Here is a 57,671-nt window from a genome sequence, read left to right as displayed (position 1 = left end):
TGACTGAACCGCCGAAAAGCTTTGTGCCGGAAAGGGAGACCCCATTTACGAATAAAGAATTGGAGCGGGTATCTGCTGCTGATGGAAAAACAGTATCGACAGAAAACAAAGAGCTTTTCCCTTATCATCGCTTTGAAGTGACGGTTGATCCATCAATTGATGAGAATGATCTGGCAGAAGCAGTCTGGAAGGGCAGTTCTTTGCCGGGGAGAAAGGTGACGATGTATGCTTGGAATTATCGGACAAACGAATGGCAGCCTGTTGACAGCTTCGTCGCGAAGGATGACAAACCGTTTACGCTGAAAGCATCTGTGATTGCCGCCGATTTTGTACGGGAGTCGAAAATGAATGTGATTGTACAGGATGAAATTCCCCCTGCGAAGGATATGTACACATTTGTCTGGATGTCTGATACACAGTATTACGCCGAAAGCTATCCGCATATTTTTGATAAACAGACCGAATGGATAAAAGATAACCAAAAGCAGCTCAATATCAAATATGTGTTCCACACGGGTGATATTGTAGATGATTCCGCCGATATCAGACAGTGGAAAAACGCTGATCGGTCAATGTCCGTTCTGGATAAGAGCGGAATTCCTTACGGCGTGCTGGCCGGCAACCACGATGTCGGGCATAAGGACGGCTCCTACAGGGCGTTTGGCAAATATTTTGGCAGCGATCGTTTTGATAAAAAATTGCATTATGGCGGTTCCTATAAAAACAACCGCGGACATTATGACCTGATTTCTAGCAACGGCAATGATTATATCATGCTGTACATGGGATGGGGCATTACGGATGAAGACATCGCGTGGATGAATCAGGTGTTGAAGAAACACCCTGACCGGATGGCCATTTTAGCTTTTCATGAGTATTTGCTGGTCAGCGGAAACAGAAGCCCGATCGGAGAGAAAATATTCAAAGAAATCGTAAAGCCGAACCCGAATGTCGTGATGGTATTGAGCGGGCATTATCATAGTGCGATGAGAAAAACAGATGAGCTGGATGATGATGGTGATGGGAAGCCGGATCGTCTTGTGCATCAAATGCTGGCCGATTATCAGGGCGGGCCAGAAGGCGGTCAAGGGTATTTGCGTTTGCTTCAATTTGACCAAGCCAATGACATGGTGCACGTATCGACGTACTCTCCGTATGTAAAGGATAAGAACTACTATGATACGGATACCTATGGCAACAAGGATGAATTTTCCCTTTCGCTTGATTTGAAGCCAAGAATCAAAAAGGTGGAAACCGATTATTTTGAATGTAACGTATATACCAATGAAGAGCTCGGAAAACGGGAGCAAGTGAAGAGCGGGGACACAGCTGAATTCCGCTGGGATCATCTTGAACCGCAGTCTGTTTATTATTGGTACATTATAGTGGAAGACAGTTTTAACGGCAAAACGAAATCACCGATCTGGAAGTTCAAGACGAAAAAAGAGACATATCGTCCGGCACCAGACCAGTTTGATTTTCGCCATGTCTCCAATCCTTAAAAAGGGTTGGAGGCTTTTTTTTTATGAAAGACGATCCATATAGTGGACAAATGTATAACGGTCGCCTCTGTATACAGATTTTGCATGCTCAAAAGCAGTTCCGTTCTGCAGATATGTTGTTCGTTTGATTAATAGGACCGGCGCTCCCTTTTGAATACCAAGAATGTTCGCTTCTTCCGTGGTGGCAGCGCTTGGCTCAAGCTCCTGTTTTGCACGGGAAATCGGTATGCTGTTGTACCTTTCAATATGATCATAGATCGACGACTGAAAATGCGATTCGTTCAATTCACCCGCAAGCTCAAACGGAATATGTGAGGACTCAATCGCCATCGGAATATCATTTGCCAGCCGCACCCGAGTGATTTTATGGATAGAGGAGGGGTGCCCGCAGCCTAATATAGCCGCGAGTTCCTCAGTCGAATCAATAAGCTGATAATCAATGAGCCTGCTGCCCGGTGTCATCCCGCGGCTTTTCATATCCTCGGTAAAGCTTGTCAGCCCTTGAAGTGCTTGTTCCATTTTTGGCTTGCTGACAAAGGTGCCCCGCCCCTTCAGGCGATAGAGCAAGCCTTCATTAACTAAATTAGAAAGCGCCTGGCGAACTGTCATCCGGCTGATCCCGAATTGTTCGGCATATTCGCGCTCAGAAGGAAGAGGCATATCCGGCTGCAGCTCTCCGCTCTTAATTTGGTTTTTTAATTGCTCCATAATCTGGTAATAAATCGGAATAGGCGATTGTTTATTGATATTCATAAGTCAGCATGTTCCTTTCAAGGTCTTAATGACGCGGCTTCACGATCAATCAAAACCGTAACATCGGAATGCAGGTGCAAAGCAGATGCGGGAAAATCTTCGCTTATGTTTCCTTCTAACAGCTTACGAACAGCTTCCGCTTTGCTTTTTCCAGAAATGAGCAGCAGAATACGCTTGCTTGAGAGTATCGTTTGAATTCCCATTGTGAGTGCTTTTTTCGGCACGCTGTCTATGGAAGGAAAATATCTGGCATTCGCCTGGCGGGTTTGCTCATTTAATGTCACAACATGAGTTCGCGACTTGAAAGACGTTCCCGGTTCGTTAAAGCCGATGTGTCCGTTTCGGCCGATGCCGAGAAGCTGAATGTCAGTGCCGCCGAGGGAATCGACTAGCTGTTCATACCGTCTGCATTCGGCCTCCAAATCGTCTGCATTTCCATTCGGAATAAAATGCCGGCTAGGCTTGCTGTCGATATGCTGAAAAAAACGGTCGTTCATATAGAAGTGATAGCTGTTCGGGTCGTCGCTTGAAAGTCTGGCGTACTCATCCAAATTAACTGTAGTGACGTTTTGAAATGAGAGATTCTCAGTTTGGTGCAGGCGGATCAGCTCGCGATACGTGCCTTCCGGTGTGCCGCCTGTCGCTAACCCGAGAACGGCATCAGGTTTTTCCTTGATTGTATCTGCCGTTATTCTGGCTGCTTTTTGGCTTAGCTCTTCATACGTTTGACATTCCATTACTTTCATATCTGGTCAGCCTCCTTGGATATAAATGCAATGTTTCCGCGGCAAATGGTGAGAATCACCTCGCAATCACTGTTGACAATCACCAAATCTGCATCTTTTCCCACAGTTACACTGCCTTTTCGGTCAAAGATGCCCAGCTGTTTGGCCGCGTTTGCAGAAGTTATATTAGCTATATCCGTCCAAGAGCAATTTGTAAACTCACGCATATGCCGTGCGCCTTCGTTCATTTTGAGGATCGAACCGGCAAGGGTTCCGTCTGAAAGAAGAGCTGTTCGTCCTCTTACCGTCACACTTTGGCCGCCGAACTCATAAACGCCGTCTTTCAGGCCTTTTGCCCTCATGGAATCGGTAATTAAAATGAGCTTGCTGCTGCCTTTCGCCAAAAAAGCAAGCTTAGCCGCTAAAGGATGGGAGTGGATGCCATCGGCTATTAGCTCTGTCACAAACCCATCATGGGCCAGCGCCGTTCCGATCACTCCGGGCTCTCGGTGATGAAACGGGCTCATCGCGTTGTACAGATGGGTCATATGGCTCGCCCCTGCTTTTGCGGCATCCGACAGCAATTCGGAATCGGCATCCGTGTGCCCCATGGACGCGATAATCGATTCGTCTTTCAAATGGCGGATCAGTTCAAAATGCTGATCCTCCTCCGGCGCAAGTGTAACAATTTTGATCAGTCCGCCCGCCTCCTGCTGCCACTTTTTGAAAAGCACAACATCCGAAGGCCTAATCCACTCCTTTGGCTGCGCTCCGGCTCTTTTAGGCGAAACAAAGGGGCCCTCTAAATGAATGCCGAGCAGTTCTGCACCTAATAAAGAGGACTCTTCAGCCGCTTTCCACTCTCTTGCGTTCACCAAAGCTTGAGAAATGTTCCCATGCTCTTGGGTAATCGTTGTGGCTAAAAAGCTCGTCGTGCCTTCTTCGGGCAGTTTTGACGACATGATGTCGAGCGTGGAAAAGCTAGCATCCATTGTATCTGCGCCATAGCCGCCGTGGATATGAATGTCAATCATGCCGGGAAGCAAAACAGAATCCGCAGGTGCTTGAATCTCTTTTGAATATGACTCCTTGGGCCGTTCTGTTGAGACTGTGCTGATTTTCCCGTCATTGATTCCGACATAGCCGTTTTTGATTACTTCATTTTCTGTCACGATCGCAATGTCTTTGATAAGAAGACTCTCTGCCATAGATGATCCGCCTTTCTGGAATTTGAATACCTTTATTTTACTCTTTTTCAGACTAGTGATCTAGACCAGCTGAGGTGTTTTCCCCCCTTTTATAAAATCTGTTTTAGGTTCAAGCCCGAAAGTGATAAAATGAAAGTATTGTGAGCAAGCTCGGGGCAGCCCGGAACAGGAGGAACATATCGTGGCAAAGGTTCGCACAAAAGACGTAATGGAACAGTTCAATTTGGAATTAATCAGCGGAGAAGAAGGAATTAACCGCCCGATTACAATGAGTGACCTATCAAGACCAGGCATTGAAATTGCCGGATATTTTACATATTACCCGAGAGAGCGCGTGCAGCTTCTCGGAAAAACAGAGCTTTCTTTCTTTGAACAGCTTCCTGAAGAGGAGAAAAAACAGCGAATGGATTCTCTGTGCACTGATGTAACACCAGCTATTATTCTTTCTAGAGATATGCCCATCCCGCAGGAGCTGATTGACGCCTCCGAGAAAAATGGGGTGCCTGTCCTCAGATCGCCGCTGAAAACGACAAGACTGTCAAGCCGTTTAACCAACTTCCTTGAGAGCAGGCTGGCGCCTACCACAGCAATTCATGGCGTTCTTGTCGATATATATGGTGTCGGCGTGCTGATCACAGGAAAGAGCGGCGTCGGAAAAAGCGAAACAGCGCTGGAGCTTGTGAAAAGAGGGCATCGCCTTGTCGCCGATGATTGCGTTGAAATTCGGCAGGAGGATCAGGATACTCTTGTCGGAAACGCTCCGGAATTAATTGAGCACCTTCTTGAGATCAGGGGCCTTGGCATTATCAATGTGATGACGCTATTTGGCGCTGGCGCGGTCAGAAGCAATAAACGAATCACGATTGTCATGAATCTTGAACTCTGGGAGCAGGGCAAGCAATACGACCGGCTCGGACTTGAGGAAGAGACCATGAAAATCATTGATACAGAAATTACAAAACTGACGATTCCCGTCCGCCCAGGCCGAAATCTTGCAGTCATTATCGAAGTGGCAGCAATGAACTTCAGATTGAAGCGGATGGGGCTGAATGCCGCTGAACAATTTACCAACAAGCTGGCGGACGTCATTGAAGACGGTGAACAAGAAGAATAGGAGTTGGCGTTAAATGAATGAAGCGATAGAACCACTCAATCCGATAGCATTTCAGCTGGGGCCGTTAGCTGTCCATTGGTACGGAATCATTATCGGTCTCGGTGCTTTGCTCGGGCTGTGGATTGCGATGAGGGAAAGTGAAAAACGGGGGCTGCAGAAAGATACGTTTATTGATCTTGTCCTGTTTGCCATTCCGATTGCGATTATTTGCGCGCGAATTTATTACGTTGCCTTTGAATGGGATTATTATGCGGCACATCCGGGAGAAATCATTAAGATTTGGAAGGGCGGCATTGCCATTCATGGCGGATTAATCGGCGCCATTTTAACGGGATATGTGTTTTCGAGAGTGAAAAACCTTTCGTTCTGGAAGCTTGCAGATATTGCCGCGCCCAGCATTTTGCTCGGCCAGGCGATCGGCCGCTGGGGGAACTTCATGAATCAGGAAGCGCACGGCGAGGCTGTCAGCAGAGCCTTTTTAGAAAACCTGCACCTGCCTGAATTTATCATCAATCAAATGTATATCAATGGGCAATATTATCATCCTACTTTTTTATATGAATCACTATGGAGCTTTGTCGGCGTCATTGTTTTACTGCTGCTGCGCAGAGCGAATTTGCGTAGAGGCGAGATGTTCTTGATCTATATCATTTGGTATTCAATCGGAAGATACTTTATTGAAGGAATGCGGACTGACAGCTTAATGCTGACTGATTCACTTCGCATCGCTCAGGTGATTTCAATCGTATTGATTGTTTTGGCTGTGGCAGCCATCATCTTCAGACGCGTCAAGGGATACTCGAAGGAGCGGTACGCGGAGTAGATGTCAACAAAGGGGGATGAGGGATGAAGAAGATCTTTCTGGCCGGTCTTGCAGCAGGTTTTCAAACAACATGGACGCTGGGTAAAGTGATTTTCCCGGTAACGCTATTGGTCACTTTGCTTCAGCATACCCCTGTCATGGATTGGCTTGTACGGCTGATCACACCGGTAATGAGTCTCTTCGGGCTTTCTGGTGAAGCGGCCATTCCGCTTGTACTGGGAAATATGCTGAATCTGTATGCGGGAATTGCCGGGATTTTAACATTGGATTTATCTGTGAAAGAAGTCTTTATTTTAGCTGTTATGCTTTCATTCTGTCATAACTTAATTATCGAATCGACAGTTGCCGCAAAGGTTGGTATCAGAATTGGCGTCATATTGGCGGTGCGCATCGGTTTGGCCGCTGTGTCAGCCATCGTCATCAACCTCATTTGGCATGGCGGACAGGAAACGGCGCAGTACGGTTTTATCGCTGCGAAGAGCGCCGCGCCAGACAGCTGGCTAGGAATGTTGGCAGAAGCATTAACGAAAGCCGGACTTGGTGTTTTGCAGCTGGCGGCAATTGTCATACCGCTGATGATCATCATCCAGTTTTTAAGAGATTTAGGCTGGCTGCATCGGTTCTCCAGGTGGCTGTCTCCGTTTACGCAGCTGCTTGGCATGAATAAAAATACGTCTATGACAATGGTGGCGGGACTGACAATTGGTCTGGCCTACGGAGCGGGTGTCATGATCAAAGCTGTCGAGGATGACGGCGTGAGCAAGCGGGACATGACATTGGCATTTATATTTCTCGTTGCCTGCCACGCGGTCGTGGAAGATACACTTGTCTTTATTCCGCTTGGCATACCGGTCTGGCCGCTTCTTTTGATTCGTGTCACCACAGCAGTTCTGCTGACAATGGCTATTGCGCACACGTGGAAAAAATGGAAACCCTCAGCGGTTGGAAAGGAAGCAATATGAGTGACAAACAAGTAACGACGATTCTGTTTGATTTAGACGGAACGCTTATTAATACGAATGAATTAATTATCGCGTCCTTTTTGCATACACTGGAGCATTATTATCCGAGCAAGTATAAACGAGAAGATGTCCTTGCATTTATCGGGCCGTCTCTTTTTGATACGTTCTCTTCGATGGACCCTGATAAATGTGAGGATATGATCGCTATGTACAGAGCGTACAATCATGACATGCATGATTCACTCGTGACTGAATATGAAACGGTATATGAGACCCTGGATGCATTAAAAAAAGCCGGCTTTACATTAGGAATTGTGACAACAAAATTAAGAGATACTGTCAATATGGGCCTCAAGCTCACGGGAATCGGCGAATTCTTTGAAACAGTTGTCACCCTTGATGATGTGACGAATGCAAAGCCTGATCCCGAGCCTGTGCTGTTAGCGCTGAAACAGTTAGGAAGCAAGTCCGAGGAAGCCATTATGGTCGGAGATAATTACCACGATGTGCTGGCAGGCAAAAACGCCGGTACAAAAACGGCAGGAGTCGCATGGACGATTAAAGGGCCGGAAATGCTGGCGAAGCATGAGCCGGATTTTATGCTTGAGAAAATGAGTGATCTATTACAAATCGTTGGAGTGAAGTAATCTGTGAGAAAAACAGATCGTCATCCGGTCTCGGGGGCCAACTCACTGTGGCATGTCTATCAAACGGTACCTTTTTTAAAGGTCGTCAAAAATTTCATTGTCATTCAAATTGCGAGATATACGCCGTTTATAGGGATGAAAAACTGGCTGTACCGTACATTTCTGCGGATGAAGGTTGGAAAACAGACATCCTTTGCCCTCATGGTGATGCCAGATATCATGTTTCCGGAAAAGATCTTAGTCGGAACAAATACAATCATCGGGTACAATACGACCATTCTGGCCCATGAGTATTTGATTCACGAATACCGGATCGGCACAGTTCTGATCGGAGACGAAGTGATGATTGGTGCCAACACGACCATTCTGCCCGGGGTGAAAATAGGAGATGGCGCAGTTGTGTCCGCCGGAACGCTTGTCCATAAGGATGTGCCTGACGGGGCATTTGTCGGCGGAAATCCGATGAGGATCATCTATACGAAGGAAGAAATGCAAGAAAGATTGAAAAAGTCCGCTGAATAACATCAGCGGACTTTTTTTGTTAAAATTGAGTGTTGTTGTTTTCGTAAATATGCTGAACACCAATCCATTTTTGACCGACATTAGAGTAGCGTGTATTTGTCATTCTGACCGTGCTTGTTTTGCTGTCCGTCCGGAATATCGCTTCCTTCATGTTTGTGATGGTGCACTTATCGATGATCACATCAACGTGGAAGGTTGAACCGCCAAGCTGTCTTATGAACTTTCCGCCATTGTCTGCCGTGAAGTTTTTCACTGTGAATGTACTGGCTTTATTGATTTGGAATATCTTATCTGACGCTTTTTGAGCAGAACCGCCGTCGATCGTCACTTTTCCTTCCTTCTTCACCGTTAACGCATCCTCACCAACATCTTCCCATTTCACATTCTGAATGTTAACGTTTCCATAAGTGTGTACGCCATCAGCGGCAGGGGCGCCAAGCACCACATTTTTCAGGGTTGCACCATCCTCCACACGAAAAACAGGGTCTTGGTTTTCTGACTGGCTTCCGTCGCCTAATTCTTTCCCTGCCACAAACCGCTGTCCTTTCCCGTCATATGTTGTATTTTTTGGTACGATAATTGTTTCGTGCACCACTTTGTCTGCTGCAAAAGCGGTTGATGATTGAAACTGGCTGAACCCCATAACCAAACCGAACATAAATAGGATAGACACGAATTTTTTCAATGATAAATCCTCCCCGGATATCTTTCATTTTTTGCAAGAGAAGCGTCAGCGACTTGCACCGGCTTCTCTCACATAGATCGGGGCAAGGCTGAATCTGCTTTAATCATAAAAACAGACAGCCTGAAAGTAAAGACAATTTTGGATGATAAATGGAAAATGAATCGATCTTACCGATTGAAACAAAAAGCATGAATATTGTCGTATTTGCTCAGGATAGAGCATAGTGCGGCTTTCAGGTGTTTACTTTTGAATAACCACGGCCTGGCTGCCCATTTGTTTCCACGCTTTTTCAAAGCTTGTTCTATCGGTTTTTCTGTTTTTATAGCCATACGGATCATTGAGATACACATATTTATCATCATATCCCGTAACGGCGACGCTGTGTTCGCTGTACGTAATCTCTATCGTTCCGTTTGGCGTTTTCCATGTCTGCATGTTGTCAACTGGCGTAAAGTTGGCTGTCGTAATAACCCAAACTGGATTGCCTTTTTCAAGCTGTTCATAAACAGCAGAAATGCTTTTTCCAGTCAGGTCAAACACTTTGTCTCCTGCATAGGTTTTCGCCAGCTGATAGATCGGTCGATGGTAGACACCGAGACCAGGGCCATTCGCCATATCCCCGACAAATCCGTCATTCGGATCACCCTTTAATCCGCTGCTGTATGTCAAAGGCACTGTGGCAACCTGATTTGCCAGGGTGTTTTTTGTCACGTCGTATCCCGCGTAATTCAGCACCATTGCAAGGCTTGTTACTTCACAGCCGTTATAGAGCCGGGGTGCGTCCATTTGATTATAAAGGATGACATCCAGCGGTTTTGCGCTTCCCTTCAGCTCCTTTTTGCTATTCGCAGCTGAGTCTGTATCGCTATCAGAAACCACTTTTTTAAGGCTGTTCAAAAAAGGAATATCTATATCTTTTGCATCTATTTTAAGTCCGAAAAAAATAACGCCTGAAAGAATCATCAGGACACATAGAGTTCGCAGTGTTTTCATCTTTATCTCCTTGTTCTCTATTTGATTTGTATTATAGCATGCCAAACATAAAGAATTTGAGATATTACGTACCTTTAATACATTATTCATGATTTTTTCATAATGAGGAGAAGGATATTTGAACTAAAAATATCCTTACTGAAGTTAAGCGTTGATTTTCATTCTTTCATCTGCTAACATATTATCATATTAGCGAACTAAAGGATTCGGAATTTTCCTTCATAAGATAACAGCGGAGGTGCTCGGGTTGATGTTTATGTTTGAAAAACCGCACGGCATGAGAGATACACTGCCCGGTTTATACGAAACGAAAAAAAAGGTGAGACGATCGTTAACCGATTTGATTGATAAATGGGGATATCAATTTATGGAAACGCCGACACTGGAGTTTTACGATACCGTTGGCGTCCAGTCAGCAATTGAAGAGCAGCAGCTGTTTAAGCTACTTGATCAGGACGGCAAGACATTGGTGCTTCGCCCGGATATGACGGGGCCGATTGCAAGGGTAGCGGCATCGAAGCTTCTGAAACACGGTCATCCGCTAAGAGTCGGCTATGCGGCAAATGTATTCAGGGCTCAGGAGCGTGAAGGCGGACGTCCGGCTGAGTTCGAGCAGGTCGGAGTGGAGTTAATCGGTGACGGCACGACGAGCGCGGATGCGGAGGTCATTGCTTTAGTCGTCGGGGCATTAAAAAACGCTGGGCTGGCATCCTTTAAAATTGCCATCGGCCATGCCGGCATTGCGGATGCTTTGTTTGTTGAGGTGCTCGGAAACGTTGAACGAGCTGATGTGCTGCGGAGGTTCTTATATGAAAAGAACTACGTCGGCTACAGAGAGCATGTCAAGTCTCTCCCGCTTTCCTCCATTGATAAAAGCAGACTGCTTGAGCTCCTCGAATTGCGGGGCGGCATAGAAGTATGCGGACGTGCCGAGGAAATCGTCGATTCTGCGCAAGGAAAAAGCGTGGTTGATGAGCTGAAGGCGCTGTGGGGCATTCTTGAGGATTACGGATGTACGGAAAATGTCCGCCTGGATCTGAATATGGTCAGCCACATGAGCTATTACACAGGGATTTTATTTGAAGTGTTCGCCGAGAATGTCGGTTTTGTCATTGGAAGCGGCGGCCGTTACAACAAGCTGCTGGGCCATTTTGATTCACCTGCACCGGCAACAGGCTTCGGGCTTCGGATCGACCGGCTGATTGAAGCCCTTCATATGAAAGAAGAACCTTGTGATATAGACGCTGTTATTTTCAGCAAAGAGCAGCGGGCGCAAGCCATCGCTTATGCGAATGAAGAACGCATGAAAGGGAACAAAGTGGTTCTTCAAGATTTATCGGGAATAGAAAATATCGACCAGATGACAAAATCTTTTGTAAACGTCACTTATTTTATCGGTGCCAGAAAGGAAGAGCAAAATGGGTAAGTTACTCACAATGGCGATGCCAAAGGGCCGGATATTTGAAGAAGCGGCAGGGCTGCTGAGGCAGGCAGGCTACAGGCTCCCTGAGGAGTTTGAAGATTCGAGAAAACTGATCATCGATGTGCCGGAGGAAAATCTTCGTTTCATATTAGCGAAGCCGATGGACGTAACTACGTATGTGGAGCATGGCGTGGCAGACGTCGGAATTGCGGGCAAGGATGTCATGCTGGAGGAGGAACGCGACGTGTATGAGGTACTGGATTTAAAAATCAGCAAGTGCCACTTAGCTGTCGCCGGACTTCCGAATACAGACTGGAGCGGAGTAGCGCCAAGAATCGCGACAAAGTATCCGAATGTGGCTTCCAGTTATTTCAGAGAGCAGGGAGAACAAGTCGAGATTATTAAGCTCAACGGTTCAATTGAACTGGCTCCGCTCATTGGGCTTGCAGATCGGATAGTGGACATTGTTTCCACAGGACAGACGCTGAAAGAAAATGGGCTTGTTGAAACGGAGCACATTTGTGACATTACCTCTCGCTTTATTGTCAACCCGGTAAGCTATCGCATGAAAGACGATGTGATTGACGAAATGGCATCCCGCCTATCTCTCGTTGTGGAAGGAGAGACGGCAAAATGAAGATCAAAACCATCAGCGGAGCGGAACGGCTTTCTCTCAAGCGTTCCATCGATGCCGGAACGGAAGAGCAAAGAAAGACGGTCCGGTCCATTATAGAAGATGTTAAAGCAAACGGTGATCAGGCGGTTCGCAGCTACACGGCGAAATTTGACGGCATCGAAATAGACAGTCCGCTGGTCACAAAAGAAGAATTTGAGGAGGCATACACCTCACTGGATTCACGTCTTCTTCAGGTGATTAGGCAGGCAATCGAAAATATTAGGGAATATCACGAAAGACAGCTGCAATCCTCCTGGTTTTATCACAGAAAGGACGGCACAATGCTGGGGCAGAAAGTGACGGCGCTGGATTCCGCCGGTGTATATGTGCCGGGGGGAACGGCCGCATACCCTTCATCTGTTTTGATGAATGTGATTCCGGCGCTCGTAGCGGGCGTTGAAAGAATCGTTCTCGTCACGCCTCCGGAAAAAGACGGTCTGCTGTCTCCTGGAGTTTTGGTTGCTGCAGCCGAGCTGGGCATAAAAGATATTTACAAAATGGGCGGCGCTCAGGCGATTGCGGCGTTAGCATACGGAACAGAAACCATTGAACCGGTGGATAAAATCACGGGTCCGGGCAACATTTATGTCGCGCTTGCCAAACGAGAAGTGTTCGGCGATGTCGATATCGATATGATTGCCGGACCTAGTGAAATCGTCGTGCTGGCTGATGAAACAGCGATTCCGAGCGAAATTGCAGCCGATCTGCTGTCACAGGCGGAACACGATAAGCTCAGCTCATGTGTGTTTGTCACAGATTCCATGGCGCTGGCCGAGGCGGTTTCAGCCGAGGTGAGTAAGCAGCTGAAAACCTTGCCGCGAAGAGAAATAGCGGAAGCTTCAGTGAGAGATTACGGTTGTATATATGTGGCGGAAACAATGGTGGAAGCGATTAATACTGTCAATACACTCGCGCCAGAGCATTTAGAAATCATAACACAGTCTCCGGAAGCTTTGCTTGGCAGTATCAAACATGCGGGTGCAATTTTCTTAGGCAGATACAGCCCTGAGTCTGTCGGTGATTATTTTGCCGGACCGAACCATGTGCTTCCGACAAACGGAACAGCCAGATTTTCAAGTCCATTAAACGTAACTGATTTTCAAAAGAAATCGAGCATTATTTCTTACAGTCAATCAGCCTTTGAAGAACATGCCGAAAGCATCGCGGCTTTTGCCAGACTGGAAGGGTTAGAAGCCCATGCCAGATCAATTGAAGCAAGAGAACGGAGGATTTCTAAATGAGAAAAGCGGAACGCGTCAGGAAAACAAACGAAACAGATATTGAGCTGGCATTTACAATAGACGGCGGGGGACAAGCGGATATCAAAACAGATGTGCCGTTTATGACACATATGTTGGATTTATTCACGAAACACGGCCAATTCGATCTTTCCATTAACGCAAAAGGCGATGTTGATATAGATGATCACCACACGACTGAAGATATCGGCATCTGCTTAGGGCAGGCGCTGCTCGAAGCGTTGGGCGATAAAAAAGGAATCAAACGCTACGGATCGGCGTTTGTGCCGATGGATGAGGCACTTGCTCAAGTTGTGATTGATTTAAGCAACCGGCCGCACTTAGAAATGCGCGCTGATTTCCCGGCTGCTAAAGTCGGAACTTTCGATACGGAGCTTGTACATGAATTTTTGTGGAAGCTGGCGCTCGAAGCTCGAATGAACCTGCACGTCATCGTTCATTATGGCACAAACACCCACCACATGATTGAAGCCGTTTTTAAAGCACTGGGACGTGCGCTTGATGAAGCGACAACGATCGATCCGCGAGTTAAAGGAATACCGTCAACGAAAGGGATGCTGTAAATGATCGGCGTGATAGATTACGGAATGGGGAATTTATACAGTGTCTCAAAGGCGCTTGAACGTGTCGGCGTGCCGTATTTTATTTCTGAAAAGCCGGAGGAGCTGAAAGAAGCTGATGCCTTCATTTTGCCGGGAGTTGGTTCATTTGGAGACGCGATGGACAATTTGCGCTACACGAAGCTTGATCAATTGATTCACGATATGGTCTCAGAGGGAAGACTGCTTCTCGGGATCTGCCTCGGCATGCAGCTTTTATTTGAAGAAAGCGAAGAAAACGGCACCGCTTCAGGACTCGGGCTGTTAAAAGGAAAAGCAGTCAGGCTGAAAGCAGAAGATGAAAAAGGAAACAAGCTGAAGGTTCCGCATATGGGCTGGAACCTCCTTTCCTTTCATAACGAATCTCCGCTGCTGTCTGAAACAGAACAAGGCTACGCTTACTTCGTTCATTCCTATTACATTGACGGGATAGAGGAGAACGCGCTTCTGGCAAGCGCCGATTATGGTGTACGAGTGCCTGCTGTAGTCGGAAAAAGAAACGTCTTCGGCGCCCAATTTCATCCGGAAAAAAGCAGCACGGTCGGAATGTCTATTTTAACTCAATTTACGAAAATGGCAGCAGAACAGAAGGTGAAAAAATGAGTGCTTTTACATTATATCCGGCAATTGATATGAGAAACGGCAAATGTGTCCGCCTTGTTCAAGGGGATTATAATAAGGAAACGATATATGGCGATTCACCGTACGACATGGCTGAGTTATTTGCGAAAGAGGGTGCCGAATGGATCCATCTCGTTGATCTCGACGGGGCCAAAGAAGGGAAAAGAGTGAATGACCGCCATGTGATTGAGATTGCGCAAAAGCTGAACCTGAAAGTCGAAATCGGTGGCGGGATCCGTTCCGAAAAAGACGTCTATGAATATTTATCAGCAGGAGTCGATCGGGTGATCCTGGGAAGCTCAGCAGTTTCTAACCCTCCGTTTGTCAAAAAAATGCTGAAACAATATGGTGAGAAAATTGCAATCGGACTGGATGCGAGAAACGGTTTTGTTTCAACAGAGGGATGGCTTGAAACATCAACCCTTAAGGCAACTGAACTGGGCAAAGAGCTAGCCAATGAAGGTGCGGAAGTCTTTATTTTTACTGACATCGCGACAGATGGAATGCTGTCAGGCCCCAATGTTAAAAGCACGGTCGAGCTTGCTAAGGAAACGGGGAAATCGGTGATCGCTTCCGGCGGAGTCAGCTCCGTCGCGGATCTCGAAGCTCTCGCCCGCAATGAGGCGGACGGCGTCTCTGGAGCGATCATCGGAAAAGCGCTGTATACCAATCAGTTTACGCTGAGTGAGGCGCTTGAAAGGGTGAAGCGCAAATGATCACAAAACGGATTATCCCATGCCTTGATGTCAAAGAAGGACGCGTTGTCAAAGGAATTCAATTTCTCGAATTGAAGGATGCCGGTGACCCAGTTGAACTCGCCGAAGTGTACGACCGGGAAGGTGCGGATGAACTTGTTTTTCTTGATATCTCCGCCTCGCACGAAGGACGAAAGACGATGGTTGACGTTGTGGAGCAGGTTGCCGCGAAGCTTGCCATTCCGTTTACAGTCGGCGGCGGCATCAATCAGCTCAGCGATATGAAAACGATACTGCGTGCCGGAGCGGACAAAGTGTCGGTGAACACGGCAGCTGTTCTCCGCCCTGAGCTGATTACAGAAGGAGCCGAGTTTTTCGGTTCTCAATGCATCGTACTTGCCATTGATGCCAAGTATGACAAAGAATCTGACACATATAAGGTCTACACGCACGGCGGCAGAAAGAAAACAGATTGGGAGGTCACCGCGTGGGCAAAAGAAGGCGTCAAACGCGGGGCAGGAGAAATATTGCTGACAAGCATGGACTCCGACGGTGAGAAAAAAGGTTTCGACCACACGCTGACAAAGCTTGTTTCCGAAGCTGTCCCCGTCCCTGTTATCGCTTCAGGAGGCGCGGGAAACGCACAGCATATGCTTGAGGCTTTTACAAAAGGAGAAGCCGATGCCGCGCTGGCCGCCTCAATTTTTCATTATAAAGAAACATCGATTAAAGAAGTGAAATCATACTTGAAAGAGTACGGGGTGAATGTGAGATGAAACAGGCAGATGAACTGCGTTTTAACGAGGACGGATTAATTCCTGCTATCGTGCAGGATGCGGCAAGCAAAGAAGTGCTGACACTTGCGTATATGAACAAGGAATCGTACGAAAAAACGCTGGAAACGAAGGAAACATGGTTTTACAGCCGCTCACGCCAAGCGCTATGGCATAAAGGAGAAACCTCAGGGAACACGCAAGCCGTCAAAGGTATCCGGTATGACTGCGATCAAGACGCGCTGCTCGTACTCGTAGAACCGTCAGGCCCGGCATGCCACACTGGCAGCTACAGCTGTTTTACAAAGGAACAAACAGAAGAACAGGCCGCGGACCGATTCGGCATCATGAACGAACTGGAGCGGGTGATCGCGGAACGCCAAGCGGAAATGCCTGAAGGAGCTTACACCACGTACCTCTTCCGTGAAGGCGTCGATAAGATTTTGAAAAAAGTAGGAGAAGAAGCATCCGAAGTCATCATCGCCGCGAAAAACCGGGATCATGAGGAACTCAAATGGGAAGCGGCAGACCTGCTGTATCACCTGCTTGTCCTGCTCAGAGAACAATCCCTGCCGCTGGATGATGTGCTTGACGTATTGAAAAAACGCCATTCTGAGAAATAAAAGGATTGGAGCTGCTCATATGTCAGCTCCTTTTTTATGTATTTGTTTCAGCTGAACCATTTGTCTTGTCCTAATAGAAGAAATAAAAAAACCAATCGAATTTCCTATTTAACAAAAATTTCCCATGATGTAACATGACTTAGAATGAAAATCTCAAATGGATATCAGGTCTTTAGGATTATTTTATACAAACCGGTCAGGATAGTGAGGAAAAGACATAGTATGAAAAAGCGGCTGCTAATTATTCGAAAAATGAGGAGAGAATGGTGAACGAAAAAATTGATGAACTGAACAAAAGAGTTGGACGTTTAGAACAAGAACTGGAAAGTGTCAAAAGGGAGATCGCAAATCTCGCTGCTGGCAAGAAAGAACAAACAGTAGTCAAAACGGATGAGCACCCAAAAATCAACAAGGAAACCGAAGTTCCACAAAAGACGCCGGCTCCGCGAAAAGAGAACCGTACTTTAGAAAACATGGCGGGAAATTGGCTTCCGAAGATCTTTATTTTTGTTTTTCTTCTTGGTATGATTTGGGCATTTGTGGCAGCTGCAGAAAAAGGCTGGATCAACGCATATATGAGGGTAGGGGCAGGACTTATTGTCTCTATTGTGCTATATGTTCTCGGTAGCAGGTCACATAAGAAAAATGCCAGTGTATTGGGCAGTTCATTATTGGCGGGCAGTAATATTGTCTATATTGTTTCTTTGTTGCGGGTAACATGCTGTACCAGATTATACCGACGCCGCTTACAATGATCCTTCTTGCTGCAGGCGTTGCGGGCGGTGTGTACATATCAAGGAAATACCGATCACAAACACTGATTGCGATTATCGTCGCAGGTGTTTACTTGTATCCTTTTTTATTTGGCGGGAAACAAGGAAATGAATACATCTTTTATGTATATGAGTCATTGGTTTTCGCAGGCTTAATATATGAGACAGTTAAACAAAAGTACAGCGTAGCATGGAATATAGCTAACTATGCTTTCATATTAGCGATTTTTGCTTTCTTATCATTTACAGATGCGCAGGTGACGGGTTGGACACTTGCTGTATTTATCCTACAGCAGGCGATTACGATTCTATCAGCCTTACGATCGAACAGCCAATTTAAAAAAGCTGTCTATCTTACAGCTGTTACAATCGGAGCTCTTGTCGTTTTCATCACAGGGGTTGTCCTGTACATGAAAAACGATACAGTCTTATACGTCTTTTATACTGCTGCATTTGTGTTTTACCTGTTGTTAAGCTTATGGAAAAGTAAAGAATTTGCCGAAATCAAACATACGTTTTTTCTCATTTCTATGATTTATTTTAATGTATTGGCAGCGGATGCATTATCTGAAAATGTGATCTTGCTGTACATCATATTCACCTTACAAGGAATCATGATGTGTTACGTGTCATACCGCAAAAAAAGCTGGTTGATCGGCATTGCCGGAGTGATTGTATTATTACAGGCAGCCTGCGGCCTCATACAATACCCGGCACGTTCATTACACGTTCTCAGCATTGTCTCTTGGCTGCTGCTGATCAGCTCACTTTTTGGCGGCTATCTGTATTCGAAGAAAATACATTATAAACAAGTCACAACTGTTGTTTCGTCCGCTGTTTCATTACTGCTGCTTGTATTCTTCAGCAAATTATCCATATGGATGTCGGATAGGATTGACGGCGTATCAGTAAACGTAGGAGTATCCCTGTCATGGTTTATATTTGTCATTGTGATGTATGCTGTTTATTACGCAACCAAAGACAAGACATGGAACCGAATTGGGCTGATCTTTTTATTCATTACACTTGCCAAAATAATTTTAATAGATTCTGCTTCGATTGACATTGTTTGGAGAGCGGTCTTATTCATCTTGTTAGGAGTCATTGGCCTGTTTATATCCAGAGTATTTTATTCGAAAAGAGAGTAACAATCATGTCTGGTCAAGACTGCCGATAGAACGCGGCGGTCTTTTTTCAGTATGATTCTATATTGTAATACGGATAGAACTAAATAATCATGTTGTAACAATCTATCAGTTAAACGCGTGGAGGTTTGTCATGAAAAAAATCATCTTGCTTTGCTTCTGCTTATTACTTACTCTGACAGGCGGATGCAGTATGAACACCAATGAAAAAAACAACACAAAAGACAATAACACAGAAGCCTTAAAACCAAAAGATATGGATCCAAAAGACCTGCCGCAAGTTCTGGCATTTCAAGATGAGAAGACGAGAGAGTACATGGTGTCAACGAAGGAAGAGGAGCCGGGGTATTATTTGCTGGAGTCTAGGCTGAAAGGGTTTAGGATGTTGTTTCCGGAGGATGGCGAGTATCTTCCTAATTATTCCACATCAAATGGAAAGAATAGCGAATCGATAGGATTTCAAAGCTATAATGAAAAATCAAATATACTCTTAGATGCACAAATTAGCTACTATAACAAATCTTCTTTTATTAATAATCCAGAGACAATGTTGCGCCAAATTAGTAATGAGAATGGTTACAAAGGTGAATTTAAGAAAGAAAAAACTGACGGGAAAATAGTATATACTGCATCAAAAAAAAGCACTTTTAAAAACAGTGATCGTAAATACAATTATTCCTTTCGTTATTTTGGATATATAAAATCTAGTGATGAAGAGTACTTGGGAATAGTATATTCTTTTATAGTTCGTTGTAAAAAGGTTGATCAACCCTGTGCTTTGAATGGAGATCAAGCAAGAGAAAGAACTGATACTCTCATTCATTCTATTATCTTTTATAAGAAGAGGAGTAGAGATGGACAATAAGAATGTTTTCATGAACGAAAATATAAAGCTCTTTATAATTAACTCAGAGTATGACTATAAAGAAAAGTTTACACAGAATCACTTTTCAATTGGATCAGTAATATTGATTAGTTAAACCTATTGGAGGTTCGTCGTGAAAAAGACCATCTTGCTTTGCTTCAGCTTATTACTTGCCCTGACAGGCGGATGCAGTATGAGCGTCAGTGATAAATACACCACAAAATACAATAAAACAGAAGCCGTAAAACCAAAAGACATGGATCCAAAAGACCTGCCGCAGGTTCCGGCGTTTCAGGACGAGAAAACGAGAGAGTACATGGTGTCAACGAAAGAAGAGCAGCCGGGGTATTATTTGCTTGAATCTAAGCTGCAAGGGTTTAGGATGTTGTTTCCGGAGGATGCGGAGTATTCCGACTCAGAAACTTCAAAGACAAACGAGTCACTATTTTTTGATAGTTTTAATAAAAAAACGAATATAGTAATGAATGCTTCAGTTAAGTTTTATCAAAATGAATCGTTTATAAACGAACCGGAGAATATGTTGGATATTATTAGCGGTAAAAATGAATACAAAGGTGATTTTGAGAAATTAGAAACGAAGGATAAAGATATTTACTTTGCCTCAAGACAAGAAAACTTTGACAAAGAAGAGACACCATCTTATATCTTCCTTGGTTATATAAAATCGAAAAAACAAGATTATTTAGGGATGGAATATTCTTTTATGTTTAGCTGCTCCGCCAATGTAAATACATGTAAACAAAACCCGAAAGACAATGAAGAAAAAGTTAAAAAAATAATAAACTCTACTACCTTTGGCGAAATGTAAAGGAAAATACGAAGAAAGAGAGATATCTGCTCAAAGAAAAAGGCTTTTGATGATATAGAGGGAAAGAATAGTTTTTCTTATAGAGAATTAAGGGAAATAGAGTATTCGTTTCGATTCACCTACTATAAAGATGAAGAGGTTAAGTAAGAGCCGTATGATAAACGATTTTATGAAAAAAGAAATAGGTATTATGATGTGTTTGTGGTGTTTTGCTTGATTTGTTAGTGAAAGGAGATCAAAACCAAGTCGGATTTCCTATTTATCCAAATTCCACCATGATGTAACATAGAAAAGGATAAAATAATCACGTATTAACCAGGTCAATAGGATTATTTTCGGTATGAAAATAGAATTCTATTCTCACAAAACCCGTGGAGGTTCGTAATGAAAAAGATCATATGTATTTGCTTTAGCTTATTACTTGCCCTGACAGGAGGATGCAGTATGCAAGACAATGATAAAAACACCACAAATGACAATAAAACAGAAGCCGTAAAACCAAAAGACATGGATCCAAAAGACCTGCCGCAAGTTCCGGCGTTTCAAGATGAAAAAACGAGAGAGTACATGGTGTCAACGAAAGAAGAGGAGCCAGGGTATTATTTGCTTGAATCTAAGCTGAAAGGGTTTAGGATGTTGTTTCCGGAGGATGGGGAGTATGTACCTGATCTTTCAAGTAAAGGTGAAAATGAGGAAACAATAGTATTTGATAGTTTCAATAAAAAAACTAACATTCAATATGACGGGCAATTAGATTATCATCAAGAAAAAAGTTTTGCGAATGACAAGGATACAATGCTTGACATTGTAAGCGGCAGAAATAGCTATAAAGGAAAATACGAAGAAAGAGAGCTATCTGATAAAATTGTATATTCTGCTCAAAAGAAAAGCAGTTTTGATGATGTGGATGAAAAGAATAATTTTTCTTATAGATTTTTTGGTTATGTTAAATCTAAAAAAGAGGAATATTTAGGAATAGAGTATTCTTTTCGTTTTTCTTGCTATAAGGGTAAAGAGGTTTGTTCATTAAAGAAAGAAGAAGCAGAAAAAAAAGTTCGAAAAATAATTGATTCTATTACCTTTTTAAAAGTTAAAAAGGAGAAATAGAGAAAATGGAAAATAAGAATATATTTGAAAATGAAAATGTAAAGCTGCGTTTAATTGACTTGGAGTACGATTATAAAGAAAAATTTGCTTCTAATATTGAAAGTGAAATAAAGAGAGCTAAAACAGATTTTGAAGTCGAGGTGCGTCGAATATACAAAGAAGAAACACATCGAGATCTTCCAAAAAATCTGGAAATATACACATCTAATGAACTTATTAAAAAAAATTCGAAAATAGATACATCAATAAGAGAGTCCGGATATGATGGTACAGCTATTTATATTAAGGATGATAAACAACACGTTAATCAACTTCATATTATTTCAGAGGGGAGTGCTGATAACGAAGACTGGTCATACAATTTCTTTGGTCTCTTTTTAGGGATAGATGACAGCCAGTACCAAGCGACAAAAGAGTTTGTAAGAAATGCCAAAAGAGAAACAGAGAATTCTCATGATTTAAAGACCTTTGCTATGGGCCACTCACTGGCAAATAATAATCAGGTGATGGTTCAATTAATTGACGGAGAATTTGATGAGGTTTATGGGGTTAACGGAGCTCAAATAAGCGTTGACCACCTGCTAGCAACTGATTTGAATTTGAGAGATAGGCTAATGCATAAATTTCATATTAGACGCTTAAAAGATATAAATGATATCCCACCAGATAAGCTAAAAAAAGAAATCCAAAAATATTATGAAGACAAAGGCGTAACAGCAAACATCACCCAACGCATCTCAAAAGATGACCCGCTGTATGGAGTCAGCGGCAAGGCCGATTTCATTACATTCGGTGATGTGAAGATGGCAGATACAAATACAAGTGTAAAAGGCATCCGAAATATTATGGATGGGGTTCCTGACGAAGATGTGAGGTCAATTCAAAAATTCCTTCAAAAATATAAGGATGACTATGAAAAAGACGGCTTGAACGGTTTTATAAAGGCAGCCAGCGGGATAGACATAGACCTGATTGAAAAAGTGAAAAACACAGACGGCGCTTTAAAGAAAGTAAGTGTCCTATATGAGCATTTTGATGATGTTAAGCAAATGTATGGCCGAATAAAAGAGGAACTGCCGTCGTTTTTAGGTTTTCTTCATACCTTGTTGAGAAACAGCGGACCGGTCGTAGATCAGTTAGCTGAAAACGGTTATATTGATGAAACGCAAAAGAAAGTCATCAAAAAAGAATTAACGAATATTAATGCGAGTATGCGAGGCATAGAATCACGGTACGAACATTTCATTGACCATTTAAAGCATGGCCAATTTATGCAAGCTTTAAAAGACGTTGGTGAAATAGTGGACTATGTAAAATCAATTCTGTCCTCATTGAAAACACTCGACACAGAAACAAAAGACGCACTAAAACTTATCGTCGACGGCCACAGTATCGTTCAAATGCTCAACGCCTTGTCAAAGGAAAAAGGCTTCAGCTATAAAGGCTCCGATATTTATTTTACAGGGAAGAGCGGCTCGGGAGAAACGATTCAAGTCAATCTCTCATCCGCTGTCAGAATCTATCAAAACGGTATGAAAATCGTTGAAGATATGGAAGATGCGATTTCTAAGTACCAGAAGGTTTACAGTCAGGAAATCGATGAAGACTTCATAGACAAAAAGCAGGCGATCATCACGGCTATTCATCATATGGAAGAAAACCCTTCGCATTATGCCTTCGATCTTCAATTCCGGCTTGCAGCTGGTTTCAGCCACACATTCGATAAATTGGAGAAAATCTCAGTTCATGAATCATTCCACACAGGTGCGCTTCCTGCTAATGATGGAATTGTTGCTGAATTAAAAAAACAGACAACAGAAAAAAGAGATTTTATCAAAAATATCCGCGAGAGTATTGAAAAGCTGTTTGAAAAAGAAGAAATGATTTCTCAGTTATTTGATTTTCAGCCTTAGGAGGAATATGAAGAGTGACTTCCTTATTTTCAGAAAGTGAAACAGAAATTGTATCAACGACCTATATGTTTCTTACCCAAGATGAAATGAAGGGGAAAGCGGGCACCCTCAATCAACCGATCAACGACTTTCTCAGCCTGACAAAGAAATTTGAGTCTTCATTAAAAGAGGAAATCAAAGGGCAAAAAGGGTTGATTGTAAAAAAAATAAAAAAAGAGCTTGAGTCTAATAGCGAAAAACGAAAAGCTGCCCTTGAGATGATAAAAGAAGAACATACCGCAAAAGTTGATCGGTACAAAATGATAATAGAAGACCTGCGGCAGCAGGATGTAACATTGACTTACAGAAAAAAGAAGCCAGTGCTCTAACATAAAAAATCTCCTATTCAAACAATGAGTGGGAGATTTTTATTTTGATCACGGCAAAAATATACTGAAAAAGTCTTTCTCCATTGATATGATTGAGAAAGAGTAAAAATCATCCTTTTGCTATGACTTTTCACCTTTCTGAACGCTGAAACAGGAGGAAAATATATGCCAACCAAGAAACAAAAATCTAAAAGTAAATTGAAACCCTTTTTTGCCTTAGTAAGACGGACCAATCCTTCTTATGGAAAGCTCGCCTTTGCGCTTGCCCTCAGTGTAGTAACCACGCTGGTCAGCCTGCTCATTCCATTATTAACGAAGCAGCTTGTCGATGGTTTTTCTATGTCAAATCTGTCAGGCACGCAAATCGGTTTGATCGTGCTTGTGTTTTTCGTTCAGGCGGGTTTAAGCGCTTATGCCACCTATGCGCTTAACTATAATGGACAAAAAATCATTTCCGGGCTGCGGGAGTTATTATGGAAGAAATTAATTAAGCTTCCTGTCTCTTATTTCGATACAAATGCTTCCGGAGAAACAGTAAGCCGTGTAACGAACGATACGATGGTGGTCAAAGAATTGATTACAACCCATATCAGCGGATTTATTACAGGCATCATTTCTGTCATTGGATCATTGACAATCTTGTTTATTATGAACTGGAAGCTGACACTGCTTGTGTTAGTGGTTGTTCCGCTGGCCGCTCTTATCTTGGTGCCGATTGGACGGAAAATGTTCTCCATTTCACGGGAAACGCAAGATGAAACAGCCCGTTTTACAGGCCTGCTGAATCAAATTCTCCCGGAAATCAGACTTGTCAAAGCTTCAAATGCGGAGGATGTCGAATATGGGCGCGGGAAGATGGGGATTTCCTCATTATTTAAGCTTGGCGTTCGTGAAGCCAAGGTTCAATCGCTTGTCGGCCCGCTTATCTCACTCGTGCTAATGGCAGCGCTTGTCGCAGTGATCGGATATGGCGGCATGCAGGTATCTTCAGGCGAACTCACGGCCGGAGCGCTCGTGGCTTTTATTTTATATTTGTTTCAAATTATTATGCCGATGGGCCAGATTACAACGTTTTTCACACAGCTGCAAAAATCAATCGGTGCAACAGAACGAATGATTGAGATTTTGGCAGAGGAAGAGGAAGATACAGTGACAGGAAAACAAATTGAAAATGCACATCTGCCTATCCAGCTTGATCGCGTGTCTTTTGGATATAAGCCTGATCAGCTGATCTTAAAAGAGGTCAGCGCCGTCATTGAAGCAGGGAAAGTGACAGCGATCGTCGGTCCGAGCGGCGGGGGAAAAACGACGCTGTTTAAGCTGCTTGAACGCTTTTATTCTCCGACTGCAGGGACCATTCGGCTGGGGGACGAGCCGGTCGATACTTACTCGCTTGAATCGTGGAGGGAGCATATCGGGTATGTATCACAGGAAAGCCCGTTAATGTCCGGGACAATCAGAGAAAATATTTGCTACGGGTTAGAACGAGATGTGACGGATGCTGAGATCGAAAAAGCAGCGGAGATGGCATATGCGCTCAATTTTATAAAGGAGCTGCCGAATCAGTTTGATACAGAAGTGGGCGAACGCGGCATTATGTTGTCAGGCGGACAAAGGCAAAGAATCGCGATTGCGAGAGCGCTTCTCCGTAACCCAAGCATTCTTATGCTCGATGAAGCTACCTCAAGTCTCGACAGCCAATCTGAAAAATCAGTTCAGCAGGCGCTGGAGGTGCTGATGGAGGGCCGCACAACGATTGTTATCGCTCACCGCCTATCTACCGTTGTAGATGCGGACCAGCTTTTGTTTGTTGAAAAAGGGGAAATTACCGGTCGTGGAACACACCATGAGTTAATGGCTTCCCATGGTCTTTATAGGGATTTTGCTGAACAGCAGCTGAAAATGAATGCAGACTTAGAAAACAAAGCCGGGTAAATTTTGGTCGAATCAGCCAATAAAAAAGAGGAGGGATTTTCCCAATCCTTCCTTTTGAACTATTGAGGGGCTTACGATTTATGGTATACTACTGACGGTAATATTGTATAAAACGGAGGGTAGTTGTGGGAAAACACACTTCTGAACATAAAAATCACGCACAAATTGTCCAGCTGCTTCAAGATGGACAATATTTTTTTCATAAAGGCTTGAAAGCGTATAAAGAGCGCAATCTAAAACGGGCAAGCAAACTGATTCAGCGCGCGGTTCATTTGGAGCCGGAGGATTCAGAGATGCTTTCACAGCTTGCGGTCATTTATTCGGAAATGGGCCAGTATCAAGAGTCGAACGATCTTCTTGACTATATCATGGCAAATCTGGAGGCCGAAATGCCGGAGTGCCATTACTTTAAAGCGAATAACTTTGCCCATCTGGGGCTCTTCCAGGAAGCTTATAAAGAAGCGGCCGCTTATTCTGATGCGGACCCGGATGGTGAATTCGCCGAAGAAAACGATAGTCTGCTTGATTTGCTCGATTTAGGAGACGACGGCATTGAGGATTCGTTGTATGATCAGGATGAACTGCTGGTGAAACAGGATCGGGCAAAGTCATTGCTGGAAAGCGGCCAGCTTGCTGAAGCGGTTGCGGCGCTTGAGGAAATCACAGCTGAATATCCGGAGCTTTGGTCAGCATACAACAATCTCGCGCTTGCCTATTTCTATTCAGGAAACGTTGTAAAAGCGAAGCAAACCGCTTATGAAGTGCTTTCTCATAATGAAGGAAATCTTCACGCCTTATGCAATCTTCTCGTTTTCTACTATTATGAAAGAGAAGACGAAAAAGTGGCGGAATTGAGTGATCAGCTCTCCAATGTCTATCCGATGCTATTGGAGCAGCGTTATAAATTGGGTGCTACCTTGGCACTTGTCGGCCGCTACGAGATCGGATATAAATGGCTCAAATCATTATATAAAACCGGCTTTGAAGGTGACGACACCTTCTTTTACTGGCTTTCCTGCTCTGCTTATTTTACGGGACATACCGACTTTGCCGAGACGATCTGGAGAAAAGTCGAGTCGCAATATCCCGGCGAAGACCGCCCGGCGCCTTGGATTGAGCGGAGGGAAGCTCTTCCTTCATCTGTGGAACAGCGTCTCGCAGCCTATTATATCAGCAGCACAAAGGGAGAAACGGAGCATCTTGAAGCGGTGATACGCTCAAAGAGAATTACCGCTCCTTTTGAAAATCATTTTGTAAAGCTGCTTCTGAATGGAGATTCTGCTGCTGCTGACGTTTCAGAGGATGCACTTTTCGCTTATCAAACGGTCAAATTATTAGAGCAAGCTGAAAAAGAAGAGATGAAAACAGAAGTCATGAGCTGCTGGGTTTTCCATGTCATCCAGCAAATTCGTGCAGCCGCTCCGTTGAAGAATGAGAAAGGCTGGGCAGCAGCCATCTGTTATATTTGGAAGGAAGCCCATGGCAAGCAAGACACGAAAAAAGACACAGCGACCCGATTCGGCATCTCTCCGGCAACTTTGACGAAATATATGAAATATATTGATGATATTCTAGAATAGTAAATTTTAAAGAGTCGATTTATTTAATCGACTCTTTTTTTGTTAGATAGATTATATTGAGAAAATAATATCGACAGTTTTTTTGCACGCTTAAGAAAAATGACAAATGATGTGTGACTTGACATCTGTTTGAAACATAAATGTAATAAAATTTATCGCTAATTTGTCGAAACTTGATGGTATAATGATTCTCGTACATAAGGAATTAGTGTTTTTTACATATGATGTGAAATAAACGCTATACAACCAGAATAAGAGATGCACAGAATAATTAACCATAAACAACCATCATTCCTCGTAGAGTATGAGGAACGAAACTTGATGTTCAAAATACGATTCCAAATGAGGACAGGTTCACAGTAAAAGGGAGGATATAAAAAGTGAGAAAGAGTTTATTGACACTTGGTTTGGCTTCCGTCATCGGGACAAGCAGTTTTTTGATCCCATTTACAAGTAAAACTGCATCGGCGGAAACATTAGATGAAAAGAAACAAAAAATCGAAAGCAAGCAATCTGAGGTTGCTTCCAGCATTGAAGCGAAGGAAAAAGAATTAACTGAGCTTCAGGAAAATCAATCAAAGATTGAAAAAGAACTGAAAGACATTAACGCTAAGGCGCTTGATACAAGCAACAAGATCGAAGATAAAAAAGAAGAAAATGATAAAACAAAAGAAGAAATCAAAAAACTGAAAAAAGAGATTAAAGAAACTGAAGCACGCATCGAAAAACGCAATGAAATCCTGAAAAAACGCGTTCGTTCTTTACAGGAAAGCGGCGGATCTCAAGGATACATAGATGTTCTTTTAGGATCAACAAGCTTTGGTGACTTTATCTCTCGTGCGACTGCGGTTTCATCTATTGTGGACGCAGACAAAGATTTAATCAAACAGCAAGAGCAGGATAAAGCGAAGCTCGAAGATTCTGAAGCGGATTTGAATGACAAGCTGAAAGAAGTTCAAGCTGCATTGGCTAAATTAGAAACAATGCAAAAAGACCTTGATAAACAGCTTAATGAAAAAGACAAGCTTTTCGACGAAGCAAAAGCAAGCCAAAAGAAAACGGCTAAAGCGATTTCTGAATTAAAATCAGAGGCGTCTGAACTTGCAAATCAAAAAGCAAATACTGAAGCTGAACAAGCACGCATCAAAAAAGAACAAGAAGCAGCGGCTGCTTTGATCAAAAAGCAGGAAGAAGCACAAAAAGCATCTGATGAAACACAAACAGATGACAGTCAAACGGCGACAACTGAATCAGCAAAAGCAAGCTCATCTGATGATTCTTCAGACAATTCTTCTAACGGTTCATCAAACAGTTCGTCAAACGGCTCATCTTCTAAGAAGAGCAGCGGCTCAAACAGCAATTCAGGCGGCACTGTTATCAGCAACTCTGGCGGAATTGAAGGCGCGATCAGCGTTGGTTCAAGCATTGTAGGACAATCTCCGTACAAGTTTGGCGGCGGACGCAGCCAATCTGATATCAACAACCGTATTTTTGACTGCTCATCATTCGTACGCTGGGCATACGCTTCTGCAGGTGTTAACCTTGGACCTGTAGGCGGGACAACTACTGATACGTTAGTTGGCAGAGGACAAGCTGTCAGCGCGTCTGAAATGAAACGCGGAGACCTTGTGTTCTTTGACACTTACAAAACAAATGGACACGTAGGAATCTACTTAGGAAACGGTACTTTCCTAAACGACAATACATCTCATGGCGTATCTGTTGACTCTATGAGCAATCCTTACTGGAAAAAAGCATTTAAAGGCGTTGTAAGACGTGTTGTTCAATAATAAATATGACAAGGGCCTTCTAAAACAGAAGGCTCTTTCTTTATTAACATATACCCTTTTCGAATACATTTAATCGTGTTGAGCAAAAAAATAGCGTATCACCATGAGATTTTATAGGATATGGGTAAGGAATACGTTTGATGGGGATTCTTATCTTATAAGAAAGAGCCCAAACTTGAAAAGATGGTTTAAGGAGTGAATAGTGTGTCAGAAGAAAAAATTTATGACGTGATTATAATCGGCGCGGGCCCTGCTGGGATGACGGCCGCTGTATACACATCAAGAGCGAATTTATCAACATTAATGATTGAAAGAGGAATTCCTGGCGGACAAATGGCCAATACGGAAGATGTAGAAAACTATCCTGGATTCGAAAGTATCCTTGGGCCTGAGCTTTCTAACAAAATGTTTGAACACGCGAAAAAATTCGGCGCTGAATACGCTTATGGCGATATTAAAGAAGTCGTTGACGGCAAAGAGTACAAAGTAGTCAAAGCTGGTTCAAAGGAATATAAAGCACGTGCTGTCATCATTGCGGCTGGTGCGGAATATAAAAAAATCGGCGTGCCTGGCGAAAAAGAATTGGGCGGCCGCGGTGTATCTTATTGTGCAGTATGTGACGGCGCTTTCTTTAAAGGCAAAGAACTTGTCGTTATTGGCGGCGGAGATTCCGCGGTTGAAGAAGGCGTATATCTGACTCGTTTCGCTTCAAAAGTAACGATTGTTCACAGACGTGATAAACTCCGTGCTCAAAGTATTCTTCAAGCGAGAGCATTTGATAATGAAAAAGTTGACTTCCTATGGAACAAAACCGTGAAGGAAATTCATGAGGAAAACGGCAAAGTCGGTAACGTAACGCTTGTCGATACGGTAACCGGTGAAGAAAGTGAATTCAAAACAGACGGCGTATTCATTTACATTGGCATGCTTCCTCTGTCTAAACCGTTTGAGAATCTGGGCATTACGAATGAAGAAGGCTACATCGAAACAAACGACCGCATGGAGACAAAGGTTGAAGGAATTTTCGCTGCCGGAGACATTCGCGAAAAATCACTGCGCCAAATCGTAACGGCTACAGGAGACGGAAGCATTGCGGCACAAAGCGTACAACATTATGTCGAAGAGCTCCAAGAAACGCTGAAAACCTTAAAATAAAAAGGGCTGTCATACGAGTTTCACATTACGTTACTGGGTTTTAATTCCGCTGTAACACATGTGTAATGCTTTTCGGTTATGATTAATAAAGTAATTGACCCCCTTTTTATAATGAATACACTTTTTTGGCACGGATTCTCCAGTTATCCGTGTCCTTTTTTTGTCCATAAATAAAAGATGAATGCCAGTTACAGCAAAATCATCTGAATTAAGGAATGAATATGCTGTAAAATAGAAGAAAAGATTGTCAATGTCTCTTCATTGTGGGAGGCATCTTGAAGCGGTATAATAAAGAGACGATGACAGGACGAAGGTTAGGTGACGTACTTGCAAAGAGTGACAAATTGTGTGCTTCAGACGGACGACAAAGTTCTTCTGCTTCAAAAGCCGAGACGCGGCTGGTGGGTCGCCCCGGGCGGCAAGATGGAGAGCGGAGAATCAGTCAGAGACTCCGTCATCAGAGAGTACAGAGAAGAGACTGGTATCTATATCATAAATCCTCAATTAAAAGGCGTTTTTACCTTTATTATTAAAGACGGTGACCACATTGTCTCCGAGTGGATGATGTTTACGTTTGTCGCTGATTCATACACAGGACAAAATGTATCAGAATCAGAGGAAGGCAAACTGCAGTGGCACGATGTCAATGACATTCAGAGCCTGCCTATGGCCCCTGGAGACGGCCATATCCTTGATTTTATGATGAAGGGACAAGGGCTGCTGCACGGCACATTTACGTATACACCGGACTTTGAGCTGCTCAGTTATCGTTTAGACCCGCAGCACATCAAATAGAAAGACAAGTCAGGGGGGAGAAAGATGAGTGTTAGTGAATCACATGATATTCAGCTTGTCATTATAACCGGAATGTCGGGAGCGGGGAAAACTGTCGCCATTCAAAGCTTTGAAGATCTCGGCTATTTCTGCGTCGATAATCTTCCGCCTTCATTGCTTCCGAAGTTTTTAGAGCTGATGAAGGAATCAAATTCGAAAATGAGCAAAGTTGCGCTCGTGATGGATCTGCGCGGCCGCGAATTTTTTGACCGGCTGATTGAAGCGCTGGATGAAATGGCCGAAAATCCGTGGATCACACCGCGAATTTTATTCCTGGACGCGAAGGATTCCATTCTCGTCACGAGATATAAAGAAACGAGACGCTCGCATCCGCTGGCAGCGACTGGCCTGCCGCTTGAAGGCATTGCGCTGGAACGAGAGCTGCTTGAGGAATTAAAAGGCCGCTCTCAGATCATTTACGATACATCTGACATGAAGCCGCGTGATTTGCGTGAAAAAATCGTGAAGCACTTTGCGACAAACCAAGGAGAGACATTTACCGTAAATGTCATGTCATTTGGTTTTAAATACGGTATTCCAATTGATGCAGATCTCGTCTTTGATGTCAGATTTTTGCCGAATCCGTACTATATCGAAAGCATGCGGCCGCTGACTGGCAAGGATAAAGAGGTTTCCTCTTACGTCATGAAGTGGAATGAAACACAAAAGTTCAATGAGAAATTAATTGATCTGCTGAGCTTTATGCTTCCATCTTATAAAAGAGAAGGAAAAAGCCAGGTTGTCATTGCGATCGGCTGCACAGGGGGCCAGCACCGCTCTGTGACATTAGCCGAGAATTTAGCTGATTATTTCAAAAAGGATTACTATACTCATGTTACTCACCGGGACATTGAAAAGAGAAGCCGGAAATAAGATGGGACAAAAGCCGAAAATTGCAATCTTTGGCGGCGGTACAGGTCTTTCTGTATTGCTTAGGGGCTTAAAGCATAAACCTGTTGACATCACGGCCATTGTAACAGTTGCCGATGATGGGGGAAGCTCTGGCCGTCTGCGGAATGAACTGAAAATTCCGCCTCCAGGAGACATCAGAAATGTGCTTGCCGCTTTATCCGATGTGGAGCCGCTTGTTGAAGATCTTTTTCAGCACCGCTTCAATAAAGGGAATGACTTAACAGGCCATTCTCTCGGGAATTTGATTTTGGCAGCGATGACAAATATAACCGGTGATTTTTTTCACGCTGTCACTGAAATGAGCAAGGTGCTGAATGTAAGAGGAAAGGTTTTGCCGGCTGCCAATGCCAGTGTCGTTTTGCATGCTGAGATGGAAGACGGCCGCGTGGTCTCAGGCGAGTCAACGATCCCGGAATACGGACAGCGTATTAAGCGTGTTTTTCTCACGCCTGAACAGATTGATCCGCTGCCGGAAACAATAGACGTGATCAGGGAAGCGGATTTGATTATTATCGGCCCGGGAAGCCTCTATACAAGCATTCTTCCCAATTTGCTCGTCCCAAAAATCGGGGAAGAAGTGATAAAGGCGCCGGCGAAAAAAGTATACATTTGCAACGTGATGACTCAGCCCGGCGAAACGCTCCATTACACCGCTGCTGATCATGTGAAAGCGCTCAATCAGCATATGGGCTGTGGTTTTATTGATACGATATTAGTAAACAGTGAAGACATTCCCGACGAAATAAAGCGTAAGTACGAAATGGAATCGGCGCGTCCTGTTGATTTTGATATTGAAGAGCTGAAAGCGATGGGGCTTGAAGTCATCAGAGATCAAATTGTAACGTATAAAAATGACGTAATACGTCACGATACACATAAAGTGGCCTCTCTTCTTGTTGATTTACTGAAAGAATGAAGCCTTGAAATGAGGTGGCTATATGTCATTTGCATCAGAAACAAAAAAAGAATTAACGAATCTGGAAGTGAAGGACTGCTGCATTAATGCCGAGCTGTCTGCACTCATTCGGATGAATGGAGCTTTATCATTTACAAACCGCCATCTCGTACTCGATGTTCAAACCGAAAACGCGGCGATTGCCCGCCGCATCTATACATTGCTGAAAAAACAATATGATGTGTCGGTCGAGCTGCTGGTCAGAAAGAAAATGCGGCTGAAAAAGAATAACGTTTATATTGTGCGTTTTTCAGAAAATGCAAAAGCGATCTTAGAGGATTTAAAAATACTCGGGGAGAATTTTGTGTTTGAACGAAGTATTTCGAAAGAGCTGGTCAAAAAGAGATGCTGCAAGCGTTCTTATATGAGAGGAGCATTTTTGGCAGGAGGTTCGGTCAATAACCCGGAAACCTCCTCGTATCATTTAGAAATCTTCTCTCTTTATAAGGAGCATAACGATTCATTATGTGACCTGTTAAATGAGTTTCAGTTAAACAGCAAAACGCTTGAACGGAAAAAAGGCTATATTACCTATTTAAAAGAGGCTGAAAAGATTACAGAGTTTCTGAACGTAATTGGCGCTCACAATTCGCTTCTGCGATTTGAGGATGTCAGAATCGTTCGGGACATGAGAAATTCGGTCAACCGCCTCGTCAATTGTGAAACAGCCAACTTAAACAAAACGATCGGCGCATCGCTGAGACAGGTGGAAAATATTAAATACATCGATGAAAGAATCGGCCTGGAGGCGCTGCCTGAAAAACTTCGGGAAATTGCGCAGCTGCGGATTGATTATCAGGAAGTGACGCTGAAAGAGCTAGGGGAAATGGTAGCAAGCGGGAAAATCAGCAAATCAGGGATCAATCACAGGCTGAGAAAACTTGACGAAATCGCAGAACAGCTGCGGACAGGGCAAACCGTCACTTTAAAATAACCGTAAAGAAAAGGGGAGATCTTATGGTTCAACAGAAAGTGGAAGTTCGATTAAAGACAGGACTGCAAGCACGTCCTGCTGCTTTGTTTGTACAAGAAGCAAACCGGTTTACGTCAGATGTGTTTCTTGAGAAGGATGGGAAAAAAGTAAACGCCAAAAGCATCATGGGGCTGATGAGCCTTGCGGTAAGCACAGGCACTGAGGTTACCTTGATTGCCCAGGGAGAAGATGAACAAGAGGCGCTGGAGAAGCTGGCTGCTTACGTTCAAGAAGAAGTTTAGGTGATAAAAATGAGTGACTTTCTAAAAGACTGCTTTCAGAAAATCGGCTGGGAGAAAGACCATGTCAGCTTCGGCGATCTTCCCCTTTTTCTTAAAGCAATGGCATACCGTTTTCCATTCGAAAACCGTGCCGTACTTGCAAAAGAGAATTATAAGATCACAAAAGAAGAGCTATGGCGACGTCTGCTCAAAGATCAGCACGGCGGCCTATGCTACGATTTAAATGGTTTTCTTTATTTTGTCTTGCGTGAGGCTGGGTTTCATGTGAAGCTCATTCGAGGAACGGTTTATGCAGGCGATCAAGAGGGATGGGCACTAGAAGGGACGCATGCTGCTGTATGGCTGTCTGCGGAAAACGGCGATTACCTCGTTGATATCGGCTTCGGCATCAACCTGGCGCTCCAGCCGATACCGCTTTCCGGAGAAACGGTACAGTCACCAGTCGGGTCATTCCGAATCAAAAGAGAAGAGACAGAAAAGGGCAGCCATGTTCTGCTGATGGACAAGGGAGAAGGCTGGCAAATCGGGTACGCCTTTACTCTTGAAGAGAGTGATCTCGGTGATTTAGATAACATGAAGGACATCATTCACTCTCATGAAAAATCTCCTTTTAACAAATCCCCGCTTGCCTCAAAGCTGACGCCGAGCGGAAGGATGGTCATGTCAGAGCGCCATTTTACGATTCATGAAAACGGCAGTGACATTCAAAAAAGTGACATTGGCCCTTCAGAATTTGAAGAGAAATTAAATACTCATTTTTTGTAACGTGAAAAGCTTGCAGGATCTGCAAGCTTTTTCTTATGAACAAGTGTAGATTGCTGTATCAAATGCATCTTCTGGGATATACAGTTTTCCCTTTTCGTATTTATAAGGAATTTCATTCTCTTTAAAACACTCTTTTTCATATTCAGTTAGTGTATCCCCAATTTCTATGTATTTCCCGGTATAGTTGGGCTGACATGCTGAAAGAATTGACGTCATTGCCAGAAACAGCATGATTTTCTTCATCACGACACCTGCCTATTATGAAAATTTTACCTTTATCATTCTATTATAACAAAAAGAAAAAGTCCGATTTACTATTCTGCACATGCTATAATAATTTTGGAATCTTCTAGAAAAATCATCGTGATGTACATATAAGGGGGATCAACGTGTATCGGATTTTGCTTGTGGAAGATGATGAGCGGATTGCTTCTTTGCTGGGCGGTCATCTTCAAAAATACGGATATGAAGTGAAAATTGCTGAACAGCTGAATGATATAAAATTGGAATTTGCAGAAATGAAGCCTGATCTTGTGCTGCTTGATATCAACCTGCCTTTTTTTGACGGGTTTTATTGGTGCAGGCAAATCCGTACCATTTCCAATGCGCCGATTATCTTTATATCGGCACGGACCGATGAGCTGAATCAGGTAATGGCGATTGAAAATGGCGGCGATGATTATATCACAAAGCCGTTCCATCTAGAGGTAGTGATGGCCAAAATCAAAAGCGTCCTGCGCCGCACATATGGTGAATATTCGCCCTCTTTGGCGCAGGAATCTAGAATAGTGGAGCTTGGCGGGCTGACGATTTATCCTGATCAGAATGAGGCCGAATGGAACAGCGTCCGTATTCTGTTTTCCCAAAAAGAATTCCAGCTTCTCTCTATTTTTGTGAGGGAGCATAAAAAAATTGTCTCTCGTGATGAACTATTGGAGGCGTTATGGGATGACGTTGATTTTGTCGATGACAATACGTTAACGGTCAATGTCAACCGGCTGCGGAGAAAACTGGAGAATGCAGGACTGACAGATTGCATTTCCACAATCAGAGGACAAGGCTATCAATTTCAAGTCAATCGGAAGGATGAAGCGGAGTGTTAAAGACGTATCTCATTGACCGCTTAGCCATTATTCTATTTTCATTATTAGGGATAGGGTCCGCCATGCTGATTGCGTATTTAAGCATTGTAGAGAGCGGCGCAGAACCTTCCAAAGAAAATATGATGTACATATGGATTTTGCCCGGTACTCTTTTAGCCGCAGGTTTTGCTGCTGATTATGTTCGGCAATTTTCCTTTCTCACATATGTTAAAAAGCTTGCAGAACAAGCCTCTTCTTCGAATGACATCGGACAGTCTTTGAAAGCCCGAAAGCCAAGAACAGGAGAGCAAGCGCTTTGGACGAAAATGATCAACGCACTCGGGCAGCAATACGAAAGCAGGCTCTCACAATATATCAATCAGCAAAAACAGCATTATACCTTCACCAACCAATGGGTCCACCATATGAAAACACCGGTATCTGTCATATCCTTAATGATTCAGGAAGGAAAAAACGGAACCTCATCCTCTTTTCCGACGTTTTTAGAGGAGCTGGAGGATGAGAATGAGAGATTTCGCCACGGTCTTGATATGATGCTGCAAACGGCCCGGCTGGAGGAATTTGCATTTGATGTAAAGCCGCAAACCTTTGATTTGGCAGAAATGGTTCGTTCACTGATCAATCAGGAAAAACGTCAGTTTATTAAACGGCGCCTTTTTCCAACATTACATGTGCCGCCAAATGCCGTTCAGATTTCCAGTGATCAAAAGTGGCTTTCCTTTGTTGTCGAGCAAATCCTTTTCAACGCCTTAAAATATTCAAAGCAAGGTGTGGGAGACTCTATTACAATCCGGATTGAAACACAGGGACATGAGACGCGATTGTCGGTTGCCGACGAAGGAATCGGCATACCGCCGCAGGATCTGCCGCGGATTTTTGACGCGTTTTTTACCGGAGAAAACGGACGAAGCATGAAAGAGGCAACTGGAATGGGCCTTTATTTGGCAAAACAGGTGTGCAGCCGTCTCGGCCATAAGCTGTATGCGGAATCAAAAGAAGGGGCTGGCACTGTGATGACCATCGTGTTTTCAAGTGACACCCTCGTGAATGTGACAGCATTGTAAGGTTGGGGAGCGGAATTGCAAGAAAGTTCGATGGGAGGATGCTGACTTCCTTTTTATAATAAAGAAAAAGGAGGAGCAGAACATGAACGTGTTGCAAACAACGAACCTATCGAAAACGTACTATTCAAATAAAGGAACAATATCATACCAAGCGCTCAGCGCCTTTGATCTCAGTGTGTCAAAAGGAGAATTTGTCGGGATTATGGGGCCGTCGGGTAGCGGAAAAACCACGCTTTTGAATTTGCTGGCTACCATTGATAAGCCGACCCAGGGCGAGATGATGATCAACGGCATTCAGCCGAAAACGTTAAAGGACCAAGAGCTGGCTTTGTTTCGCAGAAGAGAACTCGGCTTCGTCTTTCAGGATTTTAATCTGCTTGATACGCTGACGATTCGTGAAAATATTCTCTTGCCGCTCGCATTGGATAAGGTAAAGCTGAGAGAAATGGAAGCCCGATTGGATGAACTGGCGGATACGCTGCAAATCAAGCACATTCTCGATCACCGCACATATGAGGTGTCGGGCGGACAGCAGCAGCGGGCAGCTTGTGCCAGAGCGATTATTCACAATCCGGCGCTCATTCTTGCCGATGAACCGACAGGAAACCTCGACTCAAAATCGGCAAAGCAAGTGATGAACACACTGGCTCAGCTGAATGAGGAAAAGGAAGCGACGATTCTGTTGGTTACGCATGATGCCACAGCAGCAAGTTTCTGTAAACGAATTGTTTTTATTAAAGACGGACGTTTCTTTTCAGAGATTCACAGAGGAACAAACAGGCAGGTGTTTTATCAAAGTATATTAGATACCTTGAGTGTGTTGGGAGGCGATTTTCATGAATTTGAGAACTATCGCCCGTAAAAACATTCTTGGGAATCTGCAACGGTATGTGGCCTACTTTTTAAGCTGTGTGTTTGCCGTTTCGGTGTTTTTTGTCTTCACATCATTTATTTTTCATCCTGATGTCAATGAAGACAATATATATGGCGGAAGCCTTGTCAAAACATGCTTGAGCGCAGCTCTTGTCGTCATCATTGTGTTTTGTATATTTTTCATTACATATTCCAATTCAGCGTTTTTGCAGGCAAGAAAGAAAGAGTTTGGGCTGCTGACACTGTTTGGCACATCAAAGCAGCAGCTTCGCAAGATGATTTATTATGAGCAGTCACTTATTTCTCTTGCGGCGATTGCGGCCGGCATTGGAGCAGGCCTGTTATTTTCAAAACTGTTTTTTATGATCATGACATGGATGCTCAGCGTGAAGGTGCCGATTTCGTTTGCCATTGTGCCGAAAGCGTTTGTGATGACAATTGCCGGCTTTCTCATCCTGTTTCAGACGCTGCTCATTTTATCACTGGGACGGATTCGGAAGCTGGAAATCATTGAACTGATTAAATCGGCCAAAAAGCCGAAAAGTTTGCCGGTTTATTCGAAATGGCTCACTGTATTGTCTTTGCTATGTCTTGGCAGCGGTTATTATCTATCTGCAACAGCCAATGCAATTGACATGATGTTTCGGGTTTTTCCAATTTTGATTTTAGTGTTAATTGGCACGTATTTCTTTTTTACCCAAAGCAGTGTGGCGTTTTTCCGCATGCTTTACCGGAAGAAACACAGCTTCTACAAAGGCACGAATATCATTGTGCGTTCCAACATGATATTCAGGCTGAAGGATCATGCACGCATGCTGTTTTTAACCTCTGTCATTACAGCGGTCATATTAACAGCTACAGGTGTCATCTATATGTTTTATTCCGATTTACAAAGGCAGGAGGAGCAAAGCATTCCTCAGTCTGTTTCCTGGGTGGAAAAGGATGCTTCCCGCTTTCAGGTCATGAAGCCTGAGACAGCTGAGAATACATTGAAAAAAGCTCATGCTGTTATCAAGTATAAGGTGGATGCCACAGGGATTCCTGTCACTTTTCAGTCAGACTTGCCGTATGGAAATAAGAAGATGGAAGCGGAAGCTCTGCTGATTTCAGAAAAAGTCTATAATCAAGTCGCAAAGGAAAAAGGGTTCCCAGTTATTCATTTACAAGAAAATGAAGCATTTATTAATGTTTCTTTTCAAATGATGATGAAAGACACATTTGGAGAAGGGGAAACAGCAGCATTTCATATGAAGTCAGGAAAAACCCTTTCCTACGTCATGAAAAAGCAGCAAAACAAAGGGATATTGATGTCTGTCGATGGAGTCAGCCGTTTATTGGTTGTCAGCGAAAAGAGCTTTGACAGTCTGTCACAGGATGTGCCGCTGAAGGAACAGATGAGAATGGTAGGTTATGAGCTTGAGCATTGGCAGGAGACGGTGGATGTCTCTGAAAAGCTTGAAAACATGGTGCCGAAAGAACATACATCTGATTTTCAAACACGTGCTCCTAGTTATCAAATTGTAAAGCAGGGAGTTGCATTAATGCTGTTTATTGGTCTGTTTGTCAGCGTGCTGTTTTTTATCGTGCAAGGAAGCATGCTGTATTTGCGGATGTTTACGGAAATAGAAGATACGAGAGTGCAGGTGTTAGCGTTAAAGAGGATAGGGGTTACGGACAAAGAGATTCACTCAATCCTTGGAAAACAAATAGGATTTTTATTCTTCATCCCATTTATCGCAGGTACGATTCACGCGGGCTTTGCGTATGCAGCGTTAAGTAATATGCTGAATTCCAATTTATTTCTTGAGGCCGTAATTGTCATCTTCATTTATTTTGTATTCCAGGCTCTTTATTATATCGTCACCCGTCATATTTATAAGCGTGCTGTTCTTCAGCGTATGTAATATGAAATCCGGTCTGTTATCAGACCGGATTTTTGATTTATTGAAATTCTCTTGTGAGATTTTTCGGTGTTTGTCCTTGAATGGCTGCGATCATATTTTCGGCGGCCTGTTTGCACATGTTGAAGCGCACTTTAGCTGTTGCTGAACCGATATGAGGAAGCAGCGTGACATTATCCAGCTGCAGGAGCGGATTATCTTGGGTGACAGGCTCTTTTTCGTATACATCTAAGCCGGCTCCCCTGATCCAGCCTTCCTGAAGAGCGCGAATCAGTGCTTTTTCATCAACTGTCTTTCCCCGGGAAATATTGACGAAAATTGCTGAATCCTTCATCAACTTAAATTCGCGTTCTCCTATCATGTGATAGGTTTCATCAGTCAGCGGCGTAATGAGAAGAATAAAATCAGATTGCTCCAGCAATGTATCAAGCTCTGCATACTTAACGCCGATGCTGTCTTCTGTTTCTTGTTTGCGATGTCGGTTATGATAAAGCACTTCCATATCAAAACCAAATTTGGCGCGTCTCGCTGCTTGTTCTCCAATTCTGCCCATGCCGATAATGCCTAACGTTTGATGATGAACATCAATTCCGAAAAGCGCTTCCTCTTCCACGGTTCCCCATTTTCCTGCTCTGACAAAACGGTCCAGTTCGGCAACACGTCTGGCGGAAGACAGAATCAGTGAAAAAGCCAGATCTGCAACTGTGTCATCCAGTGTATAAGGTGTATGAGTCCCGACGACTCCTCTTTCTTTCATTGCTTCTATATCGAAGTTATCGTAGCCTACTGATTGGTTGCTGACCACTTTGAGCTTAGGCGCGTGTTCCAGCAACTCACGATTGATTGACGGTCCGGACGTCCCTGATGTTAAAAGCCCCTCCGCTTCTTTTAATTTTTCAAATAGCACGTCACTCGGAAGCGTATCCTCCTGCCATACTTCATAACGGCAATGTTCACCGATGAATGCTTCAATCTCTTCAGGAATCGGTTTTGTGATAAATACAAATGGTTTCAACAAGGCTCCCCCTTTATGGCTGTTGTCTAATTCATTATATCGGAAATAAATAGATGTTAAAAATATAGCTGCGTTTTTTAAATTTCTGGTTCTTTTGAACTTAAAATGAAGACCGAACAGCTAAATCTGCTTAAAAAAGTTTTTTAATTATCAGAATTCACCCATATTTTTTGTCAGACAAATCATCGATATACGAACTGCAGCCGGATTATAGGATGCATTAAATATAAATTTTATTATCTTTGAAAGATATAAATGTTTATGTTTTGATTCTACAGTCCAATTATAGTGTCTTTTTTTGAAAGCCTTTTCTTGGCTTATTCCTATGCTATAATTCCTTACTGTAAGCTGGGTAAGAAGGCTTGCAAAATCATATGGATGGGAGATGAATCAAATGGTTTCTTTAACATCAATTTTGGAACACAATCAGCGGTTTGTCAGAGAGAAGAAGTATGAACCGTACAAAACGACAAAGTTTCCTTCGAAAAAGCTCGTCATTGTCACCTGTATGGATACAAGGCTTACAGAACTTCTTCCGCAAGCAATGGGGCTTAAAAACGGTGATGCTAAAATTGTAAAAAACGCGGGAGCCATCGTTTCTCACCCATTTGGAAGCGTGATGCGAAGCATACTGGTCGCGATTTATGAATTGCAGGCTGAAGAGGTATGCATTGTCGGCCATCATGAATGCGGAATGTCAGGGCTGAATGCGTCCTCGATTCTTGAGAAAGCAAAGGAACGCGGGGTGGAGGATAGCTGCCTGAATTTGCTGACGAGTGCCGGACTCGATTTGAAAACGTGGCTGACTGGTTTTCACAGCGTGGAAGAAAGCGTTTCCCACAGTGTGAACATGATTAAGAATCATCCGCTGCTTCCGAAAAAAGTGCCGGTTCACGGACTTGTCATTCATCCTGAAACAGGAAAACTTGATGTGGTCATTAACGGTTATGAAACTGAGCTTATAAACAATCACTCATAAGGGAGGTTATAATAAAATATGCGATTCTCAGGGAGATTCAAGGGATACAATTTGCAGAAATTTCAGAAAGACTTGATTGCAGGTATCGTAGTAGGTGTCGTGGCAATTCCTTTAGGAATGGCGTTTGCCATTGCCTCGGGAGTCGAGCCTGAATATGGGCTGTACACTGTTGTTATAGCAGGGATTTGTATTTCTTTGTTTGGAGGATCAAAATATCAGATTGGCGGTCCGACGGGCGCCTTTGTCCCGATTTTATTCGGCATTGTCATGCAGTACGGCTTGGAAAATCTGCTGATTGCGGGGTTTATGGCAGGAGTGATGCTGGTGCTATTTGGGCTGTTTAAGCTCGGAAAAATAATGAAATTCGTGCCCAAACCCGTTATCGTCGGTTTTACAGCCGGAATTGCCGTGCTGATCTTTACGGAACAAATCGCTAATTTTCTCGGATTGAGAAATGTTGAAAAACATGAGAACTTTCATCACAACATGTTTGAAATTGTGCAGCAGCTCGGCACCTTTAACGTTTATGCCATTTTGACAGCTGTGATCGGGCTCGTCATTTTGCTTGTATCCGCCAAGGTGATGCCTAAAGTGCCGGGCGCTTTGTTGGCGCTTCTTATTTCCACAGTGGTCGCGGTTGTCTTTTTCCCTGACCGCATGGCAACGATTGGGTCAACTTATGGAGAAATCCCCCGCCATTTGCCGGAATTTCAGTTTCCTGAGCTTACTTTGGATAAAATGGTTATGCTGTTTCCGGCTGCGCTTGTCATCGCGCTTCTTGGAGGACTTGAGTCGATTTTGTCCGCAATGGTCGCTGATAACATGAAGGGCTCAAAGCATGACAGCAACAAGGAGCTTGTCGGCCAGGGGATTGCGAATATGGCAGCGCCCCTGTTTGGCGGAATCCCGGCTACAGGAGCGATTGCGAGAACGGCGACCAATATAAAAAACGGAGCGGTTTCCCCAGTTTCCGGCGTCGTTCACGGCGTAGTCGTTCTCCTTGTCCTGCTTGTATTTGCGCCTTATGCGTCCCATGTGCCGCTCGCCAGTATGGCACCGATTCTCATGGTGGTCGCATGGAATATGAGTGAGCGCAAGGAAGTCGCAAACATGCTGAGACTGAAAAATGCTGATTCCTTTATTTTGGCGGCGACCTTCGCCCTTACGGTTCTGTTTGACTTAATCATCGGTGTGGCAACCGGATTGCTGCTTGCATTCGTGTTCTTTATCAGAAGAATGAGCGAAGCGACCCGCATCCACAATCAGGAAACGCATCCTGTTCTGGCGAAGAGAGAAGATCCATCTGTCAGCATGTATGCCATAGAAGGGCCGCTGTTTTTCGGATCAATTGATTCCCTTGAATCGTCATTGCTGGAGCATGTACAGAAAAAACCGAAAACCCTTATTCTGCTCATGAATAAGGTGCACTATATGGATACGTCAGCTGAAGCGGTGCTTGGGAACATTATGAATCGAATTAAGCGCCACAATGGAAAGCTGATGATTGTAGGATTGCAATCGCAGCCAAAGGAGCTGCTGCATAAAACAGGCCTTTTTCACAAAATAGGAAAGCAGCATTTCTTTGATCATCATGATGAAATCACAGGTTAAAAAAAGCGGCCATCGCGGCCGCTTTTTTATGCATGTTCAAATCGTTTTGTCAGTTTTTCTTGGTGTGCCTTCATGATGTCTTCTAAAGAGACACCATACATATCAGCAAGAATGGCGATATTTCCGATGACATCTCCCATTTCTTCAATCAATTCTTGTTTTTGCTCAGCGCGTGACGATTCTTTCTCATCCGGCCGGTCTCTGCCGATTTCATACGCCCTGACAGCCCGGGCCAGTTCTCCGGCTTCCTCCATTAAAAAGCCGACGCGAATAAAAGGTCCGTATTCTGTCCAGCCTCTTTTTTCGTAAAACTCTTTCATCCATTTTTCTGCATCAGCCAGCTCCAACCTCATCACTCCTGCATTCTTTATGTATTTCATATTGATATTATCACATGAAGATGGGACAATATATAGTGTGTTTTTGAATGTTTAACACGATATATAGATGCGGAGATGACAAGATGAAAACCATTTGTGTATTTGCGGGATCAAACCCTGGGGGAAATGAAGCGTATAAAAGAAAAGCGGCAGAGCTTGGCGTGTATATGGCTGAGCAGGGAATCGGCCTTGTCTATGGGGGCTCCCGCGTAGGCTTGATGGGCACGATTGCCGACGCGATTATGGAAAACGGCGGAACTGCAATCGGGGTCATGCCGAGCGGTTTGTTCAGCGGGGAGGTTGTCCATCAGAATCTGACTGAGCTGATTGAAGTAAACGGGATGCATGAACGAAAGGCTAAAATGAGCGAGCTGGCGGACGGCTTTATCTCGATGCCGGGCGGCTTCGGTACATATGAAGAATTATTTGAAGTGCTGTGCTGGGCACAGATCGGCATCCACCAAAAGCCAATCGGACTGTACAATGTAAACGGATATTTTGAACCAATGATGAAAATGGTGAAATACAGCATTCAAGAAGGGTTTTCTAACGAATCGCACTTAAAACTGATTCACAGCTCGTCACGGCCGGATGAGTTAATTGAGCAAATGCAAAATTATTCTTATCCGATTTTAGAAAAAAAGTGGACAGAAATTTAAAAAAGAGATTTTCTCATGGAAGCGGAGAGAATGAGTCAGCAACCTAGCGTATGAATCCATGAAAAATCGAGTGTTTTTAACAAAGTGAGGTTTCCTTAAGGGAAATCTCTTTTTTATTTCTCTTTTGCCTGCATCGTATATTTAACAGTAATAGAGGACTTTATCACTAGTTTGGATAATAAGCACAGATAAGGAGGGGATGAAAATGGCAACATTGTCAGATGTGGCAAAAAAAGCAAATGTTTCGAAGATGACGGTATCACGAGTGATCAATCACCCTGAGACGGTGACAGATGAATTGAAAAAGCTTGTTCATTCTGCGATGAAAGAGCTGAATTACATCCCTAATTATGCGGCGAGAGCGCTCGTGCAAAACAGAACACAGGTTGTGAAACTATTGATACTTGAGGAAATGGATACGACAGAACCATATTACATGAACCTGCTGACAGGAATCAGCAGGGAGCTGGATCGCAATCACTATGCTCTCCAGCTTGTGACAAGAAATTCTCTTAATATTGGCCAATGTGACGGCATTATTGCCACCGGCTTGAGAAAGACCGATTTTGAAGGTGTAATAAAAGCTTTTGAGAAGCCGCTCGTCGTATTTGGACAAAATGAAATGGGCTATGACTTTATCGATGTGAATAACGAGAAAGGCACTTTTATGGCAACCCGCCATGTTATGGGGCTGGGGGAGCGGGAAGTTGTCTTTTTTGGCATTGATTTAGATGAGCCTTTCGAACGTGCAAGAGAACAGGGGTATATACGGGCGATGAATAAAAGCTTTAAAAAATCGAATATGTTTCGGATCGACAACAGTTCTAAGAAAAGTGAAGGCCTTGCAAGAGAACTGCTGAAATCCATGGACAATCAGGCCGCATTTGTCTGCGCATCTGATCGAATCGCGCTCGGCGTCATTCGTGCGGCGCAATCCCTTGGAAAGCGAATTCCAGAAGACGTTGCGGTTACCGGGAATGACGGTGTGTTTCTTGATCGCATCTCCTCGCCGCGCTTGACTACGGTCAGACAGCCTGTTGTTGAAATGGGGGAAGCCTGTGCGAAAATGTTGCTGAAAAAAATGAATGAAGACGGTGCTGCACAAGGAAGTCTATTTTTTGAACCAGAGTTAATTGTACGAGAATCAACGCTGTAAGCGCCTTATTCTGTTATCGGTAACAGGGTGAAAAGGATTGTTCCCACAATTTCATCATGATACTTTCAAACTATGAGCCGGCCTCAATAAAACGGAAATCAAAGGGGGAAACATGATGGAATATGCAGCGATTCATCACCAGCCATTCAGCACAGATGCTTATTCTTATGATGGGCGGACTGTGCATATCAAGATTCGGACGAAAAAAGGTAATGCAGATCACATTCGATTCATTTGGGGTGATCCCTATGAGTACAACGACGGCAAATGGTCGGCAAACGAGCAGCCGATGAGGAAAATTGCTGCTACAGAAATGCATGACTATTGGTTTGCTGAAGTGGTGCCGCCATTTAGGCGTTTACAATATGCGTTTGTTGTAACAGACGATCATGAAGACATCTTTTTCGGAAGTTCGGGTGTATGCCCTTATAACAAAAAAACACTGGAAACGATTCATTATTACTTTAAATTTCCGTTTGTTCACGAGGCTGATACATTTCAAGCGCCTGAATGGGTCAAGTCAACGGTTTGGTATCAAATTTTTCCGGAGCGTTTTGCAAATGGAAGAGAAGACTTGTCACCGAAGAATGCATTGCCGTGGGGGAGCAAGGACCCGGACGTCAATGATTTTTTTGGAGGGGATTTACAAGGAATTGTTGACAAGCTTGATTATTTAGAGGATTTGGGGGTGAACGGCATTTATCTGACGCCGATCTTTTCCGCGCCTTCTAATCATAAATATGACACGCTGGATTACTTTTCTATTGATCCGCATTTCGGGGATCCTGAGCTTTTTCGTACATTGGTCAGCCAGCTGCATCAGCGGGGGATGAGAATTATGCTTGATGCGGTTTTTAACCATATAGGAAGCGCGTCTCCGCAATGGCAGGATGTCGTCAAAAACGGAGATCAATCCCGCTATAAGGACTGGTTCCATATTCACTCTTTTCCCGTCACAGACGACAATTATGACAGATTTGCTTTTACAGCTGATATGCCGAAGCTAAACACGGCTAATCCCGAGGTGCAGAAATATTTGCTTGATATTGCTTTGTACTGGATTCGGGAATTTGACATTGACGGCTGGCGTTTGGATGTCGCAAATGAAGTGGATCACGTGTTTTGGAAGACATTCAGGCAGGCTGTATCTACTGAAAAGCCTGATGTTTATATTTTAGGTGAGATCTGGCATTCTGCCGAACCCTGGCTTAGAGGGGATGAATTTCATGCGGCGATGAATTACCCTTTTACAGAGCCTATGATTGAATACTTTGCTGACCAGACGATCTCAGCTTCACGTATGGCTCACCGTGTCAATGCACATTTGATGAATGGGATGAAGCAGGCCAATGAGGTGATGTTTAATTTACTGGATAGCCATGATACAAAGCGCCTTTTGACCAGATGCCGCAATGATGAGAAGAAAGCACGCGCGTTGCTGGCCTTTATGTTTGCCCAGACAGGCTCACCATGCATTTATTACGGAACGGAAATCGGGCTGAACGGCGAAAATGATCCATTATGCCGAAAATGTATGGTTTGGGAAAAAGAGAAGCAAAACCAAGACATGCTGCAATTTATGAAACGGTTAATTGCTTTACGCAAGCAGGAAAACACTTTATTGACTGAAGGACATCTTGAGTGGAATCTGCTGGACGACAAAAATGATTTCATTAGCTTTTCGCGGACTCTTGATGAAAAAATACTGATTTATTTCTTTAATCAAGGGAATGTGGTTCAACCCGTCAGTTTACGAGAGTTGAATATTGATAGGAATAAGAAAATCTGTGATGCATGGACAGAGCAGCCGCTTCATCATCACGATGTCATTGCCGTTCAGCAGGGAGAATTTTTGATTTTGAGTGCTGCCGCCCCTGTATAACATTCTGTTATCGGTAACAAATCAAAAGTTGTTGTAACCGCTTTCTATAGGACAATACAATTGTTATAGTTTCGTAAATAGAAGGGGGAAAAGAGATGGTTCTTTTAAAAAAGGGGTTCGCCATATTGGCGGCATCATTCCTGGTAATCGGCCTTGCCGCCTGCTCAAGTTCAAAAAATCCAGCAAGCTCTGATGGCAAAAAGGTGCTGACTGTGTCTGTCGAAGAAACGTATAAAGAATACATTGAAAGCATAAAAACAAAGTTCGAAAAAGAGAATGATGTCACAGTAAAAATTGTTGAAAAGCAAATGTTCGAACAGTTAGAAGCGCTTCCTCTTGATGGCCCGGCGGGTAATGCGCCTGATGTTATGCTTGCTGCATATGACCGGATCGGCGGTTTGGGACAACAAGGACATTTACTTGATATTAAGCCATCTAACACAAAAAGCTTTGGTGATAAAGAAATGCAGCAGGTGACAGTTGACGGCAAAGTGTACGGAATGCCGCTAGTCATTGAGACACTTATTTTGTATTACAACAAAGATCTTTTAAAAACAGCGCCAAAAACATTTAAAGACCTTGAAAAGTTAACGGAAGATCCTCGATTCGCGTTTGCTTCGGAAAAAGGAAAATCGACCGGATTTTTAGCAAAATGGACTGACTTTTATATGTCGTACGGCTTATTGACTGGATACGGCGGATATGTGTTTGGAAAAAACGGCACAGATTCCGGGGACATCGGCCTGAACAATAAAGGAGCTGTAGAAGCGGTGAAATATGCGGAGAAATGGTTTGAAACATATTGGCCGAAAGGAATGCAAGACAATTCAAGCGCAGACGACTTTATTCAGCAGATGTTTTTAGAAGGCAAAGCGGCTGCGATCATTGGCGGTCCTTGGTCAGCTGCCAATTATAAAGAGGCTAAATTGAACTACGGAGCGGCTCCCATTCCGACATTGCCCAATGGAGAAGAATATGCCCCTTTTGCGGGTGGGAAGGGCTGGGTAGCTTCAAAATATACAAAAGAGCCCGAGCTGGCTGAAAAATGGCTTGAGTATGCTGCAAATGATGCCAATGCTTACGCTTTTTATGAGGATACAAACGAAGTTCCGGCCAACACGGCTGCAAGGAAGAAAGCCGATGAGCAAAAGAATGAACTGACGTCAGCTGTGATTAAACAATATGAAACAGCAACGCCGACTCCAAATATTCCGGAAATGGCTGAAGTATGGACAGGAGCGGAAAGTTTAATTTTTGATGCAGCTTCAGGAAAAAAATCGACACAAACATCAGCGAATGATGCTGTAAACGTCATAAAGGAAAATATTAAAGAAAAGTATGTGAAATAAAACGGCGGGATAGCGTCCGGAAGAATAGAGGGCGGAAAAAATGAATAAACATCACACACTTGCAAAGCAAAAACGAAAGGCAGAGCTTTTATCGATCATTCCAGGACTTGGGCAGATTGCGAATCAGCAATTGTCAAAGGGGCTCTTATTTCTTGCCATCACAGGCTTGTTTGCTTTTGAATTATGCGTTTTCGGTATACAGGCGCTAACCGGATTGATGACATTGGGAAGTGTTCCCGGTGAAGATCACTCGCTGTTTATGCTGATTGAAGGCACGCTGCAATTGATCGTGACGGTGATTTTCCTCATGTTCTATATCTTTAATATCCATGATTCGCGTAAGACCGCCGCTATGAAAGCGGCGGGTTTGGAAGTCAATACAACAGCCAAGGATATGATCTGTCATGCGGGCGATAAAGGGTTTCCATATCTATTTACACTTCCGGCATATATCATGATGGTGTTTGTGATTATTTTTCCGGTTTTGGTGACTCTGTTTGTTGCATTAACAAACTATGATTTTTATCATATTCCGCCTAATCGTCTGATTGACTGGGTCGGGTTTAAAAATTTCTTAAATATTTTTTTCCTTGGCTCCTATCGTGAAACATTTGTGAATGTACTGGGCTGGACGGTTATCTGGACAATCTGTGCAACAACGCTGCAAATCATTTTAGGTATTGTGACGGCACTTTTCGTCAATCAGGATTTTATAAAAGGCAAGCGGATATTTCGAATGATTTTCTTATTTCCATGGGCTGTTCCGGCGTTTATTACAATCATGAGTTTTTCCAACATGTTTAACGACAGCATAGGAGCGGTGAATGCACAGGTGATTCCACTATTCAATCACCTGCCGTTTGTTGAGCTGCCTGCGATCGCGTGGAAGACTGATCCTTTCTGGACAAAGACAGCCCTCATTATGATTCAGACGTGGCTCGGCTTTCCATATATTTATGTCATGGTAACGGGAGTGCTTCAGGCGATTCCAGGTGAATTGTATGAAGCGGCAAAGATTGACGGGGCCACTTTTATTCAGCGCTTTCGGCATATTACATTCCCGATGATTTTATTTGCCACAGCACCCGTGATGATTACTCAGTATACGTTTAATTTCAATAATTTCTCGATCATCTACTTATTTAATGAGGGAGGACCAGGCAGTGCGGGAGCCGGGGCCGGGTCGACCGATATCTTAATTTCGTGGATTTATAAACTGACAACAGGCACATCACCCCAATATTCCGTTGCGGCGGCTGTGACACTGTTAATTTCTTTCATTGTCATTGGGATTTCACTGATTGCTTTCAAAAAATCGAATGCTTTTGGCAATGAGGAGGTTATGTAGGTGAACGCGAGAACTGCCAGAATGCTTAATAAAATCTGTACGTATTTATTTTTGACGCTTTTAAGTATTGTCATTATATATCCGTTGCTGATTACGGCATCATCAGCCTTCCGTGTGGGGAATTCGGCGGCTTTTCAGCTCGATTTTTCGGGTTCTTGGACATTGGATCATTTTAAGCGGCTATTTGACGAAACGCTTTATCTCAATTGGTACAGCAATACACTTGTCATCGCGCTATCGGTCATGGTTTTGCAGGTTACGATTGTGACACTTGCCGGGTACTCGTACAGCCGCTATCGGTTTGCAGGCAGAAAAAAGAGCCTGATATTCTTTTTAATCATTCAAATGGTGCCGACAATGGCGGCGCTGACTGCTTTTTATGTCTTGGCGATGCTGATAGGCGCACTCGATCAATACTGGTTTTTAACAGCGATCTATATCGGCGGCGGAATTCCGATGAACACGTGGCTGATGAAAGGTTATTTTGATACTGTGCCGAGAGAAATTGATGAAGCCGCGCGAATTGACGGAGCGGGACATCTGAGGATTTTCGCTTCAATTGTTCTGCCGCTTGTTAAGCCAATGCTCGCGGTGCAAGCGCTTTGGGCATTTATGGCACCGTTTGGCGATTATTTGCTGGCAAAGTTTTTGCTTCGCTCACCGGAAAGGCTGACCATCGCTGTAGGATTACAATCCTTTATTTCTAATCCGCAGCAGCAAAAAGTAGCTCTATTTGCGGCTGGTGCCATCCTTGCCGCACTGCCGATATGCGTTCTATTCTTTTTTCTCCAAAAGAACTTTGTGTCCGGTTTGACAGCCGGCGGAACAAAGGGGTAATTCAATGAAGAATCTGGAGAATAAAAGCTTTATCATCCGCTGCCTGAAAGCGGCTGCATCTCCATCAGGTGTTTGCAGCTATGGGAATACCTTCAGCTGGCTGCAGCTCTCTTTTCTCTTTATGTTTTTAACGGCCTGCTTAATGGCGCCGTTAGCGGTTTCGTTTGTGAAAATGGATCGCTTCAGCGTTGCATCTTTTATGCCGTCAGCGATTCAAGGGGTTAATGATCAATTTGCTGATCAATTACAGGGTTTTCAAATCAGGAACGGAAAACTAACAGGCGGGAAGAGCTCTGAGAGGATTGAAGATGGGCAGAATGTGATGGCAGTCGATATGAAGCATGAATATGAGACAAGCGGTGAAAATGGGCGATTGAAAGTAACTGGATTTGAAAACGCCATCATATTTCAACCTGATCAACTGGTGATCACCGATCAAAACGAAACGGGGTTTTCTGTTGGCTATGCGAAAATGGACGTTAAGCTCGAGAAGCCAAACGTCCATGATGTAGAGGTCTTGATCGATACATTGTGGTTGGCACAGTATAAGCCGATGATCATGATGCTGGCATATACGGTGGTTTCTATGATCCAGTTTTTGTTAACGTTTGTTCTTGCCGGAGGCCTTTGGATCACAAAAATAACAAACATGATCTCTATTGCGTCATTCAAGGAAGCAGTATCTACGGCGATTTGCGCCTCGGCACTGCCGGTATTTGCGGCAGCTGCTATCGGCATGGTTCATTTTGATTTGATTACTGTATTGATGATCCATTCGTGTGGCGTTACTTTGATGATTTCTTTTGCATTTAGATATTTGACCAAAACCCGCCGTGATAATGGAAACTTACATTCGGGAGGAAATGATGATAAATCAGCGGTTATTTGAGATTGATGAATGGAAAATCAAAACAAATACATTTAATAAGGAGCATACACGGCTGCTGGAAAGCCTGACGTCTCTTGCCAATGGCTATATGGGGGTCAGAGGAAATTTTGAAGAAGGCTATTCAGGCGACAGTCACCAAGGCACATATATTGCAGGCGTGTGGTTCCCCGACAAAACGCGAGTAGGCTGGTGGAAAAACGGGTATCCAGAATATTTCGGAAAAGTGATCAATGCGATGAACTTTATGGGCATAGGCCTATATGTTGACGGTGAAAAAATCGATCTCCATCAAAATCCAATCGAATCATTTGAGGTAGAACTCAATATGAAAGAGGGGATTCTGCGGCGAAAAGCTGTTGTCCGCATTCAAGATAAAACCGTCAGAATCAGGTCAGAGCGGTTTCTTAGCCTTGCTGTAAAAGAACTCTGTGCGATTCATTATGAAGCGGAGTGCCTGACGGGAGATGCTGTCATTACGCTTGTTCCTTACCTGGATGGAAATGTGGCAAATGAAGATTCTAACTACCAAGAACAGTTTTGGCAGGAGGAAGCGAAAGGTGCTGATTCTCACAGCGGCCATTTAGCGACAAAAACAATCGAAAATCCATTTGGAACCCCGCGCTTCACGGTTTTAGCCGCAATAGCAAACGAGACGGAGGGTTTTGTCAATGAAAGCTTTAAAACGACTGAAATGTATGTCGAGAATCGCTACAGTTATCAAACGAAGGCATCATTGAAAAAGTTTGTGATTGTCACGACTTCACGTGATTTTCGTGAGGAAGAGCTTTTATCGAAAGCCAAGGAGCTTTTGGCGGATGTGGTTGAGAACGGCTATGAAAAAGCAAAACGGAGGCACACTGATCGATGGAAGGAAAGATGGGCAAAAGCGGACATTGAGATTAAAGGAGATGAGGAGCTACAACAAGGAATCCGCTACAATATCTTTCAGTTATTCTCGACATATTACGGGGACGATGCCCGTTTGAATATCGGGCCGAAAGGATTTACTGGCGAGAAATATGGAGGTGCTGCATATTGGGATACTGAGGCGTACGCCGTTCCGATGTATTTGGCGACAGCCGAGCCGGAGGTGACGAAAAACCTGCTTTTGTATCGCTATCATCAGTTGGAGGCTGCCAAACGAAACGCTGCAAAATTGGGGATGAAGGGGGCACTTTATCCGATGGTGACGTTCACAGGTGATGAATGCCACAACGAATGGGAAATCACCTTTGAAGAAATTCACCGCAATGGCGCGATCTGTTATGCGATCTACAATTATATCAATTATACAGGCGACTGTAACTATATGGAAGAATATGGGATAGATGTTCTTGTGGCAGTCAGCAGATTTTGGGCCGACCGTGTTCACTTCTCGAAACGAAAAAATAAGTATATGATCCATGGCGTCACAGGGCCGAATGAATACGAAAACAACGTTAACAACAATTGGTATACGAATGTCATTGCGGCTTGGACGTTGGAGTATACTCTACAAAGTCTCGAAAGTATCTCAGCGGAGAAACGCCGCCTTCTGGATGTGCTGGAAGAAGAATTGAAAGTCTGGAGAGAAATCATCCAGCACATGTACTATCCATTTAGTGAAGAACTGCAAATTTTCGTTCAGCATGACACGTTCTTGGACAAAGACCTGCAAGCAGTTGACGAATTAGATCCAGCGGAGCGGCCTCTTTATCAGAAATGGTCATGGGACAAGATTCTCCGCTCCAATTTTATTAAGCAGGCAGATGTTCTCCAAGGCATTTATCTTTTTAATGACCGTTTTACAATGGAAGAAAAACGGCGAAACTTTGAATTTTATGAGCCGATGACTGTTCATGAATCAAGCCTATCGCCCTCTGTCCATGCGATTCTCGCAGCCGAACTCAAGCTGGAAAAGAAAGCGCTCGAATTATATAAGCGCACAGCAAGGCTTGATCTTGATAATTACAATCATGATACGGAAGAAGGCTTGCATATTACTTCAATGACGGGTAGCTGGCTGGCAATCGTTCATGGCTTTGCAGGCATGCGCACCGCGAATGAGACGCTGTCATTTGCTCCGTTTTTGCCGAAAGAATGGGACGAATATTCATTCAACATCAATTATCGAAACCGATTAATCAATGTGACGGTTGACGAAAAGCGCGTTATTTTTGAGCTTGTAAAAGGCGAGCCGCTGCACATGAACGTTTATGAGGAACCGGTTGTCCTACAGGGACGATGTGAAAGGAGAACGCCTAATGAGTGAATGGTGGAAAGAAGCTGTCGTTTATCAAATTTACCCGCGCAGTTTTTATGATGCCAATGGAGATGGATTCGGAGATTTGCAAGGTGTGATTCAAAAGCTGGATTACATCAAAAATCTCGGGGCGGATGTCATCTGGCTCTCCCCGGTATTTGATTCCCCGCAGGATGACAACGGATATGATATCAGCGATTACAAAAACATGTACGAAAAGTTTGGGACAAATGAAGATATGTTTCAGCTGATTGATGAAGCCCATAAACGCGGAATGAAAATCGTCATGGATTTGGTCGTGAACCACACATCAGATGAGCATGCTTGGTTTGCTGAAAGCCGCAAGTCGAAGGACAATCCTTACCGGGATTATTATTTTTGGAAAGATCCTAAATCGGACGGCTCAGAGCCGAATAATTGGGGATCGATCTTTTCAGGCTCAGCGTGGACATACGATGAAGGAACAGGGCAGTATTATTTGCACTACTTTTCGAAAAAACAGCCTGATTTAAATTGGGAAAACGAAGCCGTTCGCCGGGAAGTTTATGATGTAATGAGATTCTGGATGGATAGAGGCGTTGACGGCTGGCGGATGGATGTGATCGGCTCTATTTCTAAATACACCGATTTTCCGGACTACGAAACGGATCACAGCCGCAGCTATATTGTTGGCCGTTATCACTCTAACGGCCCACGTCTTCATGAGTTTATTCAAGAGATGAACAGGGAAGTGCTTTCTCATTACGACTGCATGACAGTCGGAGAGGCAAACGGCTCTGATATTGAAGAGGCGAAAAAGTACACAGATGCAAGCAGGCAAGAGCTGAATATGATCTTTACATTTGAACATATGGATATTGATACAGAACAAAACTCGCCAAATGGGAAATGGCAGATCAAGCCGTTTGATTTGATTGCTTTAAAAAAGACGATGACAAGGTGGCAGACCGGGTTAATGAATGTCGGCTGGAATACCCTGTATTTTGAGAACCATGACCAGCCGAGGGTTATTTCCCGCTGGGGCAATGATGGGAAGCTGCGTAAAGAATGTGCGAAGGCATTTGCAACGATTCTGCACGGCATGAAAGGAACGCCGTTTATTTACCAGGGAGAAGAAATCGGCATGGTCAACAGCGATATGCCGCTGGAGATGTATGATGATCTTGAAATAAAGAATGCATATCGTGAACTAGTCGTCGAAAACAAAACGATGTCAGAAAAAGAGTTTGTCAAAGCCGTGATGATAAAAGGAAGGGATCATGCGAGAACACCGATGCAGTGGGATGCCGGAAAACATGCGGGATTCACAGCCGGAGACCCGTGGATACCGGTAAATTCCCGCTATCAAGATATCAATGTGAAAGAGTCTTTGGAAGATCAAGATTCGATTTTCTTTTACTATCAGAAGCTCATTCAATTACGAAAGCAATATAAGATTATGATATATGGCGATTATCAGCTGTTGCAGGAGAATGATCCGCAGGTCTTTTCTTACCTTCGAGAATATCGAGGGGAAAAGCTTCTTGTCGTTGTGAATTTATCGGAAGAAAAGGCTCTGTTCGAAGCGCCTCCAGAACTGATTCATGAGCGTTGGAAAGTGCTGATTTCAAACTATCCGCAGGAGCGGGCTGACTTAAAGAGTATTAGCCTCAAACCTTATGAAGCTGTGATGGGCATTAGTATATGAAAGCGGTCATTTTTGATTTAGACGGAGTGATAACAGATACTGCTGAATATCATTTTCTCGCTTGGAAGCACATCGCAGAACAAATCGATATCCCTTTTGACAGAGACATGAATGAAAGGCTAAAAGGAATCAGCAGAGAAGAGTCACTTGAAAGCATATTGATCTTTGGCGGGGCGGAAACAAAGTATACAAATGCGGAGAAACAAGAGCTTATGCATCGGAAAAATCGCGATTATCAAATGCTGATCAGCAAATTGACGCCGGAAGATCTTTTACCGGGGATTGGCAGGCTTCTATGTCAATTGAAAAACGAAAATATAAAAATCGGGTTAGCATCTTCAAGTCGCAATGCTCCTAAGATTTTAAGACGTTTGGCAATTATCGATGATTTTGATGCCATTGTTGATCCGACGGCTCTTGCGAAGGGGAAGCCTGATCCTGACATCTTTTTAACAGCTGCAGCGATGCTCGATGTTTCCCCTGCTGATTGCGCGGCAATAGAAGACGCAGAAGCAGGCATTTCCGCAATCAAATCTGCCGGGATGTTTGCGGTTGGTGTCGGTCAAGGACAGCCGATGCTTGGTGCTGATCTAGTTGTGAGGCAGACGAATGATTTGACACTTGAGCTGTTACATGAGGAATGGGAGCAGTATAGAATAAAAAGTGTTTAAGGGAGTCAATTCTTTGAAATGAAAAAACCTGCAAGAGACGCAGCTCTTGCAGGTTTTGTTGATTATTTTTTGTCTTCTGTGTGAGTCAAAATTTTGTCAATCAGGCCGTATTCAAGCGCTTCTTCAGCAGACTTGAAGTTATCACGGTCTGTGTCGCGTTCGATCACTTCAAGCGGCTGGCCAGTACGTTCAGCAAGGACTTTGTTTAATTTGTCGCGAAGCAAGAGAATGCGTTTCGCGGCAATTTCAATTTCTGTCGCCTGACCTTGCGCACCGCCAAGAGGCTGGTGAATCATGACTTCACTGTTTGGAAGCGCATAGCGTTTGCCTTTTTCGCCGGCTGCAAGCAGGAACGCGCCCATTGACGCAGCCATACCGATACAAATTGTAGATACCTTCGGCTTAATAAACTGCATGGTATCATAGATCGCCATACCGGCTGTAATAGAGCCGCCCGGGCTGTTGATGTAAAGAGAAATTTCTTTTTCAGGGTCTTCTGCTGCTAAGAATAAAAGCTGTGACACGATGGAGTTCGCAACGTTGTCATCAATCGCAGATCCAAGCATGATGATTCGATCCTTTAATAGACGAGAATAAATGTCATACGCTCTTTCCCCGCGGTTCGTTTGTTCAATGACTGTAGGTATTAAATTCATAATGCTCCTCCTTCACCTTTTAGGTAAGTATGTAGTTACATGATACATTTTTGGTCAATAAAGGTCAAACAAAAAGCTGGCCTGATATGCAAAGTCGTCTCTTTTTCCCATTTTCCCCAAAAATACAGGGGTTCAAACCATCGTATGTCAGATTGCCAATTAAGATGCTTTGTCTATTTAAAAAACGGCCTCTCGAAATAGAGGGTTGTTATTTGAATGGAATTATCGTATAATTAGTTGTGCTGACGTTCTCATAACGCAGTCATTCTGCGCTCGTAGCTCAGTTGGATAGAGCGGTGGTTTCCGGTACCACGTCTGTCGGGGGTTCGAATCCCTCCGAGCGCGTCCAATAGAACAACAGGAAAGACAAGGGTTTGGCGATTTGCCGCTCTTGTCTTTTTTGTGTGAAAAAGGGAATTGCATACCTTAGAGTAACATTTCAATTATATTCTTTAGTTTGAACCCTCACTTTCAAAAGAAGAAGTATGAATTGAGTTTTTCATTCATCTTATTAGCTTGTGATTAACAAACCTTTAAAAAAATCCGGTTCTACCCATTGCCTGTATTTATTTTGAGAATCTTCTCTCGGACAAAATTGGATAAGCGAGAATAGTTTTAAAATAAA

56 protein-coding genes and 1 tRNA gene (1 of these 57 cut by a window edge) are annotated in these 57,671 nt (G+C 43.6%); 48 read left to right on the top strand and 9 right to left on the bottom strand.

Annotated features, from left to right (window positions below; translation table 11 throughout):
* Nucleotides 1–1,502: the 3' portion of a metallophosphoesterase gene (locus NST79_RS18250; protein WP_212059089.1), read on the top strand. Its footprint begins 2,368 nt before the window's first position; only the last 1,502 of its 3,870 coding nucleotides appear in the window; the start codon falls outside the window, past its left edge; the stop codon is at nt 1,500–1,502.
* Between the two features lie 21 nt (nt 1,503–1,523).
* On the opposite strand, the gene nagR is transcribed toward NST79_RS18250, so the two are convergent.
* From nagR to nagA, 3 genes are read right to left on the bottom strand one after another with little or no spacing between them, the layout of a single operon-like run.
* Entirely contained in the window at nt 1,524–2,255 is a 732-nt protein-coding gene (gene nagR, locus NST79_RS18245) for an N-acetylglucosamine utilization transcriptional regulator NagR (protein WP_015251129.1), read from the bottom strand.
* Between the two features lie 17 nt (nt 2,256–2,272).
* On the bottom strand, nt 2,273–3,001 hold the full coding sequence (gene nagB, locus NST79_RS18240) for a glucosamine-6-phosphate deaminase (RefSeq protein WP_153256542.1): 729 nt from the start codon (nt 2,999–3,001) through the stop codon (nt 2,273–2,275).
* A complete protein-coding gene (gene nagA / locus NST79_RS18235; RefSeq protein ID WP_212059088.1) occupies nt 2,998–4,188 on the bottom strand; it encodes an N-acetylglucosamine-6-phosphate deacetylase in 1,191 nt (396 codons plus the stop codon). The genes nagB and nagA overlap by 4 nt, the downstream gene beginning before the upstream one ends.
* A 181-nt stretch (nt 4,189–4,369) precedes the next feature.
* Between nagA and hprK the strand changes: the two genes are divergently transcribed.
* Genes hprK through hprF form a run of 5 tightly spaced genes read left to right on the top strand, consistent with a single transcriptional unit; the run spans nt 4,370 to nt 8,256 of the window.
* On the top strand, nt 4,370–5,302 hold the full coding sequence (hprK, locus tag NST79_RS18230) for an HPr(Ser) kinase/phosphatase (RefSeq protein ID WP_003228097.1): 933 nt from the start codon (nt 4,370–4,372) through the stop codon (nt 5,300–5,302).
* 13 nt (nt 5,303–5,315) lie between these two features.
* Nucleotides 5,316–6,125, top strand: coding sequence for a prolipoprotein diacylglyceryl transferase (gene lgt, locus NST79_RS18225; protein WP_003242661.1), 810 nt, complete (start codon nt 5,316–5,318; stop codon nt 6,123–6,125).
* 23 nt (nt 6,126–6,148) lie between these two features.
* Nucleotides 6,149–7,087, top strand: a complete 939-nt coding sequence (locus tag NST79_RS18220; RefSeq protein ID WP_212059087.1) for a nucleoside recognition domain-containing protein — start codon at nt 6,149–6,151, stop codon at nt 7,085–7,087.
* Nucleotides 7,084–7,734: a pyrophosphatase PpaX gene (ppaX, locus tag NST79_RS18215; protein WP_015251133.1), complete on the top strand. Its 651-nt coding sequence runs from the start codon at nt 7,084–7,086 to the stop codon at nt 7,732–7,734. Before NST79_RS18220 ends, ppaX begins: the two co-directional genes overlap by 4 nt.
* 3 nt (nt 7,735–7,737) lie before the next feature.
* The gene (gene hprF, locus NST79_RS18210; protein ID WP_046381361.1) at nt 7,738–8,256 is read left to right on the top strand and encodes a heptaprenylglyceryl phosphate O-acetyltransferase; all 519 of its coding nucleotides are present in this window, start codon (nt 7,738–7,740) and stop codon (nt 8,254–8,256) included.
* A 19-nt stretch (nt 8,257–8,275) separates the two neighbouring features.
* Here the strand turns inward: hprF and pelC are convergent, their stop codons facing one another.
* Nucleotides 8,276–8,941 (bottom strand): pectate/pectin lyase PelC, encoded by a 666-nt coding sequence (gene pelC / locus NST79_RS18205; protein ID WP_015251135.1) that lies wholly within the window; start codon nt 8,939–8,941, stop codon nt 8,276–8,278.
* Nucleotides 8,942–9,181: 240 nt separating this feature from the next.
* Entirely contained in the window at nt 9,182–9,934 is a 753-nt protein-coding gene (locus NST79_RS18200; RefSeq protein ID WP_015251136.1) for a C39 family peptidase, read from the bottom strand.
* A 250-nt stretch (nt 9,935–10,184) separates the two neighbouring features.
* Here NST79_RS18200 and NST79_RS18195 point away from each other — a divergent pair, with 250 nt between their 5' ends.
* The 25 genes from NST79_RS18195 to NST79_RS18075 all read left to right on the top strand — a co-directional run bounded on the left by NST79_RS18195 (nt 10,185) and on the right by NST79_RS18075 (nt 34,744).
* Nucleotides 10,185–11,360 (top strand): ATP phosphoribosyltransferase regulatory subunit, encoded by a 1,176-nt coding sequence (locus NST79_RS18195; protein ID WP_003228111.1) that lies wholly within the window; start codon nt 10,185–10,187, stop codon nt 11,358–11,360.
* Nucleotides 11,353–11,994: an ATP phosphoribosyltransferase gene (hisG, locus tag NST79_RS18190; RefSeq protein ID WP_015251138.1), complete on the top strand. Its 642-nt coding sequence runs from the start codon at nt 11,353–11,355 to the stop codon at nt 11,992–11,994. The genes NST79_RS18195 and hisG overlap by 8 nt, the downstream gene beginning before the upstream one ends.
* Nucleotides 11,991–13,274 (top strand): histidinol dehydrogenase, encoded by a 1,284-nt coding sequence (gene hisD / locus NST79_RS18185; protein ID WP_212059086.1) that lies wholly within the window; start codon nt 11,991–11,993, stop codon nt 13,272–13,274. Before hisG ends, hisD begins: the two co-directional genes overlap by 4 nt.
* Nucleotides 13,271–13,855, top strand: a complete 585-nt coding sequence (hisB, locus tag NST79_RS18180) for an imidazoleglycerol-phosphate dehydratase HisB (protein WP_003243389.1) — start codon at nt 13,271–13,273, stop codon at nt 13,853–13,855. The genes hisD and hisB overlap by 4 nt, the downstream gene beginning before the upstream one ends.
* Nucleotides 13,856–14,494, top strand: a complete 639-nt coding sequence (gene hisH / locus NST79_RS18175) for an imidazole glycerol phosphate synthase subunit HisH (protein ID WP_212059085.1) — start codon at nt 13,856–13,858, stop codon at nt 14,492–14,494. It begins immediately after the preceding gene.
* Entirely contained in the window at nt 14,491–15,228 is a 738-nt protein-coding gene (gene hisA, locus NST79_RS18170; RefSeq protein ID WP_015251141.1) for a 1-(5-phosphoribosyl)-5-[(5-phosphoribosylamino)methylideneamino]imidazole-4-carboxamide isomerase, read from the top strand. The genes hisH and hisA overlap by 4 nt, the downstream gene beginning before the upstream one ends.
* The gene (gene hisF / locus NST79_RS18165) at nt 15,225–15,983 is read left to right on the top strand and encodes an imidazole glycerol phosphate synthase subunit HisF (RefSeq protein WP_003244585.1); all 759 of its coding nucleotides are present in this window, start codon (nt 15,225–15,227) and stop codon (nt 15,981–15,983) included. The genes hisA and hisF overlap by 4 nt, the downstream gene beginning before the upstream one ends.
* A complete protein-coding gene (gene hisIE, locus NST79_RS18160) occupies nt 15,980–16,603 on the top strand; it encodes a bifunctional phosphoribosyl-AMP cyclohydrolase/phosphoribosyl-ATP diphosphatase HisIE (protein WP_212059084.1) in 624 nt (207 codons plus the stop codon). Before hisF ends, hisIE begins: the two co-directional genes overlap by 4 nt.
* A 266-nt stretch (nt 16,604–16,869) precedes the next feature.
* Nucleotides 16,870–17,358 carry a DUF2339 domain-containing protein gene (locus tag NST79_RS18155; protein WP_250629441.1) on the top strand — a complete coding sequence of 163 codons (489 nt, stop codon included), beginning with the start codon at nt 16,870–16,872 and terminating at the stop codon, nt 17,356–17,358.
* Nucleotides 17,322–18,524 carry a DUF2339 domain-containing protein gene (locus NST79_RS18150; RefSeq protein WP_250629440.1) on the top strand — a complete coding sequence of 401 codons (1,203 nt, stop codon included), beginning with the start codon at nt 17,322–17,324 and terminating at the stop codon, nt 18,522–18,524. The genes NST79_RS18155 and NST79_RS18150 overlap by 37 nt, the downstream gene beginning before the upstream one ends.
* A 130-nt stretch (nt 18,525–18,654) precedes the next feature.
* Nucleotides 18,655–19,386: a lipoprotein YvcA gene (locus tag NST79_RS18145; RefSeq protein WP_131228147.1), complete on the top strand. Its 732-nt coding sequence runs from the start codon at nt 18,655–18,657 to the stop codon at nt 19,384–19,386.
* Between the two features lie 133 nt (nt 19,387–19,519).
* A complete protein-coding gene (locus tag NST79_RS18140) occupies nt 19,520–20,215 on the top strand; it encodes a lipoprotein YvcA (RefSeq protein ID WP_339225779.1) in 696 nt (231 codons plus the stop codon).
* 384 nt (nt 20,216–20,599) lie between these two features.
* Nucleotides 20,600–21,322 carry a lipoprotein YvcA gene (locus NST79_RS18135; protein WP_116315812.1) on the top strand — a complete coding sequence of 241 codons (723 nt, stop codon included), beginning with the start codon at nt 20,600–20,602 and terminating at the stop codon, nt 21,320–21,322.
* Nucleotides 21,323–21,327: 5 nt separating this feature from the next.
* The gene (locus NST79_RS18130) at nt 21,328–23,235 is read left to right on the top strand and encodes a DUF6792 domain-containing protein (protein WP_131228145.1); all 1,908 of its coding nucleotides are present in this window, start codon (nt 21,328–21,330) and stop codon (nt 23,233–23,235) included.
* 14 nt (nt 23,236–23,249) lie between these two features.
* Complete coding sequence (locus NST79_RS18125) at nt 23,250–23,603, top strand: hypothetical protein (RefSeq protein ID WP_014481007.1); 354 nt, start codon at nt 23,250–23,252, stop codon at nt 23,601–23,603.
* A 165-nt stretch (nt 23,604–23,768) separates the two neighbouring features.
* A complete protein-coding gene (bmrA, locus tag NST79_RS18120; RefSeq protein ID WP_181217468.1) occupies nt 23,769–25,538 on the top strand; it encodes a multidrug resistance ABC transporter ATP-binding protein/permease BmrA in 1,770 nt (589 codons plus the stop codon).
* A 125-nt stretch (nt 25,539–25,663) separates the two neighbouring features.
* Nucleotides 25,664–27,118, top strand: coding sequence for a tetratricopeptide repeat protein (locus tag NST79_RS18115; protein ID WP_212060921.1), 1,455 nt, complete (start codon nt 25,664–25,666; stop codon nt 27,116–27,118).
* Nucleotides 27,119–27,498: 380 nt separating this feature from the next.
* Complete coding sequence (gene cwlO / locus NST79_RS18110) at nt 27,499–28,908, top strand: peptidoglycan DL-endopeptidase CwlO (RefSeq protein WP_003228138.1); 1,410 nt, start codon at nt 27,499–27,501, stop codon at nt 28,906–28,908.
* A gap of 204 nt (nt 28,909–29,112) precedes the next feature.
* Nucleotides 29,113–30,063, top strand: a complete 951-nt coding sequence (gene trxB, locus NST79_RS18105; protein ID WP_192858036.1) for a thioredoxin-disulfide reductase — start codon at nt 29,113–29,115, stop codon at nt 30,061–30,063.
* 318 nt (nt 30,064–30,381) lie between these two features.
* Nucleotides 30,382–30,858, top strand: a complete 477-nt coding sequence (locus NST79_RS18100) for an 8-oxo-dGTP diphosphatase (RefSeq protein WP_080478281.1) — start codon at nt 30,382–30,384, stop codon at nt 30,856–30,858.
* Nucleotides 30,859–30,882: 24 nt separating this feature from the next.
* On the top strand, nt 30,883–31,770 hold the full coding sequence (gene rapZ / locus NST79_RS18095; RefSeq protein ID WP_003243903.1) for an RNase adapter RapZ: 888 nt from the start codon (nt 30,883–30,885) through the stop codon (nt 31,768–31,770).
* 1 nt (nt 31,771) lies between these two features.
* Complete coding sequence (gene mgfK / locus NST79_RS18090; RefSeq protein ID WP_003244450.1) at nt 31,772–32,725, top strand: gluconeogenesis morphogenetic factor; 954 nt, start codon at nt 31,772–31,774, stop codon at nt 32,723–32,725.
* A 22-nt stretch (nt 32,726–32,747) separates the two neighbouring features.
* Nucleotides 32,748–33,698, top strand: coding sequence for a DNA-binding protein WhiA (gene whiA / locus NST79_RS18085; RefSeq protein WP_003243775.1), 951 nt, complete (start codon nt 32,748–32,750; stop codon nt 33,696–33,698).
* Nucleotides 33,699–33,721: 23 nt separating this feature from the next.
* Nucleotides 33,722–33,979 carry an HPr family phosphocarrier protein gene (locus NST79_RS18080; protein WP_003219835.1) on the top strand — a complete coding sequence of 86 codons (258 nt, stop codon included), beginning with the start codon at nt 33,722–33,724 and terminating at the stop codon, nt 33,977–33,979.
* Nucleotides 33,980–34,744, top strand: coding sequence for an arylamine N-acetyltransferase (locus NST79_RS18075; RefSeq protein ID WP_015251150.1), 765 nt, complete (start codon nt 33,980–33,982; stop codon nt 34,742–34,744).
* A 33-nt stretch (nt 34,745–34,777) separates the two neighbouring features.
* Here NST79_RS18075 and NST79_RS18070 read toward each other — a convergent pair whose 3' ends face one another.
* Entirely contained in the window at nt 34,778–34,987 is a 210-nt protein-coding gene (locus NST79_RS18070) for a hypothetical protein (protein ID WP_029318346.1), read from the bottom strand.
* 146 nt (nt 34,988–35,133) lie between these two features.
* Between NST79_RS18070 and psdR the strand changes: the two genes are divergently transcribed.
* From psdR to psdB, 4 genes are all read left to right on the top strand, one after another.
* Nucleotides 35,134–35,847: a two-component system response regulator PsdR gene (gene psdR, locus NST79_RS18065; RefSeq protein WP_106073366.1), complete on the top strand. Its 714-nt coding sequence runs from the start codon at nt 35,134–35,136 to the stop codon at nt 35,845–35,847.
* Nucleotides 35,841–36,911, top strand: a complete 1,071-nt coding sequence (gene psdS / locus NST79_RS18060) for a two-component sensor histidine kinase PsdS (RefSeq protein WP_212060919.1) — start codon at nt 35,841–35,843, stop codon at nt 36,909–36,911. The genes psdR and psdS overlap by 7 nt, the downstream gene beginning before the upstream one ends.
* Nucleotides 36,912–36,993: 82 nt before the next feature.
* The gene (gene psdA / locus NST79_RS18055) at nt 36,994–37,773 is read left to right on the top strand and encodes a lantibiotic ABC transporter ATP-binding protein PsdA (RefSeq protein WP_003228167.1); all 780 of its coding nucleotides are present in this window, start codon (nt 36,994–36,996) and stop codon (nt 37,771–37,773) included.
* Complete coding sequence (gene psdB / locus NST79_RS18050) at nt 37,748–39,688, top strand: lantibiotic ABC transporter permease PsdB (RefSeq protein ID WP_101172216.1); 1,941 nt, start codon at nt 37,748–37,750, stop codon at nt 39,686–39,688. Before psdA ends, psdB begins: the two co-directional genes overlap by 26 nt.
* Before the next feature lie 37 nt (nt 39,689–39,725).
* Here psdB and NST79_RS18045 read toward each other — a convergent pair whose 3' ends face one another.
* The gene (locus NST79_RS18045; protein ID WP_072557265.1) at nt 39,726–40,703 is read right to left on the bottom strand and encodes a D-glycerate dehydrogenase; all 978 of its coding nucleotides are present in this window, start codon (nt 40,701–40,703) and stop codon (nt 39,726–39,728) included.
* 382 nt (nt 40,704–41,085) lie between these two features.
* Here NST79_RS18045 and NST79_RS18040 point away from each other — a divergent pair, with 382 nt between their 5' ends.
* Together NST79_RS18040 and NST79_RS18035 are read left to right on the top strand one after the other, a co-directional pair.
* Nucleotides 41,086–41,679 carry a carbonic anhydrase gene (locus NST79_RS18040; protein ID WP_128993446.1) on the top strand — a complete coding sequence of 198 codons (594 nt, stop codon included), beginning with the start codon at nt 41,086–41,088 and terminating at the stop codon, nt 41,677–41,679.
* Between the two features lie 18 nt (nt 41,680–41,697).
* Complete coding sequence (locus tag NST79_RS18035) at nt 41,698–43,290, top strand: SulP family inorganic anion transporter (protein WP_014480994.1); 1,593 nt, start codon at nt 41,698–41,700, stop codon at nt 43,288–43,290.
* A gap of 26 nt (nt 43,291–43,316) precedes the next feature.
* Here NST79_RS18035 and NST79_RS18030 read toward each other — a convergent pair whose 3' ends face one another.
* Entirely contained in the window at nt 43,317–43,637 is a 321-nt protein-coding gene (locus NST79_RS18030) for a MazG-like family protein (protein ID WP_015714766.1), read from the bottom strand.
* Nucleotides 43,638–43,753: 116 nt separating this feature from the next.
* On the opposite strand from NST79_RS18030, the gene NST79_RS18025 reads away from it, so the two are divergent.
* The 10 genes from NST79_RS18025 to pgmB all read left to right on the top strand — a co-directional run bounded on the left by NST79_RS18025 (nt 43,754) and on the right by pgmB (nt 56,390).
* The gene (locus NST79_RS18025) at nt 43,754–44,329 is read left to right on the top strand and encodes a TIGR00730 family Rossman fold protein (RefSeq protein WP_003228180.1); all 576 of its coding nucleotides are present in this window, start codon (nt 43,754–43,756) and stop codon (nt 44,327–44,329) included.
* 205 nt (nt 44,330–44,534) lie between these two features.
* Nucleotides 44,535–45,485, top strand: coding sequence for a LacI family DNA-binding transcriptional regulator (locus NST79_RS18020; protein ID WP_044052450.1), 951 nt, complete (start codon nt 44,535–44,537; stop codon nt 45,483–45,485).
* A 112-nt stretch (nt 45,486–45,597) separates the two neighbouring features.
* Nucleotides 45,598–47,367: a glycoside hydrolase family 13 protein gene (mdxD, locus tag NST79_RS18015; RefSeq protein ID WP_212060918.1), complete on the top strand. Its 1,770-nt coding sequence runs from the start codon at nt 45,598–45,600 to the stop codon at nt 47,365–47,367.
* 95 nt (nt 47,368–47,462) lie between these two features.
* Complete coding sequence (mdxE, locus tag NST79_RS18010) at nt 47,463–48,716, top strand: maltodextrin ABC transporter substrate-binding protein (RefSeq protein ID WP_212060917.1); 1,254 nt, start codon at nt 47,463–47,465, stop codon at nt 48,714–48,716.
* A 40-nt stretch (nt 48,717–48,756) separates the two neighbouring features.
* Nucleotides 48,757–50,064, top strand: coding sequence for a sugar ABC transporter permease (gene mdxF, locus NST79_RS18005; RefSeq protein ID WP_212060916.1), 1,308 nt, complete (start codon nt 48,757–48,759; stop codon nt 50,062–50,064).
* On the top strand, nt 50,065–50,901 hold the full coding sequence (mdxG, locus tag NST79_RS18000) for a maltodextrin ABC transporter permease MdxG (RefSeq protein ID WP_080479591.1): 837 nt from the start codon (nt 50,065–50,067) through the stop codon (nt 50,899–50,901). It begins immediately after the preceding gene.
* Nucleotides 50,902–50,905: 4 nt separating this feature from the next.
* Nucleotides 50,906–51,790, top strand: coding sequence for a DUF1189 domain-containing protein (locus NST79_RS17995; RefSeq protein WP_212060914.1), 885 nt, complete (start codon nt 50,906–50,908; stop codon nt 51,788–51,790).
* Nucleotides 51,768–54,041 carry a glycoside hydrolase family 65 protein gene (gene mdxK, locus NST79_RS17990; protein ID WP_212060912.1) on the top strand — a complete coding sequence of 758 codons (2,274 nt, stop codon included), beginning with the start codon at nt 51,768–51,770 and terminating at the stop codon, nt 54,039–54,041. The genes NST79_RS17995 and mdxK overlap by 23 nt, the downstream gene beginning before the upstream one ends.
* Nucleotides 54,034–55,719, top strand: a complete 1,686-nt coding sequence (malL, locus tag NST79_RS17985; protein ID WP_212060910.1) for an alpha-glucosidase — start codon at nt 54,034–54,036, stop codon at nt 55,717–55,719. Before mdxK ends, malL begins: the two co-directional genes overlap by 8 nt.
* The gene (gene pgmB / locus NST79_RS17980; RefSeq protein ID WP_212060904.1) at nt 55,716–56,390 is read left to right on the top strand and encodes a beta-phosphoglucomutase; all 675 of its coding nucleotides are present in this window, start codon (nt 55,716–55,718) and stop codon (nt 56,388–56,390) included. Before malL ends, pgmB begins: the two co-directional genes overlap by 4 nt.
* A 62-nt stretch (nt 56,391–56,452) precedes the next feature.
* On the opposite strand, the gene clpP is transcribed toward pgmB, so the two are convergent.
* Entirely contained in the window at nt 56,453–57,046 is a 594-nt protein-coding gene (gene clpP, locus NST79_RS17975; protein WP_003228214.1) for an ATP-dependent Clp endopeptidase proteolytic subunit ClpP, read from the bottom strand.
* Nucleotides 57,047–57,315: 269 nt separating this feature from the next.
* Here clpP and NST79_RS17970 point away from each other — a divergent pair.
* A tRNA-Arg gene (locus tag NST79_RS17970) sits at nt 57,316–57,391 on the top strand.
* The last annotated feature ends 280 nt before the right edge of the window (nt 57,392–57,671 follow it).

Source organism: Bacillus sp. PS196 (assembly GCF_037963555.1).
Taxonomy (GTDB): Bacteria; Bacillota; Bacilli; order Bacillales; family Bacillaceae; genus Bacillus; species Bacillus subtilis.
The sequence above is the reverse complement of the archived record's forward strand: the minus strand, read 5'-3'. Positions and strand labels throughout refer to the sequence as shown.

Excerpts from the sequence above, each read along its gene's own strand:
- hisIE (WP_212059084.1), top strand. The coding sequence starts at position 15,980 with ATGAAACAGGCAGATGAACTGCGTTTTAACGAGGACGGATTAATTCCT.
- ppaX (WP_015251133.1), top strand. The coding sequence starts at position 7,084 with ATGAGTGACAAACAAGTAACGACGATTCTGTTTGATTTAGACGGAACG.
- rapZ (WP_003243903.1), top strand. The coding sequence starts at position 30,883 with ATGAGTGTTAGTGAATCACATGATATTCAGCTTGTCATTATAACCGGA.
- NST79_RS18150 (WP_250629440.1), top strand. The coding sequence starts at position 17,322 with ATGCTGTACCAGATTATACCGACGCCGCTTACAATGATCCTTCTTGCT.
- NST79_RS18070 (WP_029318346.1), bottom strand. The coding sequence starts at position 34,987 with ATGAAGAAAATCATGCTGTTTCTGGCAATGACGTCAATTCTTTCAGCA.
- hisH (WP_212059085.1), top strand. The coding sequence starts at position 13,856 with ATGATCGGCGTGATAGATTACGGAATGGGGAATTTATACAGTGTCTCA.
- lgt (WP_003242661.1), top strand. The coding sequence starts at position 5,316 with ATGAATGAAGCGATAGAACCACTCAATCCGATAGCATTTCAGCTGGGG.
- mdxK (WP_212060912.1), top strand. The coding sequence starts at position 51,768 with ATGATAAATCAGCGGTTATTTGAGATTGATGAATGGAAAATCAAAACA.
- pgmB (WP_212060904.1), top strand. The coding sequence starts at position 55,716 with ATGAAAGCGGTCATTTTTGATTTAGACGGAGTGATAACAGATACTGCT.
- NST79_RS18020 (WP_044052450.1), top strand. The coding sequence starts at position 44,535 with ATGGCAACATTGTCAGATGTGGCAAAAAAAGCAAATGTTTCGAAGATG.
- NST79_RS17995 (WP_212060914.1), top strand. The coding sequence starts at position 50,906 with ATGAAGAATCTGGAGAATAAAAGCTTTATCATCCGCTGCCTGAAAGCG.
- hisF (WP_003244585.1), top strand. The coding sequence starts at position 15,225 with ATGATCACAAAACGGATTATCCCATGCCTTGATGTCAAAGAAGGACGC.
- mdxD (WP_212060918.1), top strand. The coding sequence starts at position 45,598 with ATGATGGAATATGCAGCGATTCATCACCAGCCATTCAGCACAGATGCT.
- nagB (WP_153256542.1), bottom strand. The coding sequence starts at position 3,001 with ATGAAAGTAATGGAATGTCAAACGTATGAAGAGCTAAGCCAAAAAGCA.
- NST79_RS18035 (WP_014480994.1), top strand. The coding sequence starts at position 41,698 with ATGCGATTCTCAGGGAGATTCAAGGGATACAATTTGCAGAAATTTCAG.
- hisG (WP_015251138.1), top strand. The coding sequence starts at position 11,353 with ATGGGTAAGTTACTCACAATGGCGATGCCAAAGGGCCGGATATTTGAA.
- psdA (WP_003228167.1), top strand. The coding sequence starts at position 36,994 with ATGAACGTGTTGCAAACAACGAACCTATCGAAAACGTACTATTCAAAT.
- nagA (WP_212059088.1), bottom strand. The coding sequence starts at position 4,188 with ATGGCAGAGAGTCTTCTTATCAAAGACATTGCGATCGTGACAGAAAAT.
- whiA (WP_003243775.1), top strand. The coding sequence starts at position 32,748 with ATGTCATTTGCATCAGAAACAAAAAAAGAATTAACGAATCTGGAAGTG.
- malL (WP_212060910.1), top strand. The coding sequence starts at position 54,034 with ATGAGTGAATGGTGGAAAGAAGCTGTCGTTTATCAAATTTACCCGCGC.
- NST79_RS18195 (WP_003228111.1), top strand. The coding sequence starts at position 10,185 with ATGTTTATGTTTGAAAAACCGCACGGCATGAGAGATACACTGCCCGGT.
- bmrA (WP_181217468.1), top strand. The coding sequence starts at position 23,769 with ATGCCAACCAAGAAACAAAAATCTAAAAGTAAATTGAAACCCTTTTTT.
- hisB (WP_003243389.1), top strand. The coding sequence starts at position 13,271 with ATGAGAAAAGCGGAACGCGTCAGGAAAACAAACGAAACAGATATTGAG.
- NST79_RS18080 (WP_003219835.1), top strand. The coding sequence starts at position 33,722 with ATGGTTCAACAGAAAGTGGAAGTTCGATTAAAGACAGGACTGCAAGCA.
- nagR (WP_015251129.1), bottom strand. The coding sequence starts at position 2,255 with ATGAATATCAATAAACAATCGCCTATTCCGATTTATTACCAGATTATG.
- NST79_RS18135 (WP_116315812.1), top strand. The coding sequence starts at position 20,600 with ATGAAAAAGATCATATGTATTTGCTTTAGCTTATTACTTGCCCTGACA.
- clpP (WP_003228214.1), bottom strand. The coding sequence starts at position 57,046 with ATGAATTTAATACCTACAGTCATTGAACAAACGAACCGCGGGGAAAGA.
- NST79_RS18200 (WP_015251136.1), bottom strand. The coding sequence starts at position 9,934 with ATGAAAACACTGCGAACTCTATGTGTCCTGATGATTCTTTCAGGCGTT.
- mdxF (WP_212060916.1), top strand. The coding sequence starts at position 48,757 with ATGAATAAACATCACACACTTGCAAAGCAAAAACGAAAGGCAGAGCTT.
- hisD (WP_212059086.1), top strand. The coding sequence starts at position 11,991 with ATGAAGATCAAAACCATCAGCGGAGCGGAACGGCTTTCTCTCAAGCGT.
- NST79_RS18220 (WP_212059087.1), top strand. The coding sequence starts at position 6,149 with ATGAAGAAGATCTTTCTGGCCGGTCTTGCAGCAGGTTTTCAAACAACA.
- NST79_RS18145 (WP_131228147.1), top strand. The coding sequence starts at position 18,655 with ATGAAAAAAATCATCTTGCTTTGCTTCTGCTTATTACTTACTCTGACA.
- NST79_RS18130 (WP_131228145.1), top strand. The coding sequence starts at position 21,328 with ATGGAAAATAAGAATATATTTGAAAATGAAAATGTAAAGCTGCGTTTA.
- NST79_RS18025 (WP_003228180.1), top strand. The coding sequence starts at position 43,754 with ATGAAAACCATTTGTGTATTTGCGGGATCAAACCCTGGGGGAAATGAA.
- mgfK (WP_003244450.1), top strand. The coding sequence starts at position 31,772 with ATGGGACAAAAGCCGAAAATTGCAATCTTTGGCGGCGGTACAGGTCTT.
- hisA (WP_015251141.1), top strand. The coding sequence starts at position 14,491 with ATGAGTGCTTTTACATTATATCCGGCAATTGATATGAGAAACGGCAAA.
- NST79_RS18040 (WP_128993446.1), top strand. The coding sequence starts at position 41,086 with ATGAATCAAATGGTTTCTTTAACATCAATTTTGGAACACAATCAGCGG.
- psdB (WP_101172216.1), top strand. The coding sequence starts at position 37,748 with ATGAATTTGAGAACTATCGCCCGTAAAAACATTCTTGGGAATCTGCAA.
- mdxE (WP_212060917.1), top strand. The coding sequence starts at position 47,463 with ATGGTTCTTTTAAAAAAGGGGTTCGCCATATTGGCGGCATCATTCCTG.